This is a genomic window from Streptomyces sp. NPDC023723 (assembly GCF_040639815.1).
In the GTDB taxonomy this organism is placed as follows: Bacteria; Actinomycetota; Actinomycetes; order Streptomycetales; family Streptomycetaceae; genus Streptomyces.
This window is the reverse complement of the sequence record NZ_JBFAAP010000024.1, coordinates 1-53907: the sequence shown is the minus strand read 5'-3', so window position 1 is coordinate 53907 and position 53907 is coordinate 1. Positions and strand designations below refer to the sequence as shown.

58 protein-coding genes (1 of these 58 only partly in view) are annotated in these 53907 nt (G+C 74.3%); 30 read left to right on the top strand and 28 right to left on the bottom strand.

Translation table 11 applies throughout. The features are described 5' to 3' along the window. The 3 genes from AB0G32_RS23735 to AB0G32_RS23725 all read left to right on the top strand — a co-directional run. A protein-coding gene (locus AB0G32_RS23735) for a threonine/serine dehydratase (RefSeq protein WP_361166607.1) crosses the window boundary here: on the top strand, positions 1-157 show its 3' portion. It extends 803 nt beyond the left edge of the window; only the last 157 of its 960 coding nucleotides appear in the window; the start codon falls outside the window, past its left edge; the stop codon is at positions 155-157. A 52-nt stretch (positions 158-209) separates the two neighbouring features. Further along, on the top strand, positions 210-1187 hold the full coding sequence (locus tag AB0G32_RS23730) for an LLM class F420-dependent oxidoreductase (protein ID WP_361166604.1): 978 nt from the start codon (positions 210-212) through the stop codon (positions 1185-1187). Between the two features lie 83 nt (positions 1188-1270). Beyond that, positions 1271-1696 (top strand): SsgA family sporulation/cell division regulator, encoded by a 426-nt coding sequence (locus AB0G32_RS23725; RefSeq protein ID WP_361166768.1) that lies wholly within the window; start codon positions 1271-1273, stop codon positions 1694-1696. A gap of 7 nt (positions 1697-1703) precedes the next feature. Here AB0G32_RS23725 and AB0G32_RS23720 read toward each other — a convergent pair whose 3' ends face one another. After that, positions 1704-2180, bottom strand: a complete 477-nt coding sequence (locus AB0G32_RS23720) for a DUF6328 family protein (RefSeq protein WP_361166765.1) — start codon at positions 2178-2180, stop codon at positions 1704-1706. A gap of 181 nt (positions 2181-2361) precedes the next feature. On the opposite strand from AB0G32_RS23720, the gene AB0G32_RS23715 reads away from it, so the two are divergent. Beyond that, a complete protein-coding gene (locus AB0G32_RS23715) occupies positions 2362-2706 on the top strand; it encodes a hypothetical protein (protein WP_361166601.1) in 345 nt (114 codons plus the stop codon). Positions 2707-2724: 18 nt separating this feature from the next. On the opposite strand, the gene AB0G32_RS23710 is transcribed toward AB0G32_RS23715, so the two are convergent. Next, on the bottom strand, positions 2725-3708 hold the full coding sequence (locus tag AB0G32_RS23710) for an aldo/keto reductase (protein WP_361166598.1): 984 nt from the start codon (positions 3706-3708) through the stop codon (positions 2725-2727). 12 nt (positions 3709-3720) lie between these two features. Next, entirely contained in the window at positions 3721-4941 is a 1221-nt protein-coding gene (locus AB0G32_RS23705) for an FAD-dependent monooxygenase (protein WP_361166596.1), read from the bottom strand. Between the two features lie 139 nt (positions 4942-5080). Between AB0G32_RS23705 and AB0G32_RS23700 the strand changes: the two genes are divergently transcribed. Further along, positions 5081-5530 (top strand): SRPBCC family protein, encoded by a 450-nt coding sequence (locus AB0G32_RS23700; protein WP_361166593.1) that lies wholly within the window; start codon positions 5081-5083, stop codon positions 5528-5530. A 12-nt stretch (positions 5531-5542) separates the two neighbouring features. Here the strand turns inward: AB0G32_RS23700 and AB0G32_RS23695 are convergent, their stop codons facing one another. The 3 genes from AB0G32_RS23695 to AB0G32_RS23685 form a co-directional block, all read right to left on the bottom strand. Further along, on the bottom strand, positions 5543-6238 hold the full coding sequence (locus tag AB0G32_RS23695) for a ribonuclease H (protein WP_361166590.1): 696 nt from the start codon (positions 6236-6238) through the stop codon (positions 5543-5545). A gap of 31 nt (positions 6239-6269) precedes the next feature. Further along, positions 6270-7067 (bottom strand): VOC family protein, encoded by a 798-nt coding sequence (locus AB0G32_RS23690; RefSeq protein WP_361166587.1) that lies wholly within the window; start codon positions 7065-7067, stop codon positions 6270-6272. 134 nt (positions 7068-7201) lie between these two features. Continuing rightward, the gene (locus tag AB0G32_RS23685; protein ID WP_361166584.1) at positions 7202-7690 is read right to left on the bottom strand and encodes a VOC family protein; all 489 of its coding nucleotides are present in this window, start codon (positions 7688-7690) and stop codon (positions 7202-7204) included. Positions 7691-7809: 119 nt separating this feature from the next. On the opposite strand from AB0G32_RS23685, the gene AB0G32_RS23680 reads away from it, so the two are divergent. The 3 genes from AB0G32_RS23680 to AB0G32_RS23670 all read left to right on the top strand — a co-directional run bounded on the left by AB0G32_RS23680 (position 7810) and on the right by AB0G32_RS23670 (position 10405). Continuing rightward, on the top strand, positions 7810-9033 hold the full coding sequence (locus AB0G32_RS23680; protein ID WP_361166581.1) for an epoxide hydrolase family protein: 1224 nt from the start codon (positions 7810-7812) through the stop codon (positions 9031-9033). Between the two features lie 110 nt (positions 9034-9143). After that, positions 9144-9788 (top strand): ATP-dependent Clp protease proteolytic subunit, encoded by a 645-nt coding sequence (locus tag AB0G32_RS23675; protein WP_361166578.1) that lies wholly within the window; start codon positions 9144-9146, stop codon positions 9786-9788. A 14-nt stretch (positions 9789-9802) separates the two neighbouring features. Next, positions 9803-10405 (top strand): ATP-dependent Clp protease proteolytic subunit, encoded by a 603-nt coding sequence (locus tag AB0G32_RS23670; protein WP_361166575.1) that lies wholly within the window; start codon positions 9803-9805, stop codon positions 10403-10405. A gap of 52 nt (positions 10406-10457) precedes the next feature. Here the strand turns inward: AB0G32_RS23670 and AB0G32_RS23665 are convergent, their stop codons facing one another. Beyond that, positions 10458-10847, bottom strand: coding sequence for a helix-turn-helix transcriptional regulator (locus AB0G32_RS23665; protein ID WP_361166572.1), 390 nt, complete (start codon positions 10845-10847; stop codon positions 10458-10460). A 231-nt stretch (positions 10848-11078) separates the two neighbouring features. Here AB0G32_RS23665 and AB0G32_RS23660 point away from each other — a divergent pair, with 231 nt between their 5' ends. Beyond that, positions 11079-11909 carry a SigB/SigF/SigG family RNA polymerase sigma factor gene (locus tag AB0G32_RS23660; RefSeq protein ID WP_361166762.1) on the top strand — a complete coding sequence of 277 codons (831 nt, stop codon included), beginning with the start codon at positions 11079-11081 and terminating at the stop codon, positions 11907-11909. A 73-nt stretch (positions 11910-11982) separates the two neighbouring features. Here AB0G32_RS23660 and AB0G32_RS23655 read toward each other — a convergent pair whose 3' ends face one another. Then, positions 11983-12435 carry an ATP-binding protein gene (locus AB0G32_RS23655; RefSeq protein ID WP_361166569.1) on the bottom strand — a complete coding sequence of 151 codons (453 nt, stop codon included), beginning with the start codon at positions 12433-12435 and terminating at the stop codon, positions 11983-11985. 180 nt (positions 12436-12615) lie between these two features. Here AB0G32_RS23655 and AB0G32_RS23650 point away from each other — a divergent pair, with 180 nt between their 5' ends. From AB0G32_RS23650 to AB0G32_RS23640, 3 genes are read left to right on the top strand one after another with little or no spacing between them, the layout of a single operon-like run. Beyond that, positions 12616-12762 carry a hypothetical protein gene (locus tag AB0G32_RS23650; protein ID WP_361166566.1) on the top strand — a complete coding sequence of 49 codons (147 nt, stop codon included), beginning with the start codon at positions 12616-12618 and terminating at the stop codon, positions 12760-12762. Then, on the top strand, positions 12759-13346 hold the full coding sequence (locus AB0G32_RS23645; RefSeq protein ID WP_361166563.1) for a PRC-barrel domain-containing protein: 588 nt from the start codon (positions 12759-12761) through the stop codon (positions 13344-13346). Before AB0G32_RS23650 ends, AB0G32_RS23645 begins: the two co-directional genes overlap by 4 nt. Beyond that, on the top strand, positions 13343-13759 hold the full coding sequence (locus AB0G32_RS23640) for a PRC-barrel domain-containing protein (protein WP_361166560.1): 417 nt from the start codon (positions 13343-13345) through the stop codon (positions 13757-13759). Before AB0G32_RS23645 ends, AB0G32_RS23640 begins: the two co-directional genes overlap by 4 nt. Positions 13760-14123: 364 nt before the next feature. On the opposite strand, the gene AB0G32_RS23635 is transcribed toward AB0G32_RS23640, so the two are convergent. Next, on the bottom strand, positions 14124-14609 hold the full coding sequence (locus tag AB0G32_RS23635; protein WP_361166557.1) for a carboxymuconolactone decarboxylase family protein: 486 nt from the start codon (positions 14607-14609) through the stop codon (positions 14124-14126). A 137-nt stretch (positions 14610-14746) separates the two neighbouring features. Here AB0G32_RS23635 and AB0G32_RS23630 point away from each other — a divergent pair, with 137 nt between their 5' ends. Then, complete coding sequence (locus tag AB0G32_RS23630) at positions 14747-15640, top strand: RNA polymerase sigma-70 factor (protein ID WP_361166554.1); 894 nt, start codon at positions 14747-14749, stop codon at positions 15638-15640. A 6-nt stretch (positions 15641-15646) separates the two neighbouring features. On the opposite strand, the gene AB0G32_RS23625 is transcribed toward AB0G32_RS23630, so the two are convergent. Both AB0G32_RS23625 and mgrA read right to left on the bottom strand, forming a co-directional pair. Next, entirely contained in the window at positions 15647-16057 is a 411-nt protein-coding gene (locus tag AB0G32_RS23625; RefSeq protein ID WP_361166551.1) for a hypothetical protein, read from the bottom strand. Between the two features lie 164 nt (positions 16058-16221). Beyond that, positions 16222-17214 carry an L-glyceraldehyde 3-phosphate reductase gene (gene mgrA, locus AB0G32_RS23620; RefSeq protein ID WP_361166548.1) on the bottom strand — a complete coding sequence of 331 codons (993 nt, stop codon included), beginning with the start codon at positions 17212-17214 and terminating at the stop codon, positions 16222-16224. 110 nt (positions 17215-17324) lie between these two features. On the opposite strand from mgrA, the gene AB0G32_RS23615 reads away from it, so the two are divergent. Together AB0G32_RS23615 and AB0G32_RS23610 are read left to right on the top strand one after the other, a co-directional pair. Further along, a complete protein-coding gene (locus tag AB0G32_RS23615) occupies positions 17325-18209 on the top strand; it encodes a LysR family transcriptional regulator (RefSeq protein WP_361166545.1) in 885 nt (294 codons plus the stop codon). A 25-nt stretch (positions 18210-18234) separates the two neighbouring features. After that, positions 18235-18744, top strand: a complete 510-nt coding sequence (locus AB0G32_RS23610; RefSeq protein ID WP_361166542.1) for a DinB family protein — start codon at positions 18235-18237, stop codon at positions 18742-18744. Here the strand turns inward: AB0G32_RS23610 and AB0G32_RS23605 are convergent. The 4 genes from AB0G32_RS23605 to AB0G32_RS23590 form a co-directional block, all read right to left on the bottom strand. Next, on the bottom strand, positions 18714-19799 hold the full coding sequence (locus AB0G32_RS23605; RefSeq protein ID WP_361166539.1) for an adenosine deaminase: 1086 nt from the start codon (positions 19797-19799) through the stop codon (positions 18714-18716). The genes AB0G32_RS23610 and AB0G32_RS23605 overlap by 31 nt on opposite strands. After that, positions 19796-20218: a VOC family protein gene (locus tag AB0G32_RS23600; protein ID WP_361166536.1), complete on the bottom strand. Its 423-nt coding sequence runs from the start codon at positions 20216-20218 to the stop codon at positions 19796-19798. Before AB0G32_RS23600 ends, AB0G32_RS23605 begins: the two co-directional genes overlap by 4 nt. Positions 20219-20289: 71 nt before the next feature. Then, on the bottom strand, positions 20290-21174 hold the full coding sequence (locus AB0G32_RS23595; protein WP_361166533.1) for an aldo/keto reductase: 885 nt from the start codon (positions 21172-21174) through the stop codon (positions 20290-20292). Positions 21175-21207: 33 nt separating this feature from the next. Beyond that, complete coding sequence (locus AB0G32_RS23590) at positions 21208-22095, bottom strand: glycoside hydrolase family 19 protein (RefSeq protein ID WP_361166530.1); 888 nt, start codon at positions 22093-22095, stop codon at positions 21208-21210. 173 nt (positions 22096-22268) lie between these two features. Between AB0G32_RS23590 and AB0G32_RS23585 the strand changes: the two genes are divergently transcribed. Further along, positions 22269-23327: an acyl-CoA dehydrogenase family protein gene (locus AB0G32_RS23585; protein ID WP_361166527.1), complete on the top strand. Its 1059-nt coding sequence runs from the start codon at positions 22269-22271 to the stop codon at positions 23325-23327. A 61-nt stretch (positions 23328-23388) separates the two neighbouring features. On the opposite strand, the gene AB0G32_RS23580 is transcribed toward AB0G32_RS23585, so the two are convergent. Further along, positions 23389-23556: a hypothetical protein gene (locus tag AB0G32_RS23580; protein ID WP_361166524.1), complete on the bottom strand. Its 168-nt coding sequence runs from the start codon at positions 23554-23556 to the stop codon at positions 23389-23391. A gap of 180 nt (positions 23557-23736) precedes the next feature. Between AB0G32_RS23580 and AB0G32_RS23575 the strand changes: the two genes are divergently transcribed. Further along, on the top strand, positions 23737-25302 hold the full coding sequence (locus AB0G32_RS23575; protein WP_361166521.1) for an SDR family oxidoreductase: 1566 nt from the start codon (positions 23737-23739) through the stop codon (positions 25300-25302). Positions 25303-25522: 220 nt separating this feature from the next. Continuing rightward, complete coding sequence (locus AB0G32_RS23570; RefSeq protein WP_361166518.1) at positions 25523-26896, top strand: deoxyribodipyrimidine photo-lyase; 1374 nt, start codon at positions 25523-25525, stop codon at positions 26894-26896. On the opposite strand, the gene AB0G32_RS23565 is transcribed toward AB0G32_RS23570, so the two are convergent. Continuing rightward, positions 26871-27851: a MerR family transcriptional regulator gene (locus tag AB0G32_RS23565; RefSeq protein ID WP_361166515.1), complete on the bottom strand. Its 981-nt coding sequence runs from the start codon at positions 27849-27851 to the stop codon at positions 26871-26873. The genes AB0G32_RS23570 and AB0G32_RS23565 overlap by 26 nt on opposite strands. Positions 27852-28015: 164 nt before the next feature. Here AB0G32_RS23565 and AB0G32_RS23560 point away from each other — a divergent pair, with 164 nt between their 5' ends. Both AB0G32_RS23560 and AB0G32_RS23555 read left to right on the top strand, forming a co-directional pair. Further along, positions 28016-28465 (top strand): SPW repeat protein, encoded by a 450-nt coding sequence (locus tag AB0G32_RS23560; RefSeq protein ID WP_361166512.1) that lies wholly within the window; start codon positions 28016-28018, stop codon positions 28463-28465. Positions 28466-28606: 141 nt separating this feature from the next. Beyond that, positions 28607-28870, top strand: a complete 264-nt coding sequence (locus tag AB0G32_RS23555) for a GlsB/YeaQ/YmgE family stress response membrane protein (RefSeq protein WP_361166509.1) — start codon at positions 28607-28609, stop codon at positions 28868-28870. 577 nt (positions 28871-29447) lie between these two features. On the opposite strand, the gene AB0G32_RS23550 is transcribed toward AB0G32_RS23555, so the two are convergent. Then, positions 29448-30023: a chaplin family protein gene (locus AB0G32_RS23550; protein ID WP_361166506.1), complete on the bottom strand. Its 576-nt coding sequence runs from the start codon at positions 30021-30023 to the stop codon at positions 29448-29450. A 244-nt stretch (positions 30024-30267) separates the two neighbouring features. Here AB0G32_RS23550 and AB0G32_RS23545 point away from each other — a divergent pair, with 244 nt between their 5' ends. Further along, entirely contained in the window at positions 30268-31875 is a 1608-nt protein-coding gene (locus AB0G32_RS23545) for an alpha/beta hydrolase (RefSeq protein ID WP_361166503.1), read from the top strand. Positions 31876-31878: 3 nt separating this feature from the next. Here the strand turns inward: AB0G32_RS23545 and asnB are convergent, their stop codons facing one another. Continuing rightward, complete coding sequence (asnB, locus tag AB0G32_RS23540; protein WP_361166500.1) at positions 31879-33720, bottom strand: asparagine synthase (glutamine-hydrolyzing); 1842 nt, start codon at positions 33718-33720, stop codon at positions 31879-31881. Between the two features lie 321 nt (positions 33721-34041). Between asnB and AB0G32_RS23535 the strand changes: the two genes are divergently transcribed. From AB0G32_RS23535 to AB0G32_RS23525, 3 genes are all read left to right on the top strand, one after another. Beyond that, the gene (locus AB0G32_RS23535; protein WP_361166497.1) at positions 34042-35136 is read left to right on the top strand and encodes a chemotaxis protein; all 1095 of its coding nucleotides are present in this window, start codon (positions 34042-34044) and stop codon (positions 35134-35136) included. Positions 35137-35199: 63 nt separating this feature from the next. Beyond that, on the top strand, positions 35200-36249 hold the full coding sequence (locus AB0G32_RS23530; RefSeq protein WP_361166494.1) for a Gfo/Idh/MocA family oxidoreductase: 1050 nt from the start codon (positions 35200-35202) through the stop codon (positions 36247-36249). Between the two features lie 206 nt (positions 36250-36455). Continuing rightward, the gene (locus tag AB0G32_RS23525; protein WP_361166491.1) at positions 36456-37736 is read left to right on the top strand and encodes a PAS domain-containing protein; all 1281 of its coding nucleotides are present in this window, start codon (positions 36456-36458) and stop codon (positions 37734-37736) included. Between the two features lie 15 nt (positions 37737-37751). Here AB0G32_RS23525 and AB0G32_RS23520 read toward each other — a convergent pair whose 3' ends face one another. Next, on the bottom strand, positions 37752-39248 hold the full coding sequence (locus tag AB0G32_RS23520) for a hypothetical protein (protein WP_361166488.1): 1497 nt from the start codon (positions 39246-39248) through the stop codon (positions 37752-37754). A 270-nt stretch (positions 39249-39518) separates the two neighbouring features. Between AB0G32_RS23520 and AB0G32_RS23515 the strand changes: the two genes are divergently transcribed. Both AB0G32_RS23515 and AB0G32_RS23510 read left to right on the top strand, forming a co-directional pair. Beyond that, positions 39519-40652, top strand: a complete 1134-nt coding sequence (locus AB0G32_RS23515; protein ID WP_361166485.1) for an aminoglycoside phosphotransferase family protein — start codon at positions 39519-39521, stop codon at positions 40650-40652. A gap of 156 nt (positions 40653-40808) precedes the next feature. After that, positions 40809-42773: an N-acetylmuramoyl-L-alanine amidase gene (locus AB0G32_RS23510; RefSeq protein WP_361166482.1), complete on the top strand. Its 1965-nt coding sequence runs from the start codon at positions 40809-40811 to the stop codon at positions 42771-42773. A gap of 11 nt (positions 42774-42784) precedes the next feature. Here the strand turns inward: AB0G32_RS23510 and AB0G32_RS23505 are convergent, their stop codons facing one another. From AB0G32_RS23505 to AB0G32_RS23470, 8 genes are all read right to left on the bottom strand, one after another. Beyond that, entirely contained in the window at positions 42785-43282 is a 498-nt protein-coding gene (locus tag AB0G32_RS23505) for a hypothetical protein (protein WP_361166479.1), read from the bottom strand. A gap of 78 nt (positions 43283-43360) precedes the next feature. After that, a complete protein-coding gene (locus AB0G32_RS23500) occupies positions 43361-44269 on the bottom strand; it encodes a universal stress protein (protein WP_361166476.1) in 909 nt (302 codons plus the stop codon). Between the two features lie 151 nt (positions 44270-44420). Next, positions 44421-44663: a DUF397 domain-containing protein gene (locus tag AB0G32_RS23495; protein ID WP_361166473.1), complete on the bottom strand. Its 243-nt coding sequence runs from the start codon at positions 44661-44663 to the stop codon at positions 44421-44423. A 109-nt stretch (positions 44664-44772) separates the two neighbouring features. Beyond that, positions 44773-44964, bottom strand: coding sequence for a DUF2795 domain-containing protein (locus AB0G32_RS23490; protein WP_361166470.1), 192 nt, complete (start codon positions 44962-44964; stop codon positions 44773-44775). An 89-nt stretch (positions 44965-45053) separates the two neighbouring features. Beyond that, entirely contained in the window at positions 45054-46640 is a 1587-nt protein-coding gene (locus AB0G32_RS23485) for an NAD(P)/FAD-dependent oxidoreductase (protein WP_361166467.1), read from the bottom strand. Between the two features lie 530 nt (positions 46641-47170). Continuing rightward, positions 47171-49549, bottom strand: a complete 2379-nt coding sequence (locus tag AB0G32_RS23480; protein WP_361166759.1) for a serine/threonine-protein kinase — start codon at positions 49547-49549, stop codon at positions 47171-47173. Positions 49550-49625: 76 nt separating this feature from the next. Beyond that, positions 49626-50498, bottom strand: a complete 873-nt coding sequence (locus tag AB0G32_RS23475; RefSeq protein WP_361166464.1) for an oxygenase MpaB family protein — start codon at positions 50496-50498, stop codon at positions 49626-49628. Between the two features lie 67 nt (positions 50499-50565). Continuing rightward, positions 50566-50949, bottom strand: a complete 384-nt coding sequence (locus AB0G32_RS23470) for a ferredoxin (RefSeq protein WP_361166462.1) — start codon at positions 50947-50949, stop codon at positions 50566-50568. Positions 50950-51092: 143 nt separating this feature from the next. On the opposite strand from AB0G32_RS23470, the gene AB0G32_RS23465 reads away from it, so the two are divergent. The 4 genes from AB0G32_RS23465 to AB0G32_RS23450 all read left to right on the top strand — a co-directional run. After that, complete coding sequence (locus tag AB0G32_RS23465; RefSeq protein WP_361166459.1) at positions 51093-51497, top strand: ChaB family protein; 405 nt, start codon at positions 51093-51095, stop codon at positions 51495-51497. A gap of 46 nt (positions 51498-51543) precedes the next feature. Further along, positions 51544-51903 carry a DUF6479 family protein gene (locus AB0G32_RS23460; protein WP_361166456.1) on the top strand — a complete coding sequence of 120 codons (360 nt, stop codon included), beginning with the start codon at positions 51544-51546 and terminating at the stop codon, positions 51901-51903. A gap of 344 nt (positions 51904-52247) precedes the next feature. After that, on the top strand, positions 52248-52988 hold the full coding sequence (locus AB0G32_RS23455) for an FHA domain-containing protein (RefSeq protein WP_361166453.1): 741 nt from the start codon (positions 52248-52250) through the stop codon (positions 52986-52988). After that, a partial coding sequence (locus AB0G32_RS23450; protein WP_361166450.1) for a serine/threonine-protein kinase occupies positions 52985-53907 on the top strand: 923 nt, incomplete at its 3' end. The genes AB0G32_RS23455 and AB0G32_RS23450, both read left to right, overlap by 4 nt.

The following is a 53907-nucleotide window of genomic DNA, read 5'->3' as shown; positions in this document are numbered from 1 at the left end:
GCTGTGGACCGAGCCGGCCGCCGGCTGTCTGCTGCCCGCCGCCCGGCGGGTACGGGAGCGGGTGGGCGACGGGGCCCGGCTGGGGTTCGTGGTGTGCGGGGGCAACGCGACGGCCACCGACATGGCGGCCTGGTCCGCCCGTTTCCAGCTGTCCTGACGGCGGAGATGCCGGGCCGTTTTCACCCGGCCCGGCAGGGGACCCGGCGGTTATGGTGCAAATCGGATACACGATGATGACCGAACACGCCGGCCCCCGGGAACTGGTCGGCCATCTGGTCCGGGCCGAGGAGGCAGGGTTCGACTTCTCGGTCACCTCGGACCACTACTTCCCGTGGCTGCGCTCCCAGGGACACTCCCCCTACGCGTGGAGCCTGCTGGGCGCGGCGGCCCAGGCGACCCGGCGCATCCCGCTGATGACGTACGTGACGTGCCCGACCATGCGGTACCACCCGGCGGTGGTCGCGCAGAAGGCGGCGACCATGCAGGAGCTGTCCGAGGGACGGTTCCGGCTCGGGCTGGGCTCGGGCGAGAACCTCAACGAGCACGTGGTGGGCCGGCGCTGGCCGACCGCCGACGTACGGCACGAGATGTTCCAGGAGGCCGTGGAGATCATCCGGGCGCTGTTCGACGGCGGCCACGTCAACTACCGCGGCAAACACTTCGACGTGGAGTCCGCCAAGCTGTGGGACCTGCCGGACAGCCCGCCGCCCATCGGCATGGCCGTCTCCGGCGAGCGGTCCTGCGCCCTGGCGGGCCGGTTCGCCGACCTGGTGATCGCCACCGAGCCGAAGCCGGAGCTGCTGGACTCCTTCGACCGGCACGGCGGCGCGGGCAAGCCGCGGGTGGGCCAGCTGCCGGTGTGCTACGACCCGGACCGGGAGACCGCGATCCGGCGCGCGCACGACCAGTTCCGCTGGTTCGGCCTGGGCTGGAAGGTCAACTCCGAGCTGCCGCACCCGGATTCCTTCGCGGCCGCAACCCAGTTCGTCACACCGGACGACGTCGCCGGGTCCATCCCGTGCGGCGACGACCCGGACGCCTTCGTCGAGGCGGTGCGGCCCTACGCCGAGGCCGGGTTCACCGAGATCGCGCTGGTGCAGATCGGCGGCGAGTCCCAGCCGGCCTTCCTGGACTGGTCCGAGAAGACCCTGCTGCCGGCGCTGCGCGCGGCGCTGGGCGGCTCCTGAGCAATCACCCGGACGACGGAGCATGCCGCGCAACGCGGGGGTACACGGACAGTTCCAGCATGTTCCTTTCCGGAGGCCCCTTCGTGAACTCCCTCGTGCACCACACGCTCGTCGTACAGCTCCAGGCGGGCGAGGCGGAGCGCTGTCCCGTCTTCGCCCACCTGGGGTACGACGCCGCCGACCCGTTCGCGCTCACCCTGACCTTCAGCCACGACGGCCACGTACTGGCCCGCTGGACGCTGGACCGGGAGATGGTCGCCGAGGGCCTGCTGCGCCCGGTCGGGATCGGCGACGTACGGCTGCGGCCGGTGTCGGCGGAGGGGCTGGAGGAGCTGCGCCTGGAGTTTCTGGGCGATCCCCGCGCCGACGGGGACCGCCATCACGCCGTGGTGTTCGCCTGGGCGCCGGCGGTCTCGGCCTTCCTGCGGGAGACGCACGCGGTCGTGGCGCCGGGCCGCGAGGAGTTCCGCGTCGACGACTTCCTGGCGGAGGTCATCGACGCGGGCTGAGCCGGGATCAGTCCGAGGTGTGGCGGTACCTCGTCCACAGGGGCAGCACGAACCAGCACAGCAGATACCAGGCGACGACGCCCGCGACCAGCCAGGGCACGAAGCCGTCGTGCGTGGCGACGCGCAGGATCAGCAGCAGGGACGCGGTCGTCGTGGCGAGCAGCAGTACCAGACCGAGCAGTGTGAGCCGGGAGGCCCAGCGCACGGCCTGGGGCTTGACGCGCCGCCCGGAGACGAGCCGGTGCAGGGAGACCGGACCGATCAGCGCGCCGGTCGTCACGGCGCCGAGCACCACGGTGACCAGGTAGATGGTCTGGTCCGCCTCCGACAGTTCCCCGTACTTGGGCTGGAAGACGACCGTGAGCAGGAAGCCGAACAGGATCTGCACGCCCATCTGCGCGACGCGGACCTCCTGGATGAGCTCCGTCCACATCCGGTCGGCGCGCTCCTCCTCGGTCTCGTCGCGCCCCCGGCGCCTGGCCATGTCTGTCGTCACGCCCGCGTCCGCGTCCGCCACTGGTCCTCCCGGTTGTCAGGATGTGACTGACAGCTTCCCGGGTTCTTTCGTCTCAGACCCGGTTCTGACACGGTGACGTGCTGTTTGGGAGGTCCGGCCCCGGTTACACGGACGACGACCGAAGCACCGTACAAGGAGGTCGTGAGGGATGTCCGACACGCAGCTCACCGTGACGCTCAGCGGCGGCGGGATCGATGACGCGCGGGCGGTCGTGCACGCGCTGGAGGGCGTGTTCGGGGCCCCGGACGAGCTTCCGGCGGACGACCGGGCGACGGTCCGCACCGCCACCTTCAGCTCCCCGTCGGCGCCGGACGCCGCCCAGGCACCGCCGGCCGGCGCGCGGCTGTCCGAGCCGGTGACCGTCACCGTGCAGGGCACGCCGGGGGCCGTGACGGCGGCCAGCGAGACGCTGGCCCGCGCGTTCACCACCCACGACGAGGGCGCCGCCTCCGGCGACCAGGAACAGGAGCGGGAGCTGCACCTGGTGCCGTGAGTGCCGTGCCGCGGCCGGCTACCAGCGGCCTTCGACCTGGTCCTTGATCCGCCGCTGGTACAGCTCCGTGACCGCCGCGAGGGTGGCGTCGGACAGCTCCGGCAGGGCGGCGGCCGCCGCGTTGGCGCGGGCCTGCTCGGGCGAGCGGGCACCGGGGATCACCGTGGTCACGCCGGGCTGCCGCACGATCCAGCGCAGCGCCAGCTGGGCCGGGGCGCAGCCCTCGGGGGCCAGCGCGGCGAACTCGGCGGCGGCCTCGACGCCGGTGGCGAAGTCGACGCCGGAGAACGTCTCACCCTGGTCGAACGCCTCGCCGTGCCGGTTGAAGGTGCGGTGGTCGTCGGCGGCGAAGACGGTGTCGCGGGTGTACTTGCCGGACAGCAGACCGGAGGCGAGCGGCACCCGGGCGATGATCCCGACGCCGGCCTCGCGGGCCGCCGGGAGCACCTCGCGCAGCGGCTTCATCCGGAACGGGTTGAGGATGATCTGCACGCTGGCGACGTTCGGCCGGGCGATCGCGGTGAGTGCCTCGGCGCAGGTCTCCACGCTGACGCCGTACGCCTTGATCCGCTCCTCGGCGACCAGGGTGTCGAGGGCGTCGAACACCTCGTCACTCGCGTAGACCGGCGTGGGCGGGCAGTGCAGCTGGACCAGGTCGAGGGTGTCGACGCCCAGATTGCGCCGGGAACGGTCGTTCCAGGCGCGGAAGTTGTCCAGGACGTAGTTCCGCGGGAGCTGTTCGACGCGGCGGCCCATCTTGGTGGCGACCGTGACGCCGAGGCCGGGGCGGCTCTTGAGGAACGTGGCGATGGTCTGCTCGCTGCGGCCGTCGCCGTAGACGTCGGCGGTGTCGAAGAAGGTCACGCCGGCCTCGGCCGCCGCCTCCAGTACCGCCAGGGCTTCCTTGTCGTCGACGTCGCCCCAGTCGGCGCCCAGCTGCCAGGTGCCGAGGCCGATCACCGAGGCGTGCTGACCCGACCTGTCGAATGCGCGTTCTTCCATGGCGTCAGTCTGTCATCCCCCGCCCCTGGTGAGGGCCCTGGTCTGGGCGGCGCGGGCCAGCTTCGGGCCGAGCCGGCGCTTGACCCGGCGCAGCGGCTCGAGCCGGCCGGCGGCCCGGTCGAGCCGGTAGTACAGGCGGGGCGGGAGGTACGGCAGCAGGGGTGAGTGGCGCTGGCCGAGCAGGGCGAACATCTGCTCGGGCGGCAGGGCGAGGTAGCGCGGCAGGTGCTCGTAGAACCGGGCGCTGTACCGGGCGGCGCTCTGCACGGGGAGCAGGGCGGCGCGGCGTTCGGCCGCGTAGCGGGCGAGGGCGTCCGGCACGGCGGGGCGCCCGCGCAGCGCGGCGGCCAGCGACATGGCGTCCTCCAGGGCCAGGGTGGTGCCGGCCCCGACGGAGTAGTGCGTGGTGTGGGCGGCGTCGCCGAGCAGCACCAGGTTGCCGTGCGACCAGACGCGGTTGGTCAGGGTGCGGAAGGGCTGCCACGGCAGGACGCCGGCGCCGGTCGCGGGGCGGGCGACGAGCGGATGGCCGTCGAGGACGTCGGCGAAGAGCTTCTCCAGCAGCACCAGCCCCTCCCCCTCGTCCGCCCCGTCCAGACCGAGGCCGCGCCAGGTCTCGGGCGCGCACTCGACGACGCAGGTGCTGTGGCCGGGCCCGAAGCCGTAGCCGTAGGCCCAGATCCAGCCGTGGGCGGTCGGTACGAAGGCGAAGGTGAAGGCGTCGAAGACCTTGGTGGTGCCGAGCCAGAGGTAGCGGTTGCGCCCGGGGCGCGCCGCGGTGCCGAAGTGCCCGGCGTGCCGGGTGCGCAGCGCACTGCCCACGCCGTCGGCCGCGACCACCAGGTCGGCGGCGGGCAGCTCGCCCGGGGCGGTGACCTCATGTCCGTACTCCAGCCGGACGCCGAGCGCGCGGGCCCGGGCGGCGAGGATCTCCAGCAGCCGGTGCCGGCCGATGCCGTGGCCGGTGTCGCCCCGGTGGCGTACCGACAGGTCGCCGACGTGGGCGACGCCGTCCCGCCAGGTCACCGAGTGTTCCTCGACGGCGCGGGCCGACTCGGGGTCGTGGCGGTGGAGCCGGTCGAGCAGCGGGCGCCAGTAGGTGACGCCCCAGCCGTAGGTGGAGCCCTCCGGGCCGCGTTCGTACACGGTGATGTCGTGGTCGGGGTCGTCCCGTTTCAGCAGGATCGACAGATACAGCCCGGCGGGTCCGCCACCGACGCAGGCGACCTTCACACACCCTCCCTGAATTACCGCAAAACGGTCATATGACCCGCAGGGTAACAGCGAGGTGACGGGACATCAGAAGATTTGCCGCGCGGGCGTCGGGTACCCGGGCCGTCCACCCGACGAAAGCCGAAGGAGGCAGTACCTGATGTCGCAGGTCGAGGAATCCATCGAGGTCGGCGTGCCGGTCCACACCGCCTACAACCAGTGGACCCAGTTCGAGTCGTTCCCCGAGTTCATGAGCGGGGTCGAGCGCATCGAGCAGCGCGACAGCACCTTGACGCACTGGGTGACGAAGGTCGACGGCGTCCGGCGCGAGTTCGACGCGCGGATCACCGAGCAGATCCCGGACGAGCGGGTCGCGTGGACCACGGTCGCCGGCGAGGCCGAGCAGGCGGGGGTCGTCACCTTCCACCGCCTCGACGACGGACACACCAAGGTGATGCTCCAGATGGAGTTCCGCCCGGACGGCGTCGCCGAGAAGGTCGGTGACAAGCTGGGCGTCGTGCAACGGCAGACCAAGGGTGACCTGGAGCGCTTCAAGCACTTCATCGAGCGGCGCGGCCAGGAGACCGGGGGCTGGCGCGGCGCGGTGTGACGCCCGCCGCCGCTACCCGGCCGCCGCCGTGCGGCACTCCGGGTGGCCCCAGCCCTGGTCGTTCTTGGCGATGGACTCACCGGCCGCGTAGGAGCGTCCGCACAGGCAGCGCCCGGCGAACTTCGCCTTGATCGTCCGCGTGCCGCCCCCGCCGCCCTTCCGGGCGGTGGGGGCCTTTTTGCGCGCGGCCTTGACCGGGGTGTCCGGGGCGGGCGGCGGCTCGGGCGAGCCCTGGGCGCTGCCCGCCGCCTCCTGGACGACGGCGGCGTGGCTGGCGGCGCGGTCCGCCCAGTCGTTGAGCCGGTCCCCGTCGACCTGGTGGGCCGGTACGTAGCGGAACTCCACCGAGCGGCCGCCGAGCAGTTCGTCGATGCGTACGACCAGTTCCTGGTTGGCGACCGGCTTGCCGGCCGAGGTCTTCCAGCCGTTGCGCTTCCAGCCGGGCAGCCAGGTGGTGACGGCCTTCATCGCGTACTGGGAGTCCATCCGGATCTCCAGCGGCACCGCCGGGTCGGTCGCCGCCAGCAGCCGCTCCAGGGCGGTGAGTTCGGCGACGTTGTTGGTGGCCCGGCCCAGCGGGCCCGCCTCCCAGCGGTCCGGGGTCTCGCTCTCGTCGGCGACGACCCAGGCCCAGGCCGCCGGGCCGGGATTGCCCTTCGAGGCCCCGTCGCACGCGGCCACAACACGTTCACGCATGGGCTCGATCATGCCATGGCCGCGAGCCGGTCCCCGGCGGGGTTCAGGAGACGTCCGAGATCTTCGGCATCTCGCCCTGGGTGGTCGTGATGTCGATCACCGAGAAGGCGGCGCCCTGCGGGTCGCTCAGCGCCGCGAACCGGCCGAACGGCGAGTCCATCGGCCCGAAGCGCAGTACGCCGCCGCGCTCGGTGGCACGGGCGACGGCGGCGTCGCAGTCGGCGACCGTGAAGTAGACGTTGATCCACGGCGGCAGCTCGGGCGGGAACTCGTCCGTCATGGCCATGCGGCCCAGGACGGTGCGCTCGTCCAGGTCGAAGAGGCGGAAGTCGATCGCGTCGTCCTCCATCCGCTTGGTCCGGTAGCCGAACACCGCCGGGAAGAAGGCGTCCGACTTCTGCGCCTCGCGGGCGAAGATCTCCGCCCAGCAGTAGGCACCGGGCACGGCCATCGCCTCGAAGCCCTCGTGGGTGCCGCCCTGCCAGAGGCCGAAGACGACGCCGCCGGGGTCCCGGGCCAGGCACATGGTGCCGAAGTCGCCGACCCGCATCGGCTCCATCAGCACCTCGCCGCCGGCCTCGCGGATCCTCGCCGCGGTGGCGGCGGCGTCCCGGGACGCGAAGTAGAGGCACCACTGCGCGTCGCCCTCCTGGCCCGGCATGGGCGGCACCACCGCGGCGACTGCCTTGCCGTCCGCGTAGGCCGTGGTGTAGTTGCCGTACTCCGACGACGACTCGCCGAAGGTCCAGCCGAGGACGTCGCCGTAGAAACTCTTCGCCCCCTCCAGGTCGCCGAACATCGCGTCGGCCCAACAAGGGGCTCCCTCGGGTTGTACTGCCATGACCGCCGCCTCCCGGACAGGGTGGGTGGGTGTGGGTGGTCCGCTTCCCCACGCTAGTCACCCGGGCCCGGGGCCGCGCGGCGAGCGCCACATTCCGGAAATTCCGTACTTCGCTCCCCTGCTCACTCCCCCGCTCACTCCCCGGCGAAGGCCTTCTCCAGGGCGGCGATGTCCAGTTTGCGCATCGACTCCATCGCCTTGTTGGCGCGGGCGGCCGCGGCCCGGTCGGGGCCGGAGAACATCTCCAGCAGCCGGCGCGGCACGACCTGCCAGGACACGCCGAACCGGTCCCGGACCCAGCCGCACGGCCCCAGCTCGCCGCCGTCCTCGGTCAGCCGCTGCGAGTAGTGGTCGACCTCTGCCTGGTCCTCGCAGGTGATCTGGAAGGAGATCGCCTCGGTGAACTTGAACTGCGGTCCGCCGTTCAGCCCGACGAACTTCTGTCCGTTGGCGGTGAAGTCGACGGTGAGCACCGTGCCGGCGGGGCGGTGGCCGCCCTCGGGGTAGTGGGTGATCTCGCCGACACGGGAGTCGGAGTCCTTGAACACCGAGACGTAGTAGTGGGCGGCCTCCTCGGCCTGGTCGTCGAACCACAGGCACGTGGTGAATCCGTCGCTGGCCATCGGTACCTCCTGGGTGCGTGGAACGCGGTCATCTGTGTCGACCGGCGCGGGGCCCGGAACTCATCGGCCGCGCGGCAATCCCTTCGACCGGGGCCCGGTCCCGCGCCTACCATCCGGCCGTGCTCTCCTCCACCGCCGCCGACGACGGCGCCCCCGGCCCGCCGCGCCCCTTCCGCCTCGACGTCCCGCAGGGCGACCTCGACGATCTGCACGCCCGGCTGGACCGGACCCGCTGGCCGGACCAGCCGGCCGGCGCCGGATGGGGGTACGGGGTGGAGCGGGAGTACCTGCGGGAGCTGGTGCGGTACTGGCGCCACGACTACGACTGGCGGGCCGCCGAGGCGGAGCTGAACGCCTGGCCGCAGTTCACCACCACGATCGACGGCGCGAACGTGCACTTCGCCCACGTCCGCTCCGCCGAGCCGGCCGCGACCCCGCTGCTGATCACCCACGGCTGGCCGGGGTCGATCGCCGAGTTCCTCGACGTGGCCGGGCCGTTGACCGATCCGGTGGCGCATGGCGGCGACCCCTCCGACGCCTTCCACCTCGTGCTGCCGAGCGTGCCCGGGTTCGGCCTGTCCGGACCGGCGCCGGACACCGGCTGGGAGGCCGGGCGGATCGCCGACGCCTGGGCCGAGCTGATGCGGCGCGTCGGCTACCACCGGTACGGCCTCCAGGGCGGTGACTGGGGCGCGGCGATCTCCCGCGAGCTGGGGCGGGTCCACCCCGAGCGGGTGCTCGGCGTCCACCTCAACCTGCTGCCGGGCGCCCAGCAGGCCACCGAGCCGACCGCCGCCGAGCTGGCCGGGCTCGGCGCCGCGGAACGGGAGCGCACCCTGCGGTCGTGGCGCCGCTGGGACGCGTGGACCCGGGAGAGCACCGGATACGCCGTCCAGCAGTCCACCCGGCCGCAGACCCTGGCGTACGCGCTCAACGACTCCCCGGTCGGGCAGCTCGCCTGGATCGTGGAGAAGTTCGCCGAGTGGACGGACTCCCGTCAGCTGCCGGAGGAGGCGGTGGACCGCGACCGGCTGCTGACCAACGTGATGCTGTACTGGGTGACCGGCACCGCCGGTTCGTCGGCCCGCGTCTACTACGAGCGGGCGCACGCCACCGGCCGCGCCGCCGCCCCGGGGGAGCCGTCCACCGCGCCGACCGCGGTCGCCTCCTTCGCCGCCGACCCGCAGCTCCCGCTGCGGCACCGGGCCCGGCGCACCGAGAACCTGGTGCGGTGGACGGAGTTCGACCGGGGCGGGCACTTCGCGGCGCTGGAGCAGCCGGAGCTGCTGGTCGGTGACGTACGGGCGTTCTTCCGGCAGTTGCGCGCGGAGCGGGCCGGCTGACCGCTCTGCCCTGGGCGAATCTGCCGCGGGCAGAGAAAGCCCCGGCGCGGGCGGTCCCGGGCCGACAGTGGGGGCGACGGCACCGTCCGGACGAAGCCGAAGGAGCGCCGATGTCCCCACTGACCACCGCCCCCCTGCTGCCGCGAGCGGAGGAGGGCGACACCCCGCCGAGCCGGTTCGACGACCACCTCGCCGCGCAGTTGCTCGCCCAGCGCATCGTCGTGCTGGGCACCCAGGTCGACGAGGTCTCCGCGAACCGGATCTGCGCCCAGTTGCTGATCCTGTCCGCGGAGGACCCGCGCACCGACATCAGCCTGTACATCAGCAGCCCCGGCGGCTCGGTCCACGCCGGGCTCGCCATCTACGACACGATGCGGCTGATCCCCAACGACGTCGCCACGCTCGCCATGGGGTTCGCCGCCAGCATGGGGCAGTTCCTGCTCAGCGTGGGCGCCGCGGGCAAGCGGTACGCGCTGCCCAACGCGCGGATCATGATGCACCAGCCGTCGGCGGGCATCGGCGGCACCACCGCGGACATCGAGATCCAGGCGGACAACCTGGAGTTCACCAAGCGCACCATCGAACGCATCACCGCCGAGCACACCGGCCAGTCACCGGAGACGATCTCGCGGGACGGCGACCGGGACCGCTGGTTCACGGCCGAGGAGGCCAGGGAGTACGGGATGGTGGACCGGGTGGTGGAGTCCTTCACGGACGTCCGCCCGGCCGGCACGCGGCGACGGATGGGGCTGTGACCATGGAGACGCGCATGGGGTCGTACACCATTCCGAGCGTCGTGGAGCGGACCCCGCAGGGCGAGCGGTCCTACGACGTGTTCAGCCGGCTGCTGGCGGAGCGGATCATCTTCCTCGGCACCGAGATCGACGACGGCGTCGCCAACGTCGTCATCGCGCAACTCCTGCACCTGGAGTCGTCGGCGCCGGAGAGCGAGATCTCGATCTACCTCAACTCCCCCGGCGGCTCGTTCACGTCGCTGATGGCGATCTACGACACCATGACGTTCGTGCAGGCGCCGATCTCGACGTTCTGCGTCGGCCAGGCGGCCTCCACGGCGGCGGTGCTGCTGGCCGGCGGCGACCCCGGGCGGCGGTTCGTGCTGGAGCACGCCCGGGTGCTGCTCGGCCAGCCGGCCAGCGGCGGCCGTCAGGGCACGGTCTCCGACCTGGCGCTCCAGGCGAAGGAGATGGTACGGATCCGCGCGCAGGTCGAGGAGGTGCTGACCCGGCACACCGGCCGCGAGGCCGCCGCGCTGCGGGCGGACATGGACCGCGACAAGGTGTTCACGGCCCAGGAGGCGGTGGCGTACGGGCTGGCCGACGAGGTGCTCGGCCGACGGCTCGTGCGGGCCTGAGCCGCCCCCCTGTGGGCGGGGCGGCCCTGCCCACGGGGGGCGCCGCGTCCCGTTACGCCGCCAAGCAGAGCCCGTCGTGACGGGAACCGGCGCGGCTGGAGACCGGGCGGCGGGTGGTGACTCGGGTGAGTTCGCCGTGCGCCCGGGCCAGCAGGTCGCCGAGGCCGAGGCCGAGCGCCCGGGCGGCGGCCGCGAGCACCTCCGAGGAGGCTTCCTTCCGGCCGCGTTCCACCTCGGAGAGGTACGGCATGGAGATCCGGGCCGCCTCCGCCACCTCCTTCAGCGTCCGTTCCTGGGCGAGGCGTTCCCGCCGCAGTACGTCGCCGACCAGGTCGCGCCAGAGCGGCTCGCGGGGCGCGGGGGCCGGGCGCGCGGCGTCCGGGCGGCCGGGGTGCGGGCGCAGGGGGATGACACGGGCTTCGTCCGGTGTTTGGCTGCTCACTTTCCCAGCTTAGGAGCGGCCCGCGGCAGCGGAAGGGCCCGGCGTTCCGCCCTGAGGGAAATCGGGGTCCGCCCGGCGCCCGCGCCGCTGACGTGTGGGCGGGCGGCGGCGCGGATATCCTTGAGCGGGCGGTACCGGGTCACCTGGGCGGCGTGAGCCGCCCGGACCTGGGTATCGCACCGCCGGAAGGATTCAGGGAGGCGTCGAGACGTGACTTTCGTGGCAGAGGCGATGGACACCGCCGTGATCCGGTCGAAGGCCGTGGACGGCCGTTCGGTGGCGCCGCGCGACGCGCGGGAGCTGTCCCGTCAGTTCTTCCAGCGGCTGTCCGAACTGGAGGAGGGCACCCGCGAGTACCAGTACGCGCGGGGCACCCTGATCGAGATGAACATGTCGCTGGTGCGGTTCGCGGCCGGCCGGTTCCGGGGCCGCGGCGACGACATGGAGGACGTCGTCCAGACCGGGATGATCGGTCTGATCAAGGCCATCGACCGGTTCGAGCTGTCGCGCGAGGTGGAGTTCACCTCCTTCGCGCTGCCGTACATCGTCGGCGAGATCAAGCGGTTCTTCCGTGACACCACCTGGGCGGTGCACGTGCCCAGGCGGCTTCAGGAACTCCGCGTCGAGCTGGCCAAGGCCCGTGAGGAGCTGTCCAGCCGGCTGGACCGCGAGCCGACCGTCGCCGAGCTGGCCACGCTGATGAACATCGGCGAGGACCAGGTGATCGAGGGACAGATCGCCGCCAACGGCTACCACTCCTCGTCGCTGGACGCCGCGCTCACCGGCGACGGCCCCGAGGGTGGCGAGTCGGTGCTGGCCGACTTCATCGGGGTGGAGGAGGACGGGCTGCGGCTCGTCGAGGACTTCCACACGCTGGCGCCGCTGATGGCCGAACTCAGCGAGCGCGACCGGCAGATCCTGCACCTGCGGTTCGTGGAGGAGGCCACCCAGGCGGAGATCGGCGAACGGCTCGGCTGCACGCAGATGCACGTCTCCCGGCTGATCAAGCGGATCATCGCCCGGCTGCGCGCGGGCATGCTGGGCGAACTGGACCACGTCTGAGGCCGCGGCGCACGGCGGCCGCGGGACATGACGGGGCGCACGGCGGGAGACCACCGTGCGCCTTCCGCCGCGGTCAATCGGTGAGCGGTACCACCGCGCGGACCCGCTTGCCGACCGGCACCCGTTCCACGACGAGTTCGTCGGCCAGCGCGTGCACGATCTCCAGTCCGTGCCGCCCGATCCGCTCCGGGTCGCGGGGGAAGCGTTTGGGCACCGCGCCGCTGCTGTCGTAGACGGACACCGTCACCGACCGGTCGGTGCCCTCCAGCTCCAGGATGTAGGGCCCCTGGCTGTGCCGGTCGGCGTTGGTGACCAGCTCACTCACCACCAGGAGCACGGCACCGTCGGCGGGGCGGCCGATCGTGGCGCACCACTCGGTCCTCAGCTGCTGGAGGAAGAGCGACGCGAAGGAACGCGCCTCGGCGATGCATCCCGGCTCGCCGGTGTAGTGTGCCGCCCGCCGTAGCGGTTCCACGGGCACGTCGAAGCCAGTCGGTATCACTGCCCCGTCCAGGTGGTCGATCATGCGTTTCTCTCTCGGAAGCCGGACTGGCCGGACGCTGCTGCACCAGTCCTGGTACCCCGTTGTCGGCCGTGCATGTCACCTCATTCTCACTGCGGGCATTGTCACAGCCGCGCGGGGCACCCGGACAGTGACCCCGGCCGATCGCGAGCGGTGCCCGGGGCGGAGTCCGGGAGGTGGACCGTGGTCTGGTGGACGTGGCTCGTCGTGGCGGTCGCGGTGCTGGTCGCCGTGGTGCTGCTGACCCTGGCGGTGCAGGCCCGGCGGCGGTCCGGCACGGTCGTCGCGGTGCGGTCCGGGCGCCGGCCCGGCGGGAAGGGCGTGCGATGAACGAGCTGATGGCCGCGCGGAGTCTGACCACCCGGCCGGTGGTGACCCTGGGCGGGGACGTGGTGGCGCAGGTCAAGGACACCGTCTTCGACGCGGAGGCCGGCCGGATCACCGGGTTCACGCTCAGTGGCCGGGGTCTGCTGTCGGGGCCGCTGCGGCAGAGCCTGCCCTGGCCCGCGGTGCACGCGCTGGGCCATGACGCGGTGCTGATCCGCGACCGGCGGGAGCTGGCGGCGACGGCCGCCGTGGTGGCCCGCCGGGAGGCGACGCAGGGCCGGGTGCTGGGGGCGCGGGTGCTGACCGACACGGGCACCGACGTCGGCACGGTCCTCGACGTGGTGGTGGAGGGCGGCGGCAGCGGCCGGGTGATCGGATTCCGGGTGGCCGCGAGCAAGGCCCTGGCGCCGGGGTCCAGACGCCGGCGGCGCCAGGTCTACGTGCCGCGCGGCGAGACGCTCGCCGTGTCCGGCCGGGCGCTGGTGCTGCCCGCGGACGCCGTCCGGCATGTCGTCGGCGGCCTCGACGAACTGGCCGCGCTGACGGCCGGCGGCGTCCCGGGCCGCCCGGAGGGACCCACGCCATGACGCTGTTCTCCGAGATACATGGCCTGCCGGTGGTCACCCTGGCCGACGCGGCGGAGCTGGGGACCGTGACGTCGCTGGCCGTGGACGCCGCCGCGGGCACGGTCACCCACCTGAGGGTGCGCGGCCGGCGCCGGCGCCAGGAGACGGTGCTGCCTTGGGCGGCGCTGCACGCCGTGGGGCCGGACGCCGTCCTGGTCCGGTCGGCCGACCCGGCCGGTCCGGTGCCGCCGCACGATCCGGTGGACAGCCGGGTGCTGACGGACGCCGGCGACGAGGCGGGCACCGTCCGGGACCTGGTCTTCGATCCGGACACCGGCCGGGTGCTGCGGGTGGTCACGGCCTACGGGGACATACCGGCCGACCGGCTGCTGGGCCTCGGCGACTACGCCCTGGTGGTCCGGGCCGCCGTCTGACGCTCCGGCCCGGCGGTGGCCGACTCCGCGCGGCCCGGGGGACGGGCGGGCGGACGGGCCGTTCGGACTGCCGTTGCCGCACCTCCTCGACGAGGTGCTGCGCGCCCCGGGCCTGTCGACGGTGAACCCGGCGCACCGCCGTGCGGCTGGTCGCGGCGATCCTCATGATCGGTCTGACCTGCCGGGCCCCCGCGCGGGCGGGACCGTCGGTGCTGGGCGTCGGCGGCCTGGGAGACGACGCGTCCGCGGAGCTGTTCCGGCGGCCACGGCCGTGGACCTGCTCGGCCCGGCGGTGGGGCGGGGGCCGGCCGCCGGGTTCCGCGGCGCCCTGCTCGCGCGCCTCGGAACCCGGCGGTGGCGAAGGTCAGTCGAAGGCCGCGGCGAACGCCCCGGGCTGGTAGGAACCGCCCTTCTGATGCGTGATCACCGCCAGCCGGTTGGCCGCGTTGATCAGCGCGACCACGCAGACCAGCGCCGCCGTGCAGTCGTCGTCGTAGTGCTTGCGCACCTGCTCCCAGGTCTCGTCGGACACCCCCTGATGGGCGTCGGCGAGCCGGGTGCCCTCCTCGGTGAGGGCCAGCGCGGCCCGTTCGGCCTCGGTGAAGACGGTGGACTCGCGCCAGGTGGCGACCAGGCTGAGCCGTACCGCGCTCTCCCCGGCCGCCGCGGCCTCCTTGGCGTGCATGTCGACGCAGTGGCCGCAGCCGTTGATCTGGCTGGCGCGCAGCGCCATCAGTTCTTGCGTGGACTTGGGCAGCGGCGACTGCTGGAGCACCAGCGCGGTGCCGGCGAACCGCTTGGCGAACTTGACCGCGATCTCGTTCTCGAACAGGTCGAACCGGGCTTCCATGGCGTCGTCCTCACTCGTGTTCGTGCGTCGGATGCCCACAGGACGCCCCCGCCGCGGGTCCTGTGACATGGCGGGAATGTGATGTGCGCCACTGGCCGCGGCTGTCACAGAACCGGTCCGGCCGGCATCTCGGGTATGTGACGACAGAACACGGCGACCGCGCCACCGAGGCGTTCGTCGCCCACCGCAACCTGCTGTTCACCGTGGCCTACGAGATGCTCGGCTCGGCCGCCGACGCGGAGGACGTGCTCCAGGAGACCTGGCTGCGCTGGTCCGGCGTCGACCTCGCCGAGGTGCGGGAGCCGCGGGCGTACCTGGTCCGGATCACCACCCGGCAGGCGCTGAGCCGGCTGCGCGCGCTGGGCCGGCGCAAGGAGTCCTACGTCGGTTCCTGGCTGCCCGAGCCGCTGCTGACCACACCGGACGTGGCCGAGGACGTCGAACTGGCCGACAGCGTCTCGATGGCCGTGCTGCTGGTGCTGGAGACCCTGGCGCCCGTGGAGCGGGCGGTGTTCGTGCTGCGCGAGGTGTTCGCCCTCGGGTACGAGGAGATCGCCGAGGCCGTCGGCAAGAGCCCGGCGGCGGTCCGGCAGATCGGACACCGGGCCCGCGCCCATGTCGCGGCCCGCCGGCCGCGCGGGACCGTCTCCGCCGCCGACACCCGGGACGCCCTCGCCGCGTTCCGGCGGGCGGTCGAGACCGGCGACCTGCAGGGGCTGCTCGACATCCTCGCGCCGGACGTGGTGCTGCTGGGCGACGGCGGCGGGGTGCGGCAGGCCGTCCTGCGGCCGATCGCGGGCGCCGACAAGGTGGCCCGGCTGCTGGTCGCCGGCATGGGCCGGCTGACCACCGGGGCCGCGCTGCGCCCGGCGCAGGTCAACGGCCACCCGGCCCTGGTCGTCCGGCTCGACGGCGAGCTCGACACCGTGGTGGCGGTGCGCGTCGACGACGGTCTGATCACCGGTCTGTACGCGGTGCGCAACCCGGAGAAGCTGTCGCACATGGAGCGGGCGACCGCCCTGCGCCGGTGACGCCGTTCAGGCGACGGGCACCACCAGCGCCGGGCCGGTGCGCTGCATGCGCAGGGCGTCCACCGACTCGGCGAGCAGTTCGTACTCGGTGGTCTCGTCGCTGGTGGCCACCCGCACCAGCCGCCCGGCGGCCAGTTCCTCGCCGACCAGTTCCTGTTGCACCACGTCGGCACACCAGGCGCGCAGCGCCAGCGGGACGTCCGGGGCGTCGTCGGCCACCGGGGTCAGGGCGCCGCGCGGCAGGTGCGGCCGGTCGGGCTGCGGATCGAGCCGCTCGGCGATCCAGGAGGCCCGGTCGCGCAGCCACCACAGGGCGAGGGCGAGGGTGGGGGCCCGGTAGGTTCCCAGCGGGACGCCGATCCGCCGCCCGTCACAGACTCCGTACGCGGTGACATGGCACAGGAACTCGTCGTGCACGTCTCCCCTCCCCCGTCGCATGGGTCGTGCGCTGTGGGTGAGGGCGCTGTCGCATGGCGTGATGCGCCCTAGGAGTTGAGTATGTTCACTGCTGAACCACTGTCACCATGCCTTTCCGGCCAGTCTCTTGGCATATTCACCGGTTCGACTGGCCGGAAGTTTTCCTATGCCTTGACGAGTTCGTCGATCCGGGCCAGTTCGTCGGCGTCGAAGTCCAGGTTGCCGACGGCGGCGACGCTGTCCGCCAGCTGTTCCGGGCTGCTCGCGCCGACCAGCGCGGAGGTCACCCGGCCGCCGCGCAGCACCCAGGCCAGCGCCAGCTGCGCCAGGGACTGGCCGCGGGACTTCGCGAGCGCGTCCAGCGCGCGCAACCTGCCGACCAGGTCCTCGGTGACCGCGTCCGAGTTCAGGAACGGGCTGTCGCTCGCCGCCCGGGAGTCCTCCGGGATGCCGTTGAGGTACCGGCCGGTCAGCAGGCCCTGCTCCAGCGGGGAGTAGGCGATGGAGCCGACGTTCAGCTCGTCGAGGGCGTCCAGCAGGCCCTCGCTCTCCGGGCGCCGGTCGAGCATCGAGTAGCGCGGCTGGTGGATCAGCAGCGGCGTGCCCAGGTCGGCCAGGATGCGCGCGGCCTCGCGGGTCTGCTCCGCCGAGTAGTTGGAGACCCCGACGTAGAGCGCCTTGCCCTGCCGCACCGCCGAGTGCAGGGCGCCCATCGTCTCCTCCAGCGGAGTGTCCGGGTCGGGGCGGTGCGAGTAGAAGATGTCGACGTACTCCAGGCCCATCCGCCGCAGGCTCTGGTCGAGGGAGGACAGCAGGTACTTGCGCGAGCCCCACTCGCCGTACGGGCCGGGCCACATCAGATAGCCGGCCTTGGTGGAGATCACCAGTTCGTCGCGGTACGGCGCGAAGTCGGCCGTCAGCGCCTCGCCGAGGGCGGACTCGGCGGCGCCGGGCGGCGGGCCGTAGTTGTTGGCCAGGTCGAAGTGGGTGACACCGAGGTCGAAGGCGCGGCGCAGGATGGCGCGCTGGGTCTCGACCGGGCGGTCCGGGCCGAAGTTGTGCCACAGGCCGAGCGAGAGCGCGGGGAGCTTCAGGCCGCTGCGTCCGGTGCGCCGGTAGGGCAGGGTCGCGTAGCGGTCGGGGTGTGCGGTGTACAACGCGTCTCCAGGGGATGTGCTGCGAGGGGTCGGCTCCCACTCTCGCGCGGGGTGCGACGAGTGGTCCAACAGGAGAATCCGATCGGATTCAGCGACTACGCTTCTCAGTCGTGGAACTTCGCCATCTCCAGCACTTCGTCGCGGTCGCCGAGGACCAGCACTTCACCCGGGCGGCGGAACGCCTGGTCGTCTCGCAGTCCGGCCTGTCGGCGTCCATCCGGGCGCTGGAACGGGAGCTGCGCGCGCCGCTGTTCGTGCGGACCACCCGCCGGGTGACGCTGACCGAGGCCGGGCGGGCGCTGCTCGGTGAGGCGCAGCGCGTCCTGGCGCAGGTGCGGGCGGCGCACGAGGCGGTCGCGGCGGTGCAGGGCGTGCTGCGCGGCACGCTGTCGGTGGGCACCGAGCAGTGCATCGCCGGGGTGCCGGTGGCCGGGCTGCTGGCCGGCTTCCGCCGCCGCCATCCGGACGTGGAGATCCGGCTGCGGCAGGCGGGCTCCGGCGAACTGGCCGAGGAGGTCGCGGCGGGCCGGCTCGACCTGGCCTTCGCCTACCGGATCCAGCCGGACACCGACCGGCTGCGCTCGGTGTCGCTGAGCAGCGAGCCGATGACCGTGCTGTGCCACCCGGGCCACCGCCTCGCCGAGCGCGGCGCGGTACTGGCCCCCCGCGACCTGGCCGACGAGGTCTTCGTCGACTTCCACCCGGACTGGGGGCCGCGCCGGGTCACCGACACCGCGTTCGCCGCGGCGGGCGTCCGGCGCACGGTGGCGCTGGAGGTCAACGACGTGCACGGCCTGCTCGACCTGATCGACGAGAACCTCGGCGTCGCCGTCGTCCCGCGGCACTTCCGGCACAAGCGGGCCTCGCTGACCTCGCTGCCGCTCAAGGAGTGCGACGAGGTGCTGTACGAGACCGTGGCGCTGCTGCCGCCCCCGCAGGCCACCAGTCCGGCGGCCCGGGCGCTGATGGCGCTGCTGGAAACGGCGAGCGCCTGACCGGCCGGTGCGCCATGGTGGACGTATGCATGCGAAGGACATCCTCATCGAGGGCTACGGCCGTATCCGGGAAGAGTTCCACGCCGCCGCCGACGGCCTCGGCCCCGACGACCTGGCCGCCCGCCCCTCCCCCGACGCCAACTCCATCGGCTGGCTGCTCTGGCATCTGACCCGGGTCCAGGACGACCACATCGCGGACGCCTTCGGCCTGGACCAGGTGTGGCTGGCCCAGGACTGGGAGCGGCGCTTCGGACTCGGCCTGCCCGCCCGGGACACCGGGTACGGCCACCGCCCCGCGCAGGTCGCGAAGGTGCGGGTCGGCTCGGCGGACCTGCTGACCGGCTACTACGACGCCGTGCACGAGCAGACGCTGGGCGCGCTGCGCTCGCTGACCGCCCAGGACCTGGAGCGGGTGGTCGACGAGAACTGGGACCCGCCGGTCACCCTGGCCGTGCGGCTGGTCAGTGTGCTGTCCGACGACCTCCAGCACGTGGGGCAGGCCGCCTACGCGCGCGGGCTGCTGCAGAGCGCGTAGCCCGGCAGGACGACGTCCTCGATGAGGGCCCGGCGCTCGTCGAACGGGATGAACGCGCTCTTGACCGCGTTCACCGTGACCGTGCGCAGGTCCTCGAGGCCCCAGCCGGCCTGCTCGACGAGCAGGGCCATCTCCCGGGTCATCGTGGTGCCCGAGACCAGCCGGTTGTCGGTGTTGAGGGTGACCCGGAAGCCGAGGTCCTTCAGGGCGGTGATGGGGTGGCCGGCGATGGAGGCCGCGGCACCGGTCTGGAGGTTGGAGGTGGGGCACATCTCCAGGGCGATCCGGCGGTCCCGCACCCAGCCGGCCAGCCGGCCGAGCTTGCCGCCCACGAGGTCGGGGATGTCGTCGGTGAGACGCACCCCGTGCCCGATGCGCTGGGCGCCGCACACCTGGACCGCCTGGTGGATGCTGGGCAGGCCGTACGCCTCCCCGGCGTGGATGGTGAACGGCACGTTCTCGCGCCGCAGATGGGCGAAGGCGGCGAGGTGGTCGGCGGGCGGGAAGCCGTCCTCGGCGCCGGCGATGTCGAAGCCGACCACCCCGGCGTCCCGGAAGGCGACCGCGAGGTCGGCGGCCTCGCGGACCCGGTCGAACATCCGCATCCCGCACAGCAGGGTGCCCACCCGGACGGGCGTACCGGCCGCCGCGGCCTTCGCCATGCCCGCGGCCAGCCCCTCCTGCACGGCCTCGACCACCTCGGGCAGGGCCAGCCCGCCGGTCAGCATCAGCTCGGGCGCGTAGCGCACCTCGCCGTAGACCACGCCGTCCGCGGCCAGGTCGAGGACGTACTCCTCGGCGGCCCGCAGCAGGGCCTCGCGGGTCTGGAGCACGGCGAGGGTGTGCTCGAAGGTGGCTATGTAGCGCACCAGGTCACCGGAGCCGGCGGCTTCGCGGAACCAGGCGGCCAGCCCGTCGGGATCGGTGTCGGGCAGCGTGTGGCCGGCCTCCCGGGCCAGCTCCACGACGGTGGCGGGCCGCAGCCCGCCGTCGAGATGGTCGTGCAGCACGGCCTTGGGCAGCCGGCGGAGCGTGTCGGTGTCGAGCGCGGTCATGCGTCGGTGTCCTCGGTAGGGGTGGTGGGGGTGGTGGGCTGGAGCAGGTCCCAGCGGTTGCCGTACAGGTCCTGGAAGACCGCGACCGTGCCGTAGGGCTCGTACCGGGGCTGCTCCAGGAAGGTCACGCCGGCCGCCGTCATCCGGGCGTGGTCGCGGGCGAAGTCGTCGGTGTGCAGGAAGAAGCCGACCCGGCCGCCGGTCTGGTCGCCGATCCGGGCCCGCTGCGGCTCGCCCTTGGCGCGGGCCAGCAGCAGCGCGGTGCCGCCGGTTCCCGGGCCGGGCTCGACGACGACCCAGCGGGAGCCGTCGGGCCGGGGCGCGTCCTCGGCGAGGCGGAAGCCGAGGGCGCCGGTGTAGAAGCGGACGGCGGCGTCGTAGTCGTCGACGACGAGGGTGACCAGGGCGATGCGGGACATCGGGACCTCTCGGGCGGGGATGACGGGAGAGGTTAGTACGGATGGAAGTTATACGTAAAACTGCCATCCGCTCAGCCGAGCAGGGTCAGGTCCGCCTCGGTCAGCCGGAGGGCGCCCGCGGCCACGTTCTCGGTCAGGTGGGCGGGGTCGCCGGTGCCGGGAATGGCGAGCAGGTGCGGGCCCTGGTGCAGGGTCCAGGCGATCCGGACCTGGGCGGGGCTCGCGCCGTGCGCCGCGGCGACCGCGCGCACGCCGGCGTCGTGGTCGGCGGCGGCCCGCTCGGGTCCGGCCTGGCCGGCGACGGCGTAGAACGGCACGAAGGCGATGCCCTGGGCGCGGCACCGGCGCAGCAGTTCGTCGGTGGCCGGGTCGTGGAAGCCGAGCCCGTAGCGGTTCTGGACGCTGACCACCGGGGCGATGGCCTGCGCCTCGGCGAGGTGGCGGGGCTCGACGGCGGAGAGCCCAAGGTGGCGGATCAGGCCGGCCTCGCGCAGTTCGGCGAGGGCGCCGAAGTGCTCGGCGATCGAGTCCTGGCGCATGCGGCGCAGGTAGACGACGTCGAGGTGGTCGCGGCCGAGCTGGCGCAGATTCTCCTCGACGTGTCCGCGCAGGTCCTCGGGGCGGGCGGCGGTGCCCCACGCGCCGGACCAGTCGCGGTACGGGCCGACCTTGGCCGCGATCACCAGGTCGTCGGGGTAGGGCGCCAGCGCGCGGCTGATCAGTTCGTTGGCGGAGCGCAGGGCGGAGAAGTAGAAGGCGGCGGTGTCGATGTGGTTGACGCCGAGTTCGACCGCCCGGCGCAGTACGGCGAGCGAGCGGTCCCGGTCGGCCGGGGTGCCGAGGTGGAAGGCGGCGCTGCCCGTCAGCCGCATAGCGCCGAGGCCGACGCGGCGGACGGGCAGGTCGCCGAGGGTCCAGGTGCCGGCCGCGTGCGCGGTGATCGTTTCCGTGGTCATCGGCGGAGTTTCGCACACGCCCGGCGGGGCGGGTCAGCAGTACAGGTTGCCGCCCGGGTCGACGCCGAGGATCTGCGCGAACCGCTGGTACGTCGTCACCCGGCTCTGCACCTGCGCGGCATTGCCCCCGTCGCACTCCAGGGACCCGTTGATGGAACGGATGGTCTGGCCGAAGCCGGCGCCGTTGACCATGGCGTTGTGCGCGGTCATGGTGCCGGGACCGTTCTGGGTGTTCCAGTACCACAGGCCGGTCTTCCAGGCCACGGCGGCGTCGTTCTGCACCAGCGAGGGGTTGTTCAGCAGGTCGATGCCGAGCGCGTCGCCCGCCGCCTTGTAGTTGAAGTTCCAGCTGAGCTGGATCGGACCGCGCCCGTAGTAGGCGGACTGGCCGGCCGGGCAGCCGTAGGACTGGCTCCAGTCGCAGTAGTGCGAGTAGTTGGCGGTGTTCTGCTCGACGACGTACACCAGCCCGCCGGTCTCGTGGCTGACGTTGGCGAGGAAGGCGGCGGCCTCCTGCTTCTTGACGGTGTCGCTGCCGGTGGTGGCGAAGCCGGGGTAGGCGGAGAGCGCGGCGGTGAGGCCGCTGTAGGTGTAGAAGCCGTTCCGGCTCGGGAACATCGTGTTGAACTGGGCCTCGGTGACCACGAAGTTGCCGACCGGTGTGGAGCCGCTGTCGCAGCCGTACGGCTCCCAGTACCAGGTGCTGATGGTGGGGTCGTAGCCCGGGTTGGCGTACTCGGCGATGTACGCCTTGCCGTCGGTGTAGCGGACGATGGCGCCGGCGGCGTAGGACTTGCCCGCCACCCAGCTCGGGTAGCTGGAACAGGCGGCGGCACTCGCGGGGGTGGCCGGCATCAGCGCGGGCACGGCGCCGGCCAGCGCGAGGACGGCCACGGCCGCGGAGATACGACGTCTCGACATGGGATCAACTCCTTGTCGGAGCACGGCCGTTCACGGGTGGGGCCGGAGCGGAACGGCCGTGGTGGGGGGTGGGTGAGCACACTCAACCGCATTGGTATGTACCAGTCAAGGGTGTAGACCAGTCGGACTCCGACGCCGGCTTTGACCCCGGCGGAGCGGGCCACAATGGGCCCATGACCGCACTCACCGCCCCGCACCCGCTCGTCACCCGGGCCCGGCGGCTCGCGGACGACCTGCTCGTCCCGTCCGCCGCCCGGGTCGACCAGCAGGGTGTGCCGGCCGGTCACCTCGAGGCCGTCCGCCGCGCGGGACTGCTCGGGGTGAGCGCCCCGGAGGAGTACGGCGGGGCGGGCGCCCCGGACCCGGTGGCGCGCGAGACGGCGGAGATCCTGGCCGGGGCGTGCTGCTCCACCTGGTTCGTGCAGACCCAGCACCACACACCGGTCCGGATGCTCGCCGGGGCCGAGCCGGGACTGCCGGCGCGGGACCGGCTGCTGCCCGCGCTGGCCACGGGCGCGTCCCTGGCGGGCATCGCCTTCGCGCACGTACGCGCCTTCCCGCGGGTGCCGGTGCGGGTCACCGCCGAGCGGGGCGGCTGGCGCTTCGACGGCACGGTGCCCTGGTACACGGGGTGGGGGCTGAACGACGTCATGCTGCTCGCGGGGGTGACACGGGACGCCGAGGTGGTGTTCGCGTTCGCCGACGCCCGCGAGCAGCCGGGGCTGCGGGCGTCAGCGCCGATGCGGCTCGCGGCGCTGACGGCCGCGCGCACGGTCTCCCTGGAGCTGGACGGCCTGTGGCTGCCGGGCGACGCCCTGCTGCGGTGCACGCCCCAGGAGGAGTTCGCCCGGGCCGACGGGGCGCGCAGCGCCAACACCTCGCCGGCGGTGTTCGGGGTCACGTCCGCCGCGCTGAGCCTCCTGGCGGCCGCCCCCGACGCCGGTGACACCGCGGCGGCGCTGCGCGCCCGCCTCGCCGAACTGCGCCGCAGCGCCTACGCGTTGGCCGACCACCCCGCACCGCGCGAACACGTCGCGGAACGCCTCGCCCTGCGCACCCGCGCGTACGACCTGATGCGCGCGGCCACGACCGCGGCGGTGGTGGCCGGCGGCGGCCGGGCGATGAGCCTGGACGGCACCGCGCAGCGGCTCGCCCGGGAGGGCATGTTCCTGCTGGTCCAGGGCCAGACGGCGGCCGTGCGGCGGACCCATCTGGCGGCACTGGGCGGTTAGGGGATTCCTGCCGGATCTCCGCGGCGGCGCGACGCCCGGCAGCCGGGGCGCGGGCCGCCGGTCAGTCGTCGTCGGACGCCGGGACGACGACGAGGAACGCGTCCGACTTCAGGTCCATGACCACCGTGGCGGGCTCGCCCTGGGCCCGGCGGGCGGCGGCGAACTCCTCCGCCGGCCACGAACCGCGCGGCGCCCCCGCCGGAAATCGCTCCAACACCTTCGCGCCCATAGCGGCAGACACCTCCGAGAGCCGACGACCGGCGGCCGGTGATTCCGGCCGGGACACCTTCCGCCTGCCCCCGTTCGCCCCACGCATACCCCCGCAGCGGCGCATCCGGTGGAGGCCCGTGCGCGGAGGTGATCACATGGAGGGCGACAGGGGGGCCGCCGATCCGGAGGGCCGAGCACGATGCGCGACGACGACACCGGGACCGGGCCGCGCTGCCTGGTGACCGGCGCCACGGGATACATCGGCGGCCGGCTCGTGCCGGAACTGCTCGCCGCCGGCCACCGGGTGCGCTGCCTGGCCCGCTCCCCCGGCAAGCTGCGCGACCAGCCGTGGGCGGACCGCGTGGAGGTGGCGCGCGGGGACGTCACGGACCGGGCCTCGCTCACCGCCGCGCTGCGGGACGTGGAGGTCGCCTACTACCTGGTGCACTCCCTGGGCACCGGGGACGGTTTCGAGGACACCGACCGCCGGGCCGCCCGGCTCTTCGGCGAGGTGGCCCGGGCCGCCGGGGTGCGGCGCATCGTGTACCTGGGCGGACTCACCCCGGCGGGCGTACCCGAGCGGTCGCTCTCCCCGCACCTGCGGTCACGGGCCGAGGTCGGCCGCATCCTGCTGGCCTCCGGGGTGCCGGCCACGGTGCTGCGGGCCGCCGTGATCATCGGCTCCGGCTCCGCCTCGTTCGAGATGCTGCGCTACCTCACCGAGCGGCTGCCGGTGATGGTGACGCCGAACTGGGTGCACACCCGCATCCAGCCGATCGCGATCCGGGACGTGCTGCGCACCCTGGTGGGCAGCGCGCGGATGCCGGACGACGTCAGCCGCGCCTTCGACATCGGCGGACCGGACATGCTGACCTACCGGCAGATGATGGACCGGTACGCGGCCGTCGCCGGCCTGCCGCACCGGTTCGTGGTGCCGGTCCCGGTCCTGACCCCGCGGCTGTCCGGCTACTGGGTGGGCCTGGTGACCCCGGTGCCGGCCGCCATCGCCAAGCCGCTCACCGAGTCGCTGCGCCACGAGGTGGTCTGCCAGGAGCACGACATCGCACGGTACGTGCCCGATCCACCCGGGTCCCTGATCGGTTTCGACGAGGCGGTACGGCTGGCCCTGCGGCGGGTCCAGGAGGCACGGGTGGCCACCCGCTGGTCGAACGCCTCGGTGCCCGGCGCGCCCAGCGACCCGCTGCCCACCGACCCCGACTGGGCGGGCGGCAGCCTGTACACGGACCGCCGCGCCCGCCGGGTCGACGCCTCGCGCGAGACACTGTGGCGGGTCATCGAGAGCATCGGCGGGGACAACGGCTGGTACTCCTTCCCGCTCGCCTGGGCCGTGCGCGGCTGGCTGGACCGGCTGGCCGGCGGGGTCGGACTGAACCGGGGGCGGCGGGACGCGGCCCATCTGCGGGCCGGCGACTCGCTGGACTTCTGGCGGGTCGAGGAGATCGAGCCGGGCCATCTGCTGCGGCTGCGCGCGGAGATGCGGCTGCCGGGTCTGGCCTGGCTGGAGATGTACGCCGAGACGGACGCCGCCGGCCGCACCCGGTACCGGCAGCGCGCCCTGTTCCACCCGCACGGGCTGCTCGGCCACCTGTACTGGTGGAGCGTGTCGCCCTTCCACGCCGTGGTCTTCGGCGGCATGGCCCGCAACATCGCCCGCGCGGCGGCGACGGCGTCCCCGGACCGCGCCCCGCACACTCCGGCCGGTCCCCTCCCGGCGGCCGGTGACCGGCCCCCGACGATCACCTGAGCCCGTCCCGGCCCCGTTCCTCCGACCTCGCTCCACCGACCCCGTTCCTCTGACCTCGTTCCACCGCCCCCCTTCCACCGTCCCCGTTCTACCGACCCCTTTCCACCGCCCCCTTTCCACCGCCCCCTTCCTCCGGCCGGCCGCGGGTCTCCCGCATCCGCCCGCCCGGCCGGACCGGAAGCAACCCGGTGGCACCTCTCCCCCACCCAGGAGTCCGCGCATGCACGTCTCGGTCGTCCTGTTCACCGCCGACCTGCGGCTGCACGACCATCCACCGCTGCGGGCCGCGAGCGAGGGCCGCGGGTACGTCGTTCCGCTGTTCGTCCGGGACCCGGCGGTGGACCGGGCCGGGTTCGCCGTACCCAACCGCCTGGCGTTCCTCGCCGACTGCCTGCGGGACCTGGACGCGGGCCTGCGCGCCCGCGGCGGCCGGCTCGTCGTCCGCACCGGCGACGTCGTCGAGCAGGTCTGCCGGGTGGCCACCGAGGCGGACGCCGACGAGGTGCACATGGCGGCCGACGTCAGCGCCTACGCCCGGGCCCGTGAGGAGCGGCTCCGGTGCGCGCTGGAGGCCGCCGGCCGACGGCTGCACGTGCACGAGACGGTGACCACCGTCGTGCCGCCCGGCGCGGTGACCCCCGCCGCCTCCGACCACTACGCCGTGTTCACCCCCTACTTCCGGCAGTGGTCCCGGCTGCCGCCGCGGGCCGTCCGCGCCGCGCCCCGCGCCGTCCGGGTGCCGGACGGCGTCCGCTCCGCGCCGCTGCCCGCCCGGCCCGGCCTCCCGGACCTGTCGCCTGGACTGGCCCGGGGCGGCGAGACGGAGGGCCGCGAACGGCTGGCGGCCTGGCTGCGCGCCCCGGTCGCGCACTACGCGGACCGGCACGACGACCTGGCCGGCGACGCCACCTCCCGGCTCTCGCCGCACCTGCACTTCGGCACCCTCTCCCCCGTCGAGGTCGTGCACCGCGCCCGGCGGGCGGGCGGCCCCGGCGCCGAGTCCTTCGTACGGCAGCTCGCCTGGCGCGACTTCCACCGGCAGGTACTGGCCGCGCGCCCGGCGGCGGCCGCCGAGGACTACCGCACCCGGCACGACCACTGGCGTACGGGCCCCGACGCGGACGCGGACACCGAGGCGTGGCGGGCGGGCCGCACGGGCTTCCCGGTGGTCGACGCCGGAATGCGGCAACTGCGCCACGAGGGCTGGATGCACAACCGGGCCCGGCTGCTGACCGCCGGTTTCCTCACCAAGACGCTCTACGTCGACTGGCGCGTCGGCGCCCGCCACTTCCTCGGCCTGCTCGTCGACGGGGACGTGGCCAACAACCAGCTCAACTGGCAGTGGACGGCCGGGACCGGCACCGACACCCGCCCGCACCGGGTGCTGAACCCGGTCGTCCAGGGCCTGCGGTACGACCCGGACGGCGCGTACGTCCGGCGCTGGGTGCCGGAACTCGCGGGGATGCCCGGCCGGGCGGCGCACGAGCCGTGGAAGCTGCCGGCCGCGGACCGGGCCGCGCTCGGCTACCCGGCGCCGATCGTCGAGCTCGCGGCGGGCCTTGCCCGGTTCAGACGGGCCCGCGGCCGGGAGTGAGGGGCGCGCCGGCGGCGGTCGACAGCATGTCCAGCGCCTCCGACAGGGTCGCCGGCCGGGCCGTGTCCGCCGCGGACCGTCCGGCCCAGCCCGGTCCGGCCAGCATCACCAGCGGCCGGCGCCGGGCGCCGCTCACGCCCCACCGGGTGGCCGCGACGTGCCGGGCCAGCGCGGTGGTCGCCATGGACCGGGCCTGGGCCCACAGCACCACGGCGACCGGCCCCAGCCGGCGCACGGCGGCGGTGAGCGCCTCGGCGGGGACCGCGGCGCCGAACATCCGGGTGGCGAGCTGCCGTTCACTCAGTGCGGCGTTGAGCGCCTCGATGGGCAGCGTGTGCTCCTCGCCGGGGACGCAGGCCAGGACGACGGGGGCGTCGGTGCCGCACGTCGGCGGGCGGGTGTGGCGGCGCAGCGTGGTGGAGACGTGCCAGGACAGCAGGTGCTCCACCTCGACGTAGCGGTCCCCGGACGTCTCCCACTTCCGTCCCACCGCGTGCAGGGCCGGCACCATCACCTCCTGCCAGGCGCCGGTCAGCCCGTGCCGTGCCACGGCCCGGTCCAGCAGTTCCTGCACGGCCGGCGCGTCCAGCCGGACGGCGGCCCGGGACAGCCCGCGGCACTCGCGGCGCAGGCCGGCGGCGGACGCCGGGCCGGTGTCGCGGCCGGGCGGCGGGCCCTCGCCGGTGGCGGGCGGTGCGGGCCGGGTGCCCTGCCGGGCCAGCCGCGCGGCCTCAGCGGGCGGCACCCCGGACGCCGTCAGCCGGCACATCGCCTCCAGCACCAGGACATCCGCGGGCGAGAAGCGCCGGTGGCGGCCCGCGTCGCGGACGGCGGGCCCGATGCCGTATCTGCGGTCCCAGGAGCGCAGCGTGGTGGGGGACACGCCCAGCCGCCGGGCCAGGGCACCGGTGGTCAGGCCGGCGCCGCCCGGCGACGGGGTCGTCGGCTCGTCCATGCGCCGACGATACGGCGCGCGGCCGACGCGTACGGACGCCTTAGCGAAACCGCCTCCCGCACCGCTACACATAAGGGCGAGATAAGGAGCAGAATGGATGTATTGCGGCATTCGTCGCATACCGCATCAGAACGCGGACGGCCTGCCAGTCAAAGGAGACGACCATGGCCAACGTCTCGCACACCAGAGGCGACACCAGGAGCGACATAGGGAGCCACCCCGACGCCCCGGAGATGCGGGCTCGGTACGACCGCGTGCTCGGCGGCCGTGACGTGGCGCTCATGGACGGGCCGGTGTTCCTGCTCGGTCTGTACTGCGCCGTGTCCCCCTGGATCCTCCACTTCACGTCGAGCCAGCCCTCGCTCGTCGCCCACAACCTCGTCGTGGGCATCGCGATCGGGCTGCTGGCGCTGGGCTTCACCCGGGCTCCGGAGCGCATGTACGGCCTCAGCTGGGCCATGTGCGCCATCGGCGTGTGGATGATCATCTCGCCGTGGATCGTGGGGTCGAGTCCGGACACCGGTGTCATCTTGAACAACATCATCATCGGCGCTCTGGCCCTGATCCTCGGCATGGCCTGTGCCGGGGCCGCGGCGAAGGCCTCCCGGCACTAGGCCCTGCCGGAGGACGCCCCCGGGGGCCGGTCCGCACCGCGCGGACCGGCCCTCGCGCGCTCCGGCGCGAACGGCGCGGGAGTGCGCCCGCCACCAGCGGGCATACGCCCCTCGCGGGGACGTTGACAGAAAGGGGCGGAGATGGGAATCGACGGGATCTTCAGTGCCATCATCATCGGAATCGTCATCGGTGTGCTGGGACGGCTCGTGGTCCCGGGCCGCCAGCGCATCGGCATCCTGTGGACGATTCTGGTGGGCATCGTGGCCGCGCTGATCGGCACGGCGGTGGCGGGCGCGTTCGACGTGGCCGAGACGGACGGTCCGGACTGGATCGAGTGGCTGATACAGATAGCCCTGGCGGCGGTCGGCGTGGCGGCACTGGACCGGGCGAAGGCCCGTCGCTGACGGCTGCGGCACCCCCCACCGACGGGCGGCACACCGGGAGACGACCCGGTGCGCCGCCCGTCGCGCGCGGACAGACCCGCTGACCCCCGAGGGCCGCGGCACCCGGGCCGTCCGCGAGATCACCCCAGCGGTGCCTGAGCCGGGCGCGGCACCGGACCGACCGAGGGCAGCCGCGCGCCGCGCCCCGGACCACCGCTCACCACGGAACCGGCCCAGCGGGAAGGCCGGCCCCACCGGGCCCGGCACCCGCGCCGGGGAACCCGCCCCACGCAGGCCGGACACCCGCACCACCCCCGCGAACCAGCCGCCCGCCGCCCGCCGCCCGCCGCCCGCCGCCCGCCGCCCGCCGCCCGCCGCCGGAACGCAAACACGACGCCCGGACCGCCCGGAAGGCCAGCACCTGCGGGCCTAGCGGAAAGGCCAGCCCCACCGGGCCCTGCGGGAAGACAAGCCCCACCGGACCCTGTGGGAAGGCCAACCCCGCCGGGCCCTGCGGGAAGCTCAGCCCCACCCGGCCCGGCACCCGCGCCGGGAATCCCCCCCCCCGCGGGCCGGACACCCGCACCACCCCCGCGAATCAGCCGTCCGCGCCGGATCGGAACCGCCGGAACAGGGCCGCGGCTCCGAGAACCAGCGCGGTGCCGCCGGCGAAGGCGGGTACCGTCCCGTCGGCTCCGGTGCGGGCGAGCGCGGCCGAGGGGGCCAGCGGGTCGGTGAGATCCCGCGCGGCGGCCGACGGGACCGGTGGCGTCGACAGCGGCGAGGGCGCGGGGCGGCGCGGCGGCTCCGCGCGGTCCCCGGAGCCGTTCGCCGGCTCGTTGCCCACGGCCGGGCCACCGATGCCCACCACGTGCACCGAGTCGCCGCCGATGTCGACCGGGACCTCGACCGGCAGCCGCACCCCGGCGCCGGACAGCACGCCCGGCGAGTGCCGCCCGCTCCCCTCGGCGGCGTCCGCGCAGGTGCTCCCGGTGACGGGGGCGAGCAGCCCGGCCACGCCCACGCCGTTCCCGCAGCCGTCCACCGGGAGCTGGACGGTGGCACCGGGGACCGGCCCCGGCGAGCCGGCCGCGTCGGCCACCGCGGCCGAGCAGGCCGGAAGCGGCACGGCCAGCGCGCCGCAGACGGCGGCGAGCACACCGATGCGGGCCACCCTCGGCACAGGTTCCCTGCCTTTCCGACACGGTCGCGGGCACGCACCCGCACCGGTGCAACGCGGGCGGACCAGCCGAGTTGCGGCCCGTCCGGCTTTCACCCGGTCGAGTGACCCTCGCCTCGAACAGGCCGGGCGGCCCCGCCCGCCGCCCGCACCGCCCGGAGGCGGCCCGGCACCGGCCCGCCTATGGTGATCGAGGGCGCCGTTCTCCGGTCCCCGACGGGGCGCCCGGGAGGCATCGATGCTGGCCAAGCTGTCGACCCGGCCCACGGCCCTGCGCTGGGCGATACCCGGCGCGCTGGGTCTGTCCCTGCTGGGCGCGGGCCTGCCCGCCGCCACCGCGGACGGCGCCCCGGCCGGTGAGGCCGGGCCCGGCCTGTCCCGGTACTACGACCAGCGGGTCAAGTGGACCGCCTGCGAAGGCATGGACATGCCCAAGGAGTTGCAGTGCGGGAAGGTCACCGTGCCGCTCGACTACGCCCGGCCGAAGGCGAAGACCCTCGACCTGGCCGTCGCCCGGTACCGGGCGACCGGCGACCGCAAGGGCTCAGTCCTGCTGAACTTCGGCGGGCCGGGCGGCTCCGGCGTCAGCGAACTGTCCGCCGGCGGCGAGGACTTCATGCACCTCACCAACGGCTACGACGTCGTCACCTTCGATCCGCGCGGGGTAGGCCGCTCCTCGCCGGTCAGCTGCGGCCCGGGCTCGGTCGAGATCATGCGGGCCACCGACGGGGACGAGGGGATGAAGGACCCGGAGGAGTCGCTGGAGCGGCTGCGCGCGGCCGCGGCCCAGTGCCGGAAGCACTCCGGGCCGGTACTGCCCCACATAGGCACCGTGAACGCGGCCCGGGACCTGGACGTGATGCGCCGCGCGCTCGGCGACGACAAGCTCAACTACCTCGGCTTCTCCTACGGGACCCGGCTCGGCGCGGTGTACGCCGCGCAGTTCCCGCACCGGGTGGGCCGGCTGGTGCTGGACGGCGTGGACACCCTGACCGAGCCCCTGACCGAACAGGGCGTGGCGGGCGCGCGGGGGCAGCAGACCGCGCTGGAGAACTTCCTCGACTGGTGCGTGGCGGACGACATCGCCTGTCCGTTCGGCCAGGACCGCAGGGCGGCCCGCGGGCAGGTCGAGCAACTCGTCGCGTCGCTGGACGACGAGCCGGTGCCGTCCGCCTTCGGGGAGCCCTTCACCGGCCAGGATCTCGTCGGCGCCCTGAGCCAGGCGCTCTACAGCCGGGAGCTGTGGCCGTCGCTGGAGCGGGCCGTCGCGCTCCTGGTCGAGGACGGCGACTCGCGGGGCCTGGAGAGTTTCGTCTCCGGCGGGGTCGGCTTCCCCGTCCGCCGGGACCCGGGCCGGACCGCCGCCGGCGGCGGGCTCACCGACCCGGCGGACGTGCCGCTGGACAACCTCCCGGCGGCGCTGATGGCGATCAACTGCGCCGACGACCCCGACCGCCCCGCCGCCGGCCAGGTCACCCGGTCGCTGGGCCGGCTGCGGGAGCGGTACGAGCAGGTGTCGCCGGTCTTCGGCCGCTACCGGCTCACCCAGGTACTGATGTGCTACGGCCGCCCCAAGGGCACCGCCTACATCCGCGACGAGGTCAAGGGCGTGGACACGCCGAAGATGCTGCTGGTCGGCACCCGCGGCGACCCGGCGACGCCGTACCGCTGGACGCAGGAGACGGCGAAGCGGCTGGGCCCCTCCGCTGTGGTGCTCGACAACAAGGGCGAGGGGCACACCGGGTACGCGTCCTCGCGGTGCGTGCACCGCAAGGTCGACGACTTCCTGCTGCACGGCTCGCTGCCGCCCAGCGGCTCCTCCTGCGGGCCGGAGCGGGACGGCTGAGCCTCAGTCGAGGACGAGTTCGGGCCGGTACATCTCCAGCCACAGCGCGAGGTCGAGGGCCCGTTCCAGGCCGCGCCGGTCCGCCTGGCCGCTCATCGGCGCCTCCCGGTCCGCGGCGCGGCGCAGCCGGGCGGGGTCGACGAGCTGGAAGACCGGGTGGTCCGGACGGGCCAGCAGGTCCCGGGCCTGGTCCTGGAGAGCCACCGCGTACTTGGGGTCCTGGGTCGACGGGTAGGGGCTCTTGACCCGGTCGTAGACGGACCTGGGCAGCACGTCGGCGGTGGCCTCGCGCAGCAGGGTCTTCTCCCGGCCGTCGTAGGACTTCAGCGCCCAGGGCGTGTTGTAGACGTACTCGACCAGCCGGTGGTCGCAGAACGGAACCCGGACCTCCAGGCCGACGGCCATGCTGGCGCGGTCCTTGCGGTCGAGCAGAATGCGGACGAACCGGGTCAGGTGCAGATGGCTGATCCGCCGCATCCGGTACTCGAAGTCGCTCTCGCCGTCGAGGCGCCGGATGCCCGCCACGGCGTCGCGGTAGCCGTCGGCGACGTACGCGGACAGGTCCAGGTCCGCCACCAGTTCGGGGCGCAGCACCTCGGTGTCCTCGCCGAAGTGGCGGCCCATCGCGACCAGCCACGGGAAGGCGTCGGCCTGCCGGGCCCGCTCGTCGAAGAACTGGAGGTAGCCGCCGAAGACCTCGTCGGCGGACTCGCCGGACAGGGCGACGGTGGATTGCTCCCGGACGGCCCGGAAGAGCAGGTACAGGGAGGCGTCCATGTCGCCGAAGCCGGCCGGCAGGTCGCGGGCCCGGATGACCTTCTCGCGGATCGCGGGGTCGGCGAGCGCCTGGGCGTCCAGCACGATGTCCTGGTGGTCGGTGCCGGCGGTGCGGGCCACGTCGTGCACGAAGGGGGTGTCGGGGGTGCCGCGCAGTTCGTCGGCGACGAAGTTCTCGGCCTGGCCGGCGAAGTCGACGGCGAAGCTGCGGATCTTCTCGCCGTCGGCGGCCAGTTGGCGGGCGCCGAGCGCGGTCAGCGCGGAGGAGTCGAGGCCGCCGGAGAGCAGCGTGCAGCGGGGCACGTCGGCGACGAGCTGGCGGCGCACGATGTCGTCGAGCAGTGCCCGGACGCGGGCGACGGTGGCCTCGCGGCCGTCGGTGTGCGGGCGGGTCTCCAGTTCCCAGTAGCGGCGGGTGCGTACGCCGTCGCGGTCGACGGTGACGACGGTGCCCGGCTCGACCTCGCGGACGCCGTCCCACACGGCGTGGCCGGGCGTCTTGATCATGGTGAACAGTTCGCGCAGGCCGTCCAGCCGGACCCGGCGGCGGGCCAGCGGGTTGGCGAGGATCGCCTTGGGTTCGGAGCCGAACAGGACGCCGTCGGCGGTGGGGTGGTAGTAGAAGGGCTTGATGCCCATGCGGTCGCGGACCATGACCAGCTTGTCCGCGCGGCCGTCCCAGATCGCGAAGGCGTACATGCCGTTGAGGCGCTCGGCGAGCGCGTCGCCCCACTCCAGGTAGCCGCGCAGGACGACCTCGGTGTCGGAGTCGGTGGTGAAGCGGTGGCCGCGGCCGGCCAGGTCCCGGCGCAGTTCGCTGAAGTTGTAGGTCTCGCCCGAGTAGACGAGGGCGACCGTGCCGTGCGGGGTCTCGGCGGTCATCGGCTGCCGGCCGCCGGGCAGGTCGATGATGGCGAGCCTGCGGTGGCCGAGCGCCGCGGGCCCCTCGGCCCAGACGCCGCGGTCGTCCGGTCCGCGGCAGGCCATCGTCTCCGTCATCGCATCCAATGCCGCGCGCTCGGCGCGCAGATCGCGGTCGAAGGAGACCCAGCCGGTGATGCCGCACATGTCCTGCCTCCTGCCTCCGGCCCGCCCGAAGCGCCCGCGCTGACCTGCTTTTTTGCTAGTGCGAGGGAACCGCCCGACGAACCAGTTGTATTTGCCATCTACATGTCGAGCCTGCGCGTCACGGGCAGGGCCGGTCAACATGGCCGTAACTCGGACGACACGCGGAGCCCCGCCCTTTCGGCCACGCTTTGCGATCGCGATACCTCCCGACCCGCTCTCCACGGGCCCCGGCCGCGCGGAATCGGCCACGGGCAAAGACTTCCTCAACCCGTCGCGACTGCTCCGAATGCCTGACGGACGAAACGGACCTATCGTGCTGGCATGGAGCACGATCTGAGCCCCGCCACCCTCGCCGAGCTGCGGCGCCCCCGCCCCTATCCGGCGGTGTCGGTGCTGACCCCGACCCACCGCCGCGAACCCGGCAACACCCAGGACCCGGTACGGCTGCGCAACGCGGTCGCCGAGGCCAGGAAGCGACTGGAGGCCGACCCGGCGGTCACCCGGGAGCGTCGCGCCGAGGTCGAACGGCAGCTCGACCGGGCGCTCGCCGAGATCGACCCGGCGCACGCCGAGGACGGACTGGCGATCTTCGCCGCGCCCGGCGAGCACCAGGTGTGGACCCTCGCCCGGACCGTGCCCGAACGCGTGGTCCTCTCGGACACCTTCCTGACCCGCAACCTGGTCGCCGCGCACACCGCCGAGCGGCCCTACTGGGTGCTCTCGGTCGCCGCCGACCACGTCACCCTGTGGAACGGCGGTACCGACCGCGTCGTCGAGGAGCGCGCCGACGGCTTCCCGATGACCAGGGAGCCGGCGGACTTCGACCCCGAGCGCATGGAGCGGATCGGGGACGCGCCGAGCACCTTCCGCGACGAGGGCACCCGCCAGTTCCTGCGGGACGCCGACACCGCGCTGGCCCGGCTGCTGCGCACCCGTCCGCGCCCGCTGTACGTCACCGGCACGGAGGCCGCCCTGGCCCTGCTCCGGGAAGCGGGCGACGCCGCCCGGGGCGCGGTGCACGTGCCGCACGGTGGTCTCGCGCACGGCACCCCGGAGGCCGTGTGGCAGGCGGTGCGGCCGCTGCTCGCCGCCGAGGCCCGGCGGGCCGCCGAGGTGGTGACCGGCGAGCTGGATTCGGCCCGCGGCCGGCGGGAGTTCGCGGCCGGGGTCGACGAACTGTGGCAGAGCGCCCTGGCCGGCCGGGTCCGGCTGCTCGCCGTCGAGGAGAACTACCGGACCACCGTGGTGGACGCCGGCGATCACCTGGAACCGGCCGGTCCCGGCGACCTCGACGCCCGCGAGGACATCGTGGACGAGATCGTCGAACGGTGCCTGGAGACCGGCGCCGAGGTCCGCTTCGTCCCCGACGGCACCCTGCGGGACGCGGACGGCATCGCCGGAGTGCTGCGGTACTGAACCCCGCGACGGCCGTGGCACCCTGATCGCGCGCGGCACGCGACCGGGAGGAGCCGACGGGACATGGGACGAACACTGGGTGTGGCGGTGCTGGGCGCCGGACACATGGGCGCCGATCACATACGGCGCCTGGACCGGGCGGTGAGCGGCGCCCGGGTGGTGGCCGTCGCCGATCCCGACGCCGAGCGGGCCGCGGCGGCGGTCGCCGGACGGGAGGGCGTCGCGGTCCGCACCGACGCCGAGGCCGCGCTGGCCGCGCCCGGTGTCGAGGCGGTGCTGATCGCCTCCCCCGGCGAGGCGCACGAGGCGGCGCTGCTGGCCGCCTTCGCCCGCGGTCTGCCGGTGCTGTGCGAGAAGCCGATGGTGCCCGACTCGGCGGGCGCGCTGCGGGTGGTGGAGGCCGAACTCCGGCTCGGCAGACGACTGGCCCAGATCGGCTTCATGCGGCGCTACGACACCGAGTACGCGCGGCTCAAGTCGTTGCTGGACGACGGGCGGCTGGGACGCCCGCTGATGCTGCACTGCGTGCACCGCAACGTCTCCTCGCCGCCGCACTTCACCTCCGCGATGCTGGTCAACAGCTCCGTCTCGCACGAGATCGACGCCGCCCGCTGGCTGCTGGGGCAGGAGTTGGCCGCGGTGAGCGTGCACCGGCCGCGGCCGTCCGCCGGCGCGCCCGCCGGGCTGCTCGACCCGCAGTTCGTGCTCTTCGAGACCGACCGGGGCGTCCTGGTCGACGTGGAGGTCTTCGTCAACTGCGGCTTCGGCTACCAGGTCCGCTGCGAGGCCGTCTGCGAGGCGGGCAGCGCCCGGATCGGCGAGGAGCGCGGCATCGCCGTGACGGCCACCGGCGGGGTGCGCGAAGAGGTGCCGCAGGACTACCTCGTACGGTTCGCCGACGCCTACGACCGCGAGGTGCGCGCCTGGGTCGACGCCATGCGGCGCGGCCGGGTCACCGGACCGAGCGCCTGGGACGGCTACGCGGCGTCCGCGGTCGCCGAGGCCGGGGTCCGCGCCCTGGAGTCCGGCATCCGTACGCCCATCGCCCTCGCCCCGCGCCCGGATCTGTACGGGCCGCCCGGCACGCATCCGTTCGGCCCTCAACTCCCGTAGTACACCTACGCAATGGTTCAGCGCGCGAGCATGAGACAGGACCGGGCGAGTCACTCGCCCGGGACTATGGCATATGCCGAAGGCACCGCCGTATCGTGTGTCGCCAAATCCCTTACAGCGCGTCGCGGGCTGTGCAACAGTCGTTACGTCGCCCGCGCCCGCACCGTCCTGGCCCTGGTCGTACCGTCTGCACACCGGAGTGCGTCATGCCGTCCCATCTCTCCGCGGACCATCCCTCCGCGCAGCCGTCCGGACACGGCTCGGTGGAGGCGCTGATATCGCAGACGCGGCGGCTCAAGGGCGAGGTGGACGCGGTGCGGCGCGGCGCGCGCCGGGACGGCGCCGATGCCCGGGGCCGCTGGCAGCGCGCCCTCTACGACCTGGCCCTGCACCAACTCGACGACCTCGACCAGCACTTGGCACAGTTGCGCGACGGCCCGCCGCCGAGATCGGCGCCCCGGGCGGGTTCGCTGCTCAGCCGGGTCGGCAGCGCGGAGTGGAACCTGCTGACGGACGCCGCCGACTGGTCCCCGGAGCTGTACCGGATCCTCGGCCGCGACCCCGCCGCCGCCCCGCTCACCCTGGACGAACTGCCCTCCGCCGTGCTGGCCGAGGACCGCCCGAAGCTGACCGCGATGGTCACCGGCTGTCTGGTCGACGCGCGGCCGATCGACGGCGAGTTCCGTGTCGTACGGCCGGACGGCGCGGTGCGGACCGTGCACATGATGGGCGAGCCCGTGCTCGACGCGCACGGCAGCACCGCCTCGATGTGGGCGGTGCTGCGCGACGTGAGCGAACTGCGGCGCAGCCAGCGGGCGGTGCACGAGACCCGCGACCGGCTCCCCCGGGCCGCGGACGGCGCGCGGGCGGCCGCCCCGCCGCTGTCCCGCGCGGCCGGCCTGGAGGTGGCCGCCGCGGTGCCGCCGGAGTGTGCCGGACCGGCCGGCCCCCTGTGGTGCGACGCCTGCGAGATCGCGGACGGCGAGACCTTCCTGAGCGTCGGTTCACTCACCGTCCCCGGCCCCGACCCCGGCCCGGACGGCGCACCGGACACCGCGCTGCTGGCCGGCACCCTGCGCGGCCTGGCGCTGGCGGGCCTGGCCCCCGGACCGCTGCTCGACCGGCTCGCCCGGCTGCCCGGCGGAGCCGGCCGGCCCGTCCTGGCCGGCGCCCTGTGCTGCGCCTACCGGGCCGCCGACCGCACGCTGGTGTGGGCGCACACCGCGAGCCCCGCCCCGCTGCTCTTCCGCGGCGGAACGGGGCGGGTGCTCGGCCCCCGGACCGAGGAGCCCCTCGAAGCCGGTGACCTGCTGCTGCTGCCCACTCACACGGTGCCGGCCCATCGCCTCCTGGCCCTGGCCCCCCGGCTGGCCGAGGCGGACTCGGCGCGCGAGGGCGCGGCGCTCGTGGCACGGGAGTGCGGCGGACCGGACCCGGCCCGGCCGTGGGACACCGGATGTGTACTGGCCGCCCGGGTGCGGGCGTAGCGGAGCCGGAGCGGGCTACGCGGACGCGGCGCTGCCGGGCTTCCCCTTTCCCTTCGGCAGCGCCAGCCTGATCTCCTCCCGCAGTTGCTGGATCCTCGGGTAGCTCGTGTACTCGGCGGTCAGCCGGTACATCTGGCGCAGCCGGTCCCAGGTGCGGTGGGAGGAGTTCGAACCCATCGACATCAGGGCCAGCCGCGCGTAGCGGTCCGCCTGTTCGGGGTCGTCGGCGATGAAGCAGGCCGAGGCCATGGAGAGATGGTCGAAGATCTTCGACCGGCCGCGCTCCTCGGTCCGCAGGTCCAGGGCCTTGGCGGCGTAGTACTGGGCGTGCGCCGCCGCGCCCGGGTCGAACTCGGCCAGGGTGCGGTAGGCCAGGGCCGTCATGCCGTACAGGTCCTCGTCCGTGAAGAGCTGCATCCAGTCCGGCGGTTCGGTGTCGGCGCGGTCGGAGACGAACAGGTCCTCGGCCTGGCCGAGGGTGCGGCGCATCGCCTGGCCCTTGCCCATCGACGCCTGCGCCCACGCCTCGATGGTGTGGAACATGGCTTGGGTGCGCGGCAGCAGCCGCTCCCCCGAGCCGGAGGTGGCCAGTTTCATCAGGTCCAGCGCGTCGTCGGGCCGGCCCAGATGCACCATCTGGCGGGCCGCCCGGGACAGTGCCTCGCCGGCCCGCGGCCGGTCACCGCCCTCGCGGGCGGCGTGGGCGGCGATGAGGAAGTACTTCTGGGCCGTGGGTTCCAGACCGACGTCGTGCGACATCCAGCCGGCCAGGACGGCGAGGTTGGCGGCGACGCCCCACAGGCGCCGCTGGAGTGGGGACGGGTGGTGGTAGGCGAGCATGCCGCCCACCTCGTTGAGCTGGCCCACCACCGCCTTGCGCTGGAGTCCGCCGCCGCGGGCGGCGTCCCAGGCGCGGAACACCCCGACCGAGGCTTCCAGTTCCTCGATCTCCTGGAGCCCGATGGGGGCGGCCTCGTAGCGGTCGAACCCGGCGGGGTCGGCGGTGTACAGGGGTCGGTCGAGGTCGGGAGCGTCGGCAGCGAGTGCAGGGTCGGTGTGCAGCCAGTCGTGCATGGCGCCGCTGAGTGCGGATCCCGCGGCGAGCGCGGCGCCCGCGCCCACCAAGCCGCGTCGGTTGAGCATGAGGTCCATTCCCGTGAATTCGGTGAGGACCGCGGCGGTCCGCTCGGGCGCCCACGGCACTCCGTCGGGATGTTCCTCGCTCCCGCCGCCCTGCCGTCTCCCCGCGCGCCCGTGGCGGACCAGACCGAGATCCTCGATGGTCACGACACGGCCGAGACGCTCGGTGAACAGCACCGCCAGCACCCGCGGCACCGGATCGCGCGGGATCTCTCCCGTGTCGATCCACCGCCGCACCCGCGAGGTGTCGGTCGCCAGCTGGAGGTGGCCCATGGCCGCCGCCTGCCGGTTGACCAGTCTCGCGAGTTCGCCCTTGGACCAGCCGGCCAGGCCGAACAGGTCCGAGAGCCGGGTGTTGGGTCGTCCGCTCACGTCAAGCCCCCAGGTTCTCGGCTGAGTTGACAGTAGCCCGGGGAGAGTTGCCGGGCGACTATTCGCCAGGGTTCGCCAGGGTTCGCCAGATGGTGTGCCAGGGCCGCCCGGGTGTCAGGTAGGAACCGCGTCACCCCGACTTGGCCGCCGCCGGGACACTCCCCAGGGTGGCCCGCGGCGGCCGGTCGGGCGGCGCGCCCCACGCACCCGACCCATCAGCACAGCACGCACAGCACGCACAGCAGGAACACGAAGGGATCTGTCTCGCCCATGTACGCAGCATCGTCCTCCGTGTCCGCCCCGGCCCGGCCCCCGCACGCCCGCCCGGCGGGCGGCGGCCCCTACCTGGCCCCGCCGCGGCCGACGGCCCCCGTCCTCGGACCGGGCAGGGCACGGCGCGCCACCGGGCCGGGTACTCCACCACTCAGCGGGAGAATCGACCTGTCCGGCCCCCAGGGCGCCCAACTCCGCGCCGCGATCGCCGCCGTGCACCGGATCTGCCCGGAGTTCTCGCCGGTCCAGGTGCTGCGGCGCAGCGGACGGTCGGTCCTGCTGGTCGGCAGCACCGGACGCAACACGGCCGTCGCCAAGTGTCTGCTGGACCACTCGCCCGCGTGGGCGGAGCGGATCCGGCACGAAATAGCTGCCTACCGCTCGTTCGTCCGGCACCGCCCGCCGGCCCGGGTGCCGAGGCTGATCGCGGCGGACCCGGACAACTGCACGCTGGTGATCGAGCGGATGCCGGGACGGCCGGCCGCCGTGCAGCGGCATCCGGTGCAGGCCCCGCCGCGGGCGGACATCAGGGCGGCGCTCGGCGCGATCTGCCGGCTCAACGCCTGGCGTCCGCCGGCCGGTACCTTCGACGCGCCCCTGGACTACGCGGCCCGGATCTCCCGTTACCACGAGCTGGGGCTGCTCACCGACCGGGATCTGGGTGACCTGCAGAAGCTGCTGCACGGCATCGCCCACGCGGCCGGGCGGCACGGCATGGGCCAGTTCTGCCACGGCGACGCGCTGCTGTCGAACATCCTCATGTCACCGGCCGGTCCCGTGCTGGTGGACTGGGAGTACGCGGGCTGGTATCTGCCGGGCTACGACCTGGCGACGCTGTGGTCGGTGCTGGGGGACGCGCCCGGGGCCCGGCGGGGGATCAGCCAGATCGCCCAGTCGGCGGGCCCGGCCTCGCGGGACGCGTTCCTGGTCAACCTGATGCTGGTGCTGACCCGGGAGATCCGTACCTACGAGACGGCCGTACAGCGCTCGATGCGGGACGCGGCGCCGGCCGCTCCCGGCCCCGCGGGGGCCGCGCCGGCCGGTGAGGAACAGCGGCTGCTGCTGCGGCGGTTGCACGACGACTGTCAACTGGCCCGCCGTGCGGTGCGGGCCGCGGTCGGCACGCGCTGACAAGGACGGCGGGTCGGCGGCGCGCGCACCGGAGCGGGCCGCCGACCCGGCGGCTTCGGCCACGGGGGCATGATTGACGGATCGTCGGACCGCGGGTACCACTGACGCACGTCCGGTCCCGCACTCCCCGGGCGCCCCATGTCCCAGGAGGCCGTCTTGCGAGGATCCGTCCCCCTTCCGCGCGGCAGACGCCGTCGTGTCCTGCCGGTCGCGGCGGTACTGCTGCTGCCGCTGCTCGGCGCCGCGCCGCCCACCGGCCCGCCGTCCGCCGCCGTATCCGCCACCGCCGCCGCGCCGGACGGGCTCCAGCGGGCGTTCGCCGCCGCCGCGACCGAGTACCGGGTGCCGGGGAGCGTGCTGCTGGCCGTCTCCTACCTCCAGTCCCGCTGGGACGCGCACGGCGGTGCGCCGAGCGTGACCGGAGGGTACGGCCCGATGCATCTCACCGACGCCGCCACCGCCCTGGCCGGTTCCTCCGAGCACCAGGCCGAGGGCACCGAGGATCCGCGCGGCGACGACGCCCGTCCCGCGCTGCGTCCGCGGGCGGCGGTTCCGGACACCGCCGCCCGGCCGGCCCGGCTGTCCACCCTGCCGGCGGCGGCCGAGCTGACCGGGCTGGGCGGCGCCGCGCTGCGCACCGACCCGGCCGCCAACGTGGCCGGCGGGGCCGCGCTGCTGGCCGCCGCCCAGCGGGACCTCGGCGAGCCGCTGAGCGCCGACCCGGGAGACTGGTACGCGGCGGTGGCCCGGTTCTCCGGCGCGGACGACTCCGCGACCGCGGCGGCCTACGCGGACGACGTGTTCGCGCTGATCCGGGACGGCGCGCGGCGCACGACCGACGCCGGTCAGCGGGTCGCCCTGGCCGCGCGGCCGGACGTGGTGCCGGAGACCGGGCAACTGGCCCGCGCCGGGCTGCGGACCGCCTCGGCGGCCGGCACCGAGTGCCCGGCCACGGTCTCCTGCGAGTGGATACCGGCGCCCTACGAGGAGTTCGGGGACGGCGACTACGGCAACCACGACCTCGCCGACCGGCCCGCCTCGCAGCGCATCCGGTACATCGTCGTGCACGACACCGAGGGCGCCTGGGACGGCGTACTGAACCTGGTGCGGGACCCGGCCTACGTGTCCTGGAACTACACGCTGCGCTCCACCGACGGCCACATCGCCCAGCACGTGAAGGCGCGGGACGTCGCCTGGCACGCGGGCAACTGGTACGTCAACGCGGGCTCGGTCGGGCTGGAGCACGAGGGGTTCCTGGCCGATCCGGACGCCTGGTACACGGAGGCGATGTACCGGTCCTCGGCCCGGCTGGTGAAGTACCTGGCGAAGAGGTACGGCATCCCGCTGGACCGGCAGCACATCCTCGGCCACGACAACGTGCCCGGCCCGACCGCCGCCGGCGTCCCCGGCATGCACACCGACCCGGGCCCGTACTGGGACTGGGCGCACTACTTCGAGCTGCTGGGCAAGCCCGTCCGGCCGACCGCCGGGAAGCACGCCGGCATCGTCACGATCCGCCCGGACTACGCGGCCAACCGGCCGGTGTACACGGGCTGCGAGAGCGCCGGTGAGCCGTGCGCGGCGCACGGCTCCAGCGAGGTGCGGCTGTACTCCGACCACTCCGAGGACGCGCCCCTGATCAAGGACATCGGCCTGGGCACGACCCCGACCACCGGGGTGAACGACCTGTCCTCCCGGGTGTCCACCGGCCAGCAGTACGCGGTGGCCGACCGGTGGGGCGAGTGGACGGCCATCTGGTACCTGGGGCAGAAGGCGTGGTTCCGCGATCCGCCGGCCGAGCCGGCCGCGGTGCCCGCGAAGGGCGTCACGGTGACGGCGAAGGACGGCGCGGACAGTGTCCCGGTGTACGGGCGGGCCTATCCGGAGGCGTCGGCCTATCCGGCGGGGGTGCCCGTGCAGACGGTGTCCCCGCTGCCGTACCGGCTGCCCGCGGGCCAGAAGTACGTGGTCGGTGACGAGGTGCCCGGCGAGTACTACTACGCGGTCACCTTCACCGAGGACGCGCACCGGGTGGTGCGGGGCGCGGACCGGTACTACGAGATCCAGTACGGCCACCGGGTGGCGTACGTCCGCGCCGCCGACGTCGAGGTCGTCCGCTAGGGGGCTCGGCCTCAGCCCTGCTGGAACAGCTCCGCCGGGAGCGGTTTCAGCAGGGCGTACAGGTCGTCGGTGATGGGGCGGTCCCAGGCGGCGATGGTGACCAGCACGTTGTCGCTGCGGTCGAACTGCACGCAGGAGATCCGGCTCTCGGAGAGCTTGAGGCGGCGCACGATCAGCAGGTTGTCGCCCTGCATCACCGGGGTGTCCTCGGTGCCGGCGACGGTCACCTCCTCGTCGTTCTCCAGGGCCAGCAGGAGCTGCGCCACCTCGAACGGGATCTCGCCCTCGGGGACCTCGCGGGCCGGGGAGCCCTCCGGCAGATTGCCGATGATCATCGCGGGGCCGCGGCCGCCGAACAGGTCGTAGCGCAGGAACACGCCCTGGCAGCTGCCGTCCGGGGCGGGCAGCAGGCCGGCGCCCAGATTGCCGGGCCAGTCGCCCGGGTCCATGGCCAGTACGTCGAAGTCGGGCCCGGCGGGCGTGGCGCTGCGGCGGCGGAGGAACGACATGCGCCCATGGTACGTGGTCGCGCCCGACCGGCTCGGCGCCGAGGGCCCGTTCGGGGCGGGCCCGCCAGGGGCGCGGGGTCAGTCCTCCGGCGGTGCGGGCGGCACCACCGCGACCGGGGCCGCGGCGTGCAGCAGGACGGCGTGGGCGACCGAGCCCATCATCCGGGCCGGCGCCAGCAGCCGTCGCCGGTGGCGGCCGACGACGACCAGGCCGGCGTCCTGGGAGGCGGCGACGAGGTTGCCGGCGGCGTCGCCGGGCACGGCCTGCGTCTCGGCCCGGACGCCGGGGTGCCGGCCGCGGTGCGGGGCGAGCAGGCCGTCGGCGAGCACCCGGGTCTCGCTGGCCACGGCGACCTCGTCGATCACCGGGGCCACCACCTGCCCCGGGGGTGCCATCCAGGTCTGCACGGGCCACGGATAGGCGGCGATCACCTGGAGGCGGGCGTCGCGCAGCGCGGCCTCGGTGAAGGCGAAGTCGAGCGTGGCCTCGTCGGGGCTGTCGACGTGCAGTCCGACGACCACCCGGGGGCCGGGTTCGGCCGGGGCGGCGGTGTGCACCTCGCGGCCGGGGCGGGGCACCACGACGACGGGGCACTCCGCGTCGCGGGCGGCGGCCAGCGAACTGGAACCGAGCAGCAGACTGGCGAAGCCGCCGCGGCCCCGGGAGCCGAGCACCAGCAGCTGGGCCTCGGCGCCGAGTTCGGGCAGGGCGGCGGCGGGGACGCCCTCCAGGCCGAGGAATTCGGCGTCCGGCCCGCCGCCGGCTTCCCGCAGGCGGGCGCGGGCCCGGTCGAGGACGGGGTCGTCGTCCGGGTCGGGGGGCGGGCCGACGGCCAAGGCGTCGGGCTGGGCCCAGGCGGCGTACTGCCGCACATGTGCCACCCGCAGCGGGGCGGCACGTCTGCGGGCGGCGTCGTGGGCCCAGTCCAGGGCGCGCAGACTGTCGTCCGAACCGTCGATCGCGGCGACGACCGGCAGGGTGCTCATGGTTCCTCACCTCCGGGGGATACGGCCTTCCCCTCCGGGCCAGCCTGGCGCAGCGCCGGTCCCGCGGGTGTGCTCGAGGTCGCGTGTCCGGAAATCGGGGCGGAACACCACCCTCGGGCGCGGACGGCCGGCCCGTCCGCGCCGCCGGGCGTCAGGTGAGGTCGAACTCCCCTTCCCGCGCTCCCGACACGAAGGCCCCCCATTCGTCGGGGGTGAAGATCAGGGAGGGGCTTTCCGGGCGGGCACTGTTGCGCATGGCGATGAAGCCCTCGACGAAGGCGATCTGGACATCGCCCCGGCCGCGGCTGCTGGACTGCCAGTGCGCTTTGCTGAGGTCCAGCTCCGGCTTGTCCCAGCCGATGAGCGGGCGCTGGTGGGTGGTGGTCTCGGCCACGTCCGTGCTCCTCCCGATACGTCGTCCGCGGTCAGCCTAGCGATCGGGTCGGACCGCCAACAGGCCATCCGGGCAGGACCTTTCGGGAGGAGGTCGGTCCAGCCGGCGGCTACTGGTCGAAGATGGCTTTCTGCACCTCGTTCGGCCCGTCGAAGCTGTCCTTCCGCATGCCGTCGAGGCGGCTGACGACCTTGTCGTCGGCCTTGTTCTCGCGGGCACGGTCGACGAGCGACTTCTTGTCCGTCGGGTAGTCCGCGCCCCGCAGGGCCTTCTGAAGGTCGATGGGGCTGAGGTCAGCCATGATGGTCTCCTCACTGTGCGGACACACGTTCGGGAACGTGCGCGGAATGTCTGTTATGTCGCGGTACCCGTTCCGTCGCGGGGCATGCTTCAGGAGGCCGGGCGCTCCAGTACGGCCCTGGCCGCGTTGTGTCCGGGGACGCCGCTCACGCCGCCGCCGCGGACCGCGCCGGCGCCGCACAGCAGGACGTTCGGGTGCGGGGTCTCGACGCCCCAGCGGCCGGTGCCGTCCTGGGTGTGGGGCCAGGCGAGCTCGCGGTGGAAGATGTTGCCGCCGGGCAGCCGGAGGTCGCGTTCCAGGTCCAGCGGTGTCTTCGCCTCGATGCAGGGGCGGCCGTCCGCGTCGGTGGCCAGGCAGTCGGCGAGCGGCTCGGCGAGGTGGGCGTCGAGCTGGGCCAGGGTCGCCCGGAGCAGTTGCTCCTTCACGGTGTCGTGGTTCCCGGCCCGGGTGAAGAGCCGGGCCGGGGTGTGCAGGCCGAACAGGGTGAGCGTGTGGTGGCCCCGGGCGGCGAGGTCCGGGCCGAGGATCGTCGGGTCGGTGAGCGAGTGGCAGTAGAGCTCCGCGGGCGGGGCGGCGGGCGCCACGCCGGCCGCCGCCTGGGCGTGGGCGGTGGCCAGTTGCCGGTAGCCCTCGGCCACGTGGAAGGTCCCGGCGAACGCCTCTTGGGGGTCGACCGCCGGGTCGCGCAGCGCGGGGAGCCGGGTGAGCAGCATGTTCACCTTGAGCTGCGCGCCCTCGGCGGGCGGCGGCGGCGCGGCGCCGGTCAGCTCCGCCAGGGCCCGCGGGGAGGCGCCGACCAGGACGTGCCGGGCGGCGGCGGTGCCCTCGCCGTCCGCCGTGCGCCAGGTGACCTCGGCGGTCCGCCCGTCGGTGTCGATCCGGACGGCCTCGTGCCCGGTGGCGAGCACGGCGCCGGCGGTGCGGGCGGCGGCCGCCAGCGCGTCGGTGAGCGCGCCCATGCCGCCGACCGGCACGTCCCAGGCGCCGGTGCCGCCGCCGATCACGTGGTAGAGGAAGCAGCGGTTCTGTTTGAGGGACGGGTCGTGGGCGTCGGCGAAGGTGCCGATCAGGGCGTCGGTGAGGACGATGCCGCGGACCAGGTCGTCGGCGAAGCACGCCTCGACGGCGATCCCGATCGGCTCCTCGAACAGGGCCCGCCAGGCGGGCTCGTCGTCGACGCGGCGGCGCAGTTCGGCGCGGGTGGGCAACGGCTCGGTGAGGGTGGGGAAGACGCGGCGGGCGACCCGGCCGGTCATGGCGTAGAACCGCTGCCAGGCCGCGTACTCGCGCTCACCGCCGGTCAGCCGGGCGAAGGAGGCGCGGGTGCGCCGTTCGTCCCCGCCGACCAGCAGCCCGGTGGACCGGCCGGCGCGCTCCACGGGGGTGTACGAGGAGACGGTACGGGGCCGGCGGCGGAAGTCGAGGCCGAGGTCCCGGACGATCTTCGTGGGCAGCAGGCTGACCAGATAGGAGTAGCGGGACAGCCGGGCGTCGACGCCGGCGAACGGACGGGTGGAGACGGCCGCGCCCCCGGTGCGGTCCAGCCGCTCCAGCACCAGGACCGACCGTCCGGCACGGGCCAGGTAGGCGGCGGCGACCAGGCCGTTGTGCCCCGCGCCGACGATGACGACGTCATATCGGCGCGTGCCCCTGCCGGGGGGCCGGTGCGTGGTCATGGCTCTTGGTAGCACGCGGGGGGCGGTGCCGCCAGAAGGCCATCGGCAGCGCCGCGGGTGAGCTGTGCCGGGGCACGGCACACCGCCGGCGGGCGGGCCGGGACCGGGCGGCCCACCCGGACCGGGGCCCAGGCCGGGAGGCGCGAGACCGGGGGCCGCCGGGCGACCGCCCCCGCGTGGAACACCCCTGCCAGCCGGCCCCCAGCCACCCCGGGCCGACCCGCGCTCAGCGGCGCCGGACGCACGCGCCTCGCGGGAGCGGTCAGGCCACGGGGTGAGCAGGGCCCCGGCCCGAAACCGGGGGCTGAGCGGGCGGCCCGCAGTATGCCGCCGGCCGGGCAGCCCGGCACCCGAAACCGCCGGGCGACCGCCCCCGCGTGGGACACCGCGACCCGCGGGACCGCGCCGCGGGACACTCCGGCCACCCCGGGCCGACCCGCGCTCGGCGGCGCCTGACGCACGCGCCTCGCGGGAGCGGGGTGGGCGGTGTCGGGCGTGTCTCGCCGGGGCGGTGGCCGTGCTGGTTGCCGTCAGCCGTCGACCGTCCTCGGGGTCTTTCGGCGCCCCGGCGGAAGTACCCCCTGGTACAGCTTCGCCGCCTCGGTGGTGCGGCCCAGTTGGGCCAGGCAGTGGGCCTCGTCGTCGCGGGCGGCGGCGGTGTCCGGGTGGGCGGGGCCGAGAACCCGCTCGCGGGTGTCGGTCACGTGGCGGTACTCGGTCAGCGCGGCCTCCCAGCGGCCCAGCCAGCCCAGGCCGACGGCGACCTCGCGGTGGCTGACCAGGGTGTCGGGGTGGTCGGGGCCCAGGACGCGGGCCCGGGCCGCGGCCACCGCGCGGGACTCGGTGAGCGCCTCCTCCCAGCGGCCGAGCCGGCCGAGGTTGACGCCGATGCCGTGCCGGGCGCGCAGGGTCTCGGGGTGGCCGGCGCCCAGGACGCGGGCGCGGTCGCCGGCCAGGGCGCGGTAGAGGCTGAGGGCCTCGGCGCTGTGGCCGAGGCGGCCCAGGCTGATGCCGGTCTCGTAGCGGGCGGCGAGGGTGTCGGGGTGGTCGGCGCCCAGCGCCCGGGCGCGCGCGTCGGCGACGTCCCGGTAGGTGGCGAGCGCCTCCTGCCAGCGGTCCAGCTGGCCGAGCGCGTACGCCACCTCGTAGCGGGTGACGAGCGTGTCGGGATGGTCCGGGCCGAGGACCCGGGCGCGGGTTTCGGCGACCTCGTGCGCCATGCGGTGGGCCTCGGCCCAGCGGCCGAGCCGGCCGAGGCTGAAGGCGAGGTTGTGCCGGCAGCGCAGGGTGCCGGGGTGGCCGGCGCCCATCGTGCGCTCCCGGGCGACGAGCACGGCGGCGTACACCTGGTGGGCGTCGGCGTGCCGGCCCAGCCGTCCCAGGACGTACGCCATCTCCTGGCGGACGGCGAGGGTGTCGGGGTGGTCGGGACCGAGCACGCGGATCCTGGCCTCGGCCACCCGCTTGTAGGCGCTCAGGGCGTCGGCGGGGCGTCCGGTGCGGCTGAGGACGAAGGCGGCCTCGTAGTGACTGGCGAGGGTGTCGGGGTGGTCGGGACCGAGCAGCCCGGCGCGGGCGTCGGCGACCGCCCGGTGCACCTCGCCGGCCTCGGCCCAGCGGCCCTGCCGGCCCAGCCGCAGCCCCGCCTCGTGCCGGGCGGCCAGGGCGGTGGCGCTCTCCGGCATGGTCTCTGGCCTGCTCTCCGGCGCGCTCTGCGGCATGGTCTCCGGCGGCGAGTGGGACGGCCGGTCGCCGGCCTGGTCGACGGAGTGGCGCGGGGGCCACGCGCGGGAGGGCCCGCCCGCCCCGCCCGCCGCTTCACCCGGGCCGGGCACCCCCGGAGCACTGCCCACCACGCCGCTCACCGCATCGCCCGAGCCGGATCCCCCGAGGCCGTCACCCGCCGTCCGGACACCGGGTGCCGCGCCCCCCGAAGTGGCCGCCTCCGGGGGGTCGCCCGTCCCCCGCGAGTGCGTCCAGGACGGCGGGCCCGCCGCGCGGCCGGCCGGCTGGGGGGTGCGCGGGTGGGGGGTGACGGCGGTCGGCAGGTATGACGGGGCGGCGCGGCCGGCCGTGATCCGGCGGCCCAGTTCCCGGGCGTCGTCCGGGCGGTGCTCGGGCCGTTTGGCCAGCAGGTCCAGGATGATCCGCTCCAGGTAGCGGGGCAGGTCGGGCCGGTGGCTGCGGGGCGGGCGGGGCGGGGTGTCGCGGTGGCCGACCAGGACCGCCCACGGGTCGTCGAGGTCGAACGGCGGCACCCCGGTGGCCAGTTCGTACAGCACGCAGCCCAGCGAGTACAGGTCGCTGCGCCGGTCCACCTCGGTGCCGCCGATCTGCTCCGGGGACATGTAGTGCGGCGTGCCCATGGCGATGCCGGTGCCGGTGAGCCGGGCGGTGAAGCCCACGTCGTGGCCGAGCCGGGCGATGCCGAAGTCGCAGATCTTCACCGTGCCGTCGGCCAGCCGCACGATGTTGGCCGGTTTCAGGTCCCGGTGCACGATGCCCTGCTCATGGGTGTAGGCCAGCGCGGCGGCGACCTGCTCGGCGATGTCCACGACATCGGTGACCGGCAGCGGGTGGTGCTTGTTGTCCTCCAGCAGCTGGCTGAGGTTGCGGCCCTCCAGCAGCTCCATGACCAGGAACAGCACGCCATCGCAGTCACCGAAGTCGTGCACCACGGTCACCCCGCGGTGCTGGAGCGCGGCGGCCACCCGGGCCTCCCGGCGGAACCGCTCCCGCAGCACCCGCGTGAACGACGGGTCCTCGCGCGTCGCGAGCGGCTTGAGGCACTTGACGGCGACCCGGCGGCCCAGCGACTCGTCCCGGGCCCGCCACACCTCCCCCATGCCGCCGCGTCCGATCAGATCGAGCAGCCGGTACCGGCCCTGGATCAGCGTGCTGTCCCCCACAGACCCCATGGATCCCATAGAAGCGCGCCCCCGTCGCTGTCGCTCCGCCCTCCCCTGGCCGGTCCAGTATGGCGGTCTATGCGCCGACTTTGTACGGGGCCGGACGCGCCCCCGGTCCGAGGCGCTCCATGGCGGACAGGATGTGCTTCGGCGGCAGTTGCCAGCGCAGCCGGGCGGGCACCGAGCGCAGGACGATGCCGGTGCGCCGCAGGTGGCGGGTGACCGCGTCCGGGCCGGGCGCGGGCCTGCCGTACAGCTCGTGGGCGTACGGCGGCAGGGAGGCGTAGGCCAGGTGCGCCACCCGGTGCCACAGCAGCCGCCGGGCCGGGGTGAGCAGCGGGTGGACCGGCGGGCGGCGCAGGAAGTCGTCCACCTCGCGGGCCTCGGGGCCGGCGGCCAGTTCGGGCCGTACCTCTGTGAAGTAGGCGGCCAGCGCCGCCCGGTCGGCGGGCACGGTGGCGGGGTCGAGGCCGACCAGGCGGGCGCTGGTGCGGTGCTCGGCGAGGTAGCGGTCGGCCGCCCGGTCGGTGAGCGGGAATCCGGAGCGGCGCAGGACGTGCAGGTAGGAGCCGACCTCGGCGCAGTGCACCCAGCGCAGCAGCGCGGGTTCGTCGACGCCGTAGCGCTCCCCGGTGCCGGGGTCGGTGGCGCCGAGGTTGCGGTGGATGGCGCGGACCCGGGCGCCGGCCCGTTCGGCGGCCGCGGTGTCGCCGTAGGTGGTGGTGCCGACGAAGCCGGCGGTGCGCAGCAGCCGCCCCCAGGCGTCCCGCCGGAAGTCGGAGTTCTGTAGCACGCCGCGCACGGCGCGCGGGTGCAGTGCCTGCAGCCACAGGGCGCGGATGCCGGCGATCCACATCATCGGGTCGCCGTGCGCCTGCCAGGTCACCGAGCCGGGCCCGAACAGCCCCGGGTCGCCCCGTACCGAGTCGTTCGTCGCGTTGGCGGTCATGGCGGGAGGCTAACGCCGTACCCCGGCCGTTCCCAGACCGGTCCGGGCGGCGTCTGCGCCGCGCGCGTCAGTGCAGCGTGTCGAGGAACGTGCCGCACGCCTTGGCGCAGTCCCGGCAGGCCGCGGCGCTGTCCTCGGCGCCCGGCTGCCGGTCGAAGACCTGCGCGCTCTCCAGGCACACCTGCCGGCACCACTCCAGCTGGACGCGTATCGCCTCCTCGTCCACCTGGGTCTGCTCGGACAGCACCCGGCAGGTGGCGTCGCAGACCTCGGCGCACATGATGCCCTTGCGGCGGACGAGTTCCTGGTTCTCCGTGCCGTCCGGGTCCACGAGGCTCGCCCGCAGCGCGCACACCCGGGCACATTCCGTGCATGCCTGTGCACATGCGAAGCGGTCCTCGAGGAACTGGAACAGCTCCTGCTGCGAGGTCGTCGATGTCGTGGAAGTCATGGAAGTCACACCGGGCGGGTTGCCGCCGAGGTCGGCGCCAAACCCGCCGGGCCCGGTGCCGCCAAGGGTTCCGGGCGGTTTTCCGCCGTCCGCCCCGGGCACTCGTGCACCCTCCGGAAACGACGAGGAACGGAGTGCACGACATGCCGGGACGACAGGAACTGCCGTCGACCCTGGAGCGGTCTCCGCGCCAGGCCCAGCGCACCTGGATCAAGGCACATGACTCCGCGGTGCAGGAGTACGGCGAGGGCGAGCGGGCGCACCGGGTGGCGTACGGCGCGCTGAAGCACACCTTCGAGAAGGTCGGCGACCACTGGGAGCGCAAGGAGGGCGGTCGCAAGGGCCCTTCCGACCCGCGGTCGGGCCGGCCCCGGGGGCAGGGCGGGCGCAGCGGCGAGGGGGTCGACGAGAAGGCCACCAAGCAGCATCTGTACGACGTCGCCAAGCGGCTCGGCGTCGAGGGGCGGTCGCGGATGTCGAAGCGGGAACTGCTCGACGCGATCCGCAAGGCGAACCGTTCGCAGACGCGATCGGCGCGGTCGAGCTGACCGGGCCGGCGAGGTTGGTGCCGAGGACCGGGGGTACTCGCCGCTCATGACTAGCGCATGGATGGAGACGGCCGCGACCAATGGCGCGATGAGCGTCGGGCTGATCGTGGCGGCTTTCGTGGTCGTGGCGCTGCTGATCGGCGCCTTCGCGATGGGCATCCGCGTCAAGCGCCGGGAGTCGCCGCCGCCGACCCCGGACGAGCAGCCGCGGATGCCCGCGGGCGGACCGGTCCGGGAGACCCAGGAGACCCGGTCGGCGGACGAGATGCCGCGCGGTGACGAGCGGATCCTGCCGCACGACCTCCATCATCAGAGCAGCCGCTCGGACCCGGGGCAGCCGCGGCGCCGCTGGGACGAGGGCAGCAGCGGTTCGTTCGGCAGCGGCGGACCGGGCGGCGGTCACTGACCGCACGGGGACGCGCGGCACCCCGGAGCGGCGGGGGCGAGCCGAAGACTGACCGAGGCTGACGGTCGCAGTTTCCGGTGCGGACGGCCGGGACCCCATGATCCGTGCCGCTGAAGAGGGAAAGGGCCCGCGCACGTGCGCGGGCCCTTCGCATGGGTGAAGGTCTCGCCGACCAACTGCCGGTAACAGCACACGTGTTGGCCCGTTTCCGTACTCCCGTTCACAGACTCGCCGGGGCTCCGGCAAAGTTTCGCCCCGTCGGTGAACGCCCATACCCTGCCCCTCGTCGGACTGGGGACGCGCCCCGCGCGCCCTCATGGCGTCGGAGAATGGGGGACGGCTCCGTGTACAGCGTCATCGTGGTACCACCGCCGGGCGGCGGCACCGGCGGGCAGTTGCGGATCGCCTGCGGTGAGCGGCTCGCGTTCGGCAGGGCAGCGGCCGGCGACGGCCTGACGATCGGGCACGAGGGGGTGCCCCGGGTCGCCGGGGAGATCACGGCGCAGGGGAACTTCTGGCTGCTGAGCAATCTCAGTGAGCACCAGACCTATGTGGTGGAGAACCCGGAGGGCGCGGGCGAACACATCAAGGTGACATCGGGCCGGCTCGAGGCGCCGGTGCCGTTCGAGTTCTCGCGCGTGGTCCTGCCCGCCGCGGGCGACCTGCTCGCCTTCGACGTGTGGGCGCCGCGGCACGTCTTCGGCAGTGTGGCCCGGCACGGTCTGACCGGACCGCTGACGGCCCCGGCGTTCACCCTGGACCGTACCAAGCGGTACTTCGCGGTGCTGACCGCCCTGTGCGAACCACGGCTGCGCGGTGCGCCGCACGCCCCGCTGCCGGTGGTCGAGGAACTGGTGGAGCGGCTGCGGCCGGTCTGGCCGGCGGTCAGCCGCTCGGTCGTCTACTGGAACATCGACTACCTGGCCGTCAAACTGCGGCTGCGGCCCGGTCCGGACGCGGCCGGGCCCGGCCGGCGGCTCAACGGCAAGAAGGAGTCGCTGGTCTCGCTGGCGCTCCGGTTCGACCTGGTCCGCGAGGACGACCTGACGGTGCTCGCCCCGGTCCCGGGCGAGGTGGTCCGATGACCGGGCAGCCGTACGCCGTGCGGGTCCCGCGGGGTTACCGGATCGGTTCCTGGGAGGTCCGCGAACCCCTCGCCTCCGGCGCGTTCGCCACGGTCTACGCGGGCGGCCGGGTCGGCGACGCCCGGCCCGGCGCGCCCCGCCGGGCGGCCCTGAAGTTCCTGCCCACCGGGACCCGTACTCCGCGTCAGCTCCGGCATCTGCGCGAACTGGCCGAACGGGAGGTGGAGTTACTGGGCCGGCTGCGTGCCCCGCGGCTGATCCGGATGTACGAGACGCTGACCGTCGACGACCCCGGTCACCCGGAGCTCGACGGCGCCACGGTCCTCGTACTGGAGCGGGCCGAGACGTCGCTGGACGCGGTACTGGACCGGGAGCCGCGGCCGGCGGCGGGGCCGGCGCTGCTCGCCCAGGTCTGCGAGGGTCTGCACCAGCTGCACCACGCGGGCTGGGTGCACGGGGACCTCAAACCCGCCAATGTGCTGCTGCTGAGCGACGGGGCGGTGCGGCTCGCCGACTTCAACATGGCCACCGAGCTGGAGGGCACCCACGGCTACGCGCCCGCCTTCGCGACGCCGGACTACACGCCGCCCGAGCTGCTCTGGCCGGAGATCGACGAGCGGGGCACGCGGGTGCGGCCCTCGGCCGACGTGTGGGCCTTCGGGGTGCTCGCCCACACCGTGCTGACCGGCACCTTCCCGCTGCCCGGCGGCACCGCGCAGGCCCGCTGCGCGGCGGCCACCCGGTACGCGCGCGGCGCGGAGGAGCTGCGGCTGTCCCCCGCGCTCCCGGACGCCTGGCGGCCGGTCGTCGCCGGCTGTCTCGCCCGCACCCACGCCGAACGGGTCGCCACCGAGGCCCTGTTGCGGCAGGTGGAGCGGGCGGCGGGCGCCGCTCCGTCGGCCCGGCTGCCGCGGCTGCG

Excerpts from the sequence above, each read along its gene's own strand:
- AB0G32_RS23525 (WP_361166491.1), top strand. The coding sequence starts at position 36,456 with ATGCCGTCCCATCTCTCCGCGGACCATCCCTCCGCGCAGCCGTCCGGA.
- AB0G32_RS23635 (WP_361166557.1), bottom strand. The coding sequence starts at position 14,609 with ATGGAAGCCCGGTTCGACCTGTTCGAGAACGAGATCGCGGTCAAGTTC.
- AB0G32_RS23505 (WP_361166479.1), bottom strand. The coding sequence starts at position 43,282 with ATGTCGTTCCTCCGCCGCCGCAGCGCCACGCCCGCCGGGCCCGACTTC.
- AB0G32_RS23470 (WP_361166462.1), bottom strand. The coding sequence starts at position 50,949 with ATGACTTCCACGACATCGACGACCTCGCAGCAGGAGCTGTTCCAGTTC.
- AB0G32_RS23675 (WP_361166578.1), top strand. The coding sequence starts at position 9,144 with ATGTCCCCACTGACCACCGCCCCCCTGCTGCCGCGAGCGGAGGAGGGC.
- AB0G32_RS23580 (WP_361166524.1), bottom strand. The coding sequence starts at position 23,556 with ATGGGCGCGAAGGTGTTGGAGCGATTTCCGGCGGGGGCGCCGCGCGGT.
- AB0G32_RS23610 (WP_361166542.1), top strand. The coding sequence starts at position 18,235 with ATGCATGCGAAGGACATCCTCATCGAGGGCTACGGCCGTATCCGGGAA.
- AB0G32_RS23605 (WP_361166539.1), bottom strand. The coding sequence starts at position 19,799 with ATGACCGCGCTCGACACCGACACGCTCCGCCGGCTGCCCAAGGCCGTG.
- AB0G32_RS23710 (WP_361166598.1), bottom strand. The coding sequence starts at position 3,708 with ATGGAAGAACGCGCATTCGACAGGTCGGGTCAGCACGCCTCGGTGATC.
- AB0G32_RS23720 (WP_361166765.1), bottom strand. The coding sequence starts at position 2,180 with ATGGCCAGGCGCCGGGGGCGCGACGAGACCGAGGAGGAGCGCGCCGAC.
- AB0G32_RS23575 (WP_361166521.1), top strand. The coding sequence starts at position 23,737 with ATGCGCGACGACGACACCGGGACCGGGCCGCGCTGCCTGGTGACCGGC.
- AB0G32_RS23585 (WP_361166527.1), top strand. The coding sequence starts at position 22,269 with ATGACCGCACTCACCGCCCCGCACCCGCTCGTCACCCGGGCCCGGCGG.
- AB0G32_RS23515 (WP_361166485.1), top strand. The coding sequence starts at position 39,519 with ATGTACGCAGCATCGTCCTCCGTGTCCGCCCCGGCCCGGCCCCCGCAC.
- AB0G32_RS23695 (WP_361166590.1), bottom strand. The coding sequence starts at position 6,238 with ATGATCGAGCCCATGCGTGAACGTGTTGTGGCCGCGTGCGACGGGGCC.
- AB0G32_RS23690 (WP_361166587.1), bottom strand. The coding sequence starts at position 7,067 with ATGGCAGTACAACCCGAGGGAGCCCCTTGTTGGGCCGACGCGATGTTC.
- asnB (WP_361166500.1), bottom strand. The coding sequence starts at position 33,720 with ATGTGCGGCATCACCGGCTGGGTCTCCTTCGACCGCGATCTGCGCGCC.
- AB0G32_RS23545 (WP_361166503.1), top strand. The coding sequence starts at position 30,268 with ATGCTGGCCAAGCTGTCGACCCGGCCCACGGCCCTGCGCTGGGCGATA.
- AB0G32_RS23670 (WP_361166575.1), top strand. The coding sequence starts at position 9,803 with ATGGGGTCGTACACCATTCCGAGCGTCGTGGAGCGGACCCCGCAGGGC.
- AB0G32_RS23570 (WP_361166518.1), top strand. The coding sequence starts at position 25,523 with ATGCACGTCTCGGTCGTCCTGTTCACCGCCGACCTGCGGCTGCACGAC.
- AB0G32_RS23590 (WP_361166530.1), bottom strand. The coding sequence starts at position 22,095 with ATGTCGAGACGTCGTATCTCCGCGGCCGTGGCCGTCCTCGCGCTGGCC.
- AB0G32_RS23460 (WP_361166456.1), top strand. The coding sequence starts at position 51,544 with ATGACTAGCGCATGGATGGAGACGGCCGCGACCAATGGCGCGATGAGC.
- AB0G32_RS23715 (WP_361166601.1), top strand. The coding sequence starts at position 2,362 with ATGTCCGACACGCAGCTCACCGTGACGCTCAGCGGCGGCGGGATCGAT.
- AB0G32_RS23475 (WP_361166464.1), bottom strand. The coding sequence starts at position 50,498 with ATGACCGCCAACGCGACGAACGACTCGGTACGGGGCGACCCGGGGCTG.
- AB0G32_RS23500 (WP_361166476.1), bottom strand. The coding sequence starts at position 44,269 with ATGAGCACCCTGCCGGTCGTCGCCGCGATCGACGGTTCGGACGACAGT.
- AB0G32_RS23700 (WP_361166593.1), top strand. The coding sequence starts at position 5,081 with ATGTCGCAGGTCGAGGAATCCATCGAGGTCGGCGTGCCGGTCCACACC.
- AB0G32_RS23730 (WP_361166604.1), top strand. The coding sequence starts at position 210 with ATGGTGCAAATCGGATACACGATGATGACCGAACACGCCGGCCCCCGG.
- AB0G32_RS23655 (WP_361166569.1), bottom strand. The coding sequence starts at position 12,435 with ATGATCGACCACCTGGACGGGGCAGTGATACCGACTGGCTTCGACGTG.
- AB0G32_RS23600 (WP_361166536.1), bottom strand. The coding sequence starts at position 20,218 with ATGTCCCGCATCGCCCTGGTCACCCTCGTCGTCGACGACTACGACGCC.
- AB0G32_RS23555 (WP_361166509.1), top strand. The coding sequence starts at position 28,607 with ATGGGAATCGACGGGATCTTCAGTGCCATCATCATCGGAATCGTCATC.
- AB0G32_RS23645 (WP_361166563.1), top strand. The coding sequence starts at position 12,759 with ATGAACGAGCTGATGGCCGCGCGGAGTCTGACCACCCGGCCGGTGGTG.
- AB0G32_RS23565 (WP_361166515.1), bottom strand. The coding sequence starts at position 27,851 with ATGGACGAGCCGACGACCCCGTCGCCGGGCGGCGCCGGCCTGACCACC.
- AB0G32_RS23465 (WP_361166459.1), top strand. The coding sequence starts at position 51,093 with ATGCCGGGACGACAGGAACTGCCGTCGACCCTGGAGCGGTCTCCGCGC.
- AB0G32_RS23535 (WP_361166497.1), top strand. The coding sequence starts at position 34,042 with ATGGAGCACGATCTGAGCCCCGCCACCCTCGCCGAGCTGCGGCGCCCC.
- AB0G32_RS23685 (WP_361166584.1), bottom strand. The coding sequence starts at position 7,690 with ATGGCCAGCGACGGATTCACCACGTGCCTGTGGTTCGACGACCAGGCC.
- AB0G32_RS23640 (WP_361166560.1), top strand. The coding sequence starts at position 13,343 with ATGACGCTGTTCTCCGAGATACATGGCCTGCCGGTGGTCACCCTGGCC.
- AB0G32_RS23560 (WP_361166512.1), top strand. The coding sequence starts at position 28,016 with ATGGCCAACGTCTCGCACACCAGAGGCGACACCAGGAGCGACATAGGG.
- AB0G32_RS23490 (WP_361166470.1), bottom strand. The coding sequence starts at position 44,964 with ATGGCTGACCTCAGCCCCATCGACCTTCAGAAGGCCCTGCGGGGCGCG.
- AB0G32_RS23530 (WP_361166494.1), top strand. The coding sequence starts at position 35,200 with ATGGGACGAACACTGGGTGTGGCGGTGCTGGGCGCCGGACACATGGGC.
- AB0G32_RS23660 (WP_361166762.1), top strand. The coding sequence starts at position 11,079 with ATGGACACCGCCGTGATCCGGTCGAAGGCCGTGGACGGCCGTTCGGTG.
- AB0G32_RS23595 (WP_361166533.1), bottom strand. The coding sequence starts at position 21,174 with ATGACCACGGAAACGATCACCGCGCACGCGGCCGGCACCTGGACCCTC.
- AB0G32_RS23485 (WP_361166467.1), bottom strand. The coding sequence starts at position 46,640 with ATGACCACGCACCGGCCCCCCGGCAGGGGCACGCGCCGATATGACGTC.